Here is a 56283-nt window from a genome sequence, read left to right on the forward strand (position 1 = left end):
GCGGCTTCCCGCGTGGCCTGGTTCGCGTATCCGGCGCCGAAGCGCGAGACCGCCTCACCGTTCCGGACCTGGGCGACCGCTCCCGGAAATCCCCCTTCGCCGACCAGATCGCCGACGGCCGCGCGCACCGGGTCGGTCGCCGCGGCCGCCGTCCCGCTCCCCAGCAGGACCCCCACCAGCACCCCCGCCGCGAGCTTCCCCGATCCGCGCATTGTGTTCCTCCCCCGGAAGCGATTGCCTGCGCACAGTCTTTCCCGTGCGACGGGGAGTGACCATGGGGACAACGCCCGGGTCTTGGGTAGGGTCGGCCCCACCCTCAGTTGTCACAACTCAACGGAAAGTGGGGAGCAGGCCTTGCACCCGGTTGGTCGAGCGCAGAGCATGGACGCCGTGTCCGGGCTCGAAATCGCGCAGATCATCCCTTGGGGTGTGGCGCTGTTGCTCGCCATCCTCGTCGTCGTCCTGCTGATCAAGCTGAGGCGTCCCGCGAGCATCGTGGAGAACGCGGTGCTGCAGGCCGTCCACCGGATGTCGAAGGCGACACCGGATCTCCGCGAAGGCCTCGACGAGCAGGTCGCCGACAAGATCACCAGCCAACTGCTGGAGATGCTCGACTGCGTCGCCGTCGGCATCACCGACAGCGAAGGCACGCTGCTGTCCTGGGACGGCGAGGCCAACGACCACTACGTCGACCTCGTCGACGCCATCGGCAACGCGATCCGCAAACACCGCCGCGAGGTCGTCGCGCACGACAAGATGCCGTGCAACCACCGCGGCACCTGCCGGATGCGGACGGCGGTGATCGTGCCGCTGATCGTCGAGGGCGAGACGGAGGCCGCGCTGATCGTCGTCGGGCGCACGCGCGGGCGGCTGGTGCAGATGGCCGACGCGGTCGCGCAGTTCGTCTGCACCCAGTTCGAGCTGGCGCGCCTGGACGAATCGAAGAACCAGCTGCAGCAGGCGGAGATCAAGGCGTTGCGCGCGCAGATCTCGCCGCATTTCGTCTACAACGCGCTCAACACCATCTCGTCGCTGATCCGGACGGACCCGGAGGAAGCGCGAGAGCTGCTTCAGGACTTCGCGGACTTCACGCGCTACTCGTTCCGGACGTCGGGAATGTTCACCTCGCTCGCCGAGGAACTGCGCAACATCGACCGGTACCTGACCATCGAGAACGCCAGGTTCGGCGGACGGCTCGAAGTGCGGATGAAGATCGCGCCCGAGGTGCTCTCGGTGGTCGTACCGTTCCTGATCATCCAGCCGCTGGTGGAGAACGCCGTCAAACACGGCCTCGCGTCGAAGCCGTCCGGCGGCTGCGTCACGGTGATCGCCGAGGACTACGGCGCCGAAGCGCTGATCAGCGTCGAAGACGACGGCATCGGCATGGAGCCCGCCAAACTCGCGGACCTCCGCAGCCAGCACCGCACGGGCGCGCACGTCGGCCTCGGCAACATCAACCAGCGGATGCAGCAGGTGTTCGGCCGCGACTACGCGCTCATGGTCGAGACGGCGCCCGGCGCCGGCATGAAGGTGACCTTGCGGGTGCCGAAGTTCATGCCCGGCGTGCGCCCGAACCTGCCGGACTTCTCCGCCGACAGCGCCACCGTCCCGCCGCAGGGCGGCCCGAACGAGGCCAGCGGGGTGAGCGGTTCGCGCAGCGGCGTGCTGCCGTCGTGAACGCCGGTAACCTGGCGGTATGAGCGTTGCGGACAAGCTGACCTCCCGTCTCCCGATGATCGGCGAACGGGGTGAGCGCAAGGACGTCGTCGCCGTGGTCAAGCTGCACGGGGTGATCACACCGACCCCGTCACCCCTGGCCAGGGGCTCGATCAACCTCGCCGCCGTCGAATCGGCGCTGACCCGCGCGTTCGCCCACGAGCGGCTGAAGGCCGTCGCGCTGCAGATCAACTCCCCGGGCGGGGCGCCGACGCAGTCCGGCCTGGTCGCCGAGCGGATCCGCCAGCTCGCCGACGAGAAGAAGGTGCCCGTCCTGGCCTTCGCCGAGGACGTCGCCGCGTCCGGTGGCTACTGGCTGGCCTGCGCGGCCGACGAGATCTACGCGCACCGGACGTCGATGGTCGGCTCCATCGGCGTGATCAGCGGCGGGTTCGGGTTCACCGGCCTGCTGGAGCGGTTCGGCATCGAGCGGCGGCTGCACACCGCGGGGGAGAACAAGTCCCGGCTCGACCCGTTCAGCCCGGAGAAGCCCGAAGACGTCGAGTGGCTGAAGAAGATGCACGGCCAGCTCCACGAACTGTTCGTCGACTGGGTCACCGAGCGCCGGGGCGACCGGCTTTCCGGCTCCGACGACCTCTTCAACGGCGACGTCTGGCTGGGTGCCCGAGCGGTCGAACTCGGCCTGATCGACGGCGTCGGCAGCCTCCGCCAGGTGATCACCGAGCGGTACCCGGACGCCGAGATCTCGGTCGCCGAACCGAAGAAGCCGCTGCTGGCGCGGCTCGGCATCGGTGCGCCCGCCGCGGCGAGCGCGTTGCTGGACGCCGTCCAGTCCAAGGCCGCCTGGAGCCGCTTCGGCCTCTGACCCGCGTGCCATGAACGGTCCGTTCCTTGCAAATTTCGCAAGGAACGGACCGTTCATTGCATCCGGGGGCGGCGGGGATTCACCCGAACGGTGGTAGGCGTAAGTGGTTCAGACCAGGTCTCATATCGGACATACCGCTTTGTTGTGAACGGCAACAAACCTCGACAGCGTTGACGAGGAGGTCCGATGTCCGTGAATCGTTCCCGTTGGAAGATTGCGCTGGCAGGCGCCGCGTTGCTCTTGGTGCCCCTGGCCCTGCCCGCGACCGCCGCCGTCCCGCCGCCCCCGGCCGGCTGGACCACCGTGTTCACCGACGACTTCACCGGCGCCGCGGGTTCGCTCCCGTCGAGCGCGAACTGGATCGTCGACACCGGCCACGCGTACCCCGGCGGCCCGGCGAACTGGGGCACCGGCGAGATCCAGAACTACACGGCGAACCCCGCCAACCTGGCCCAGGACGGTTCCGGGAACCTGCGGATCACGCCGTTGCGCGACGGTGCGGGCAACTGGACCTCGGCGCGGATCGAAACGCAGCGCACGAACTTCAAACCGCCCGCGGGTGGCGCGCTGCGGATCGAAGGCCGCATCCAGATGCCGAACGTCACCGGCGCCGCGGCACTCGGCTACTGGCCCGCGTTCTGGGCGCTGGGCTCGCCATATCGCGGCAACTACTGGAATTGGCCCGCCGTCGGCGAGTTCGACATCATGGAGAACGTCAACGGGATCAACACGGTCTGGGGCGTGCTGCACTGCGGCGTCAACCCCGGCGGCCCCTGCAACGAGACCACCGGGCTGGTCGGCAGCCGCACGTGTCCCGGCGACAGCTGTCAGAGCGCGTTCCACACCTACACCTTCGAATGGGACACGAGCGTCAGCCCCAACGTGTTCCGCTGGCTGGTGGACGGGCAGCAGTTCCATTCGGTCGGCCAGAACCAGGTCGATGCCACTACCTGGGCCGACATGACCAACCACGCGGGCTACTTCGTGCTGCTGAACGTCGCGATCGGCGGCGCGTTCCCGAACAACAACTCCGGCACCACGACACCGGGGCCGGGGATCGTGCCGGGACATCCGATGCTCGTCGACTACGTCACCGTCCTGACCCGCGGCGGCAGGTGAGCGTCAACTGGTTCTCCTTCACTCCGTGAAGGGATGGATGTGGCACGGCGAGGCGGTTCGTGTCACCGGAAAAGATGACGGCACCGGCCACCCCGGGCGCGGGGGTGCCGGTGCCGTCCTTTCGTTCGACTTTCGTGAAGCGGGCTGGACAAGGAACCCGGCAATGGGCAGGATGCGTCTCACTGTGAGTGCTCACGATGACACCCGGAAGCTCATCGTCCTGGCGGTGGACGATGAGCCCAAAGGGCTAGACGAACTCGTCCACTGTCTCCGGAACAGCCCGCACGTCGCCCTGGTCTACCCGGCGATCGACGCTTCGGAGGCGCTGCGCCTGCTGTCCGCGGACGATCCGAGACTGGCCGATCGCAAGGCCCGCGGCCTGCCGATCGTGGACGCGGTGTTCGCCGACATCGACATGCCCGGTCTGTCCGGGATGGAGATGTCCAGGGTGTTCGCCGCGCTGCGCCCGTCGCCCGCGCTGGTCTTCGTGACGGGACACGCGGAAGAGGCGGTCAACGCCTTCGACCTCGGCGCGCTCGACTACGTGCTCAAGCCGTACCAACAGGATCGTCTCGACCGCGCGATCACGCGCGTGATCGACAAACTCGCCGCCAACGCCGCGCCGAAGTTCGGCCCGGAAGGCGGCCTCGGGCAGGTCAAGAACGACGACGAGGTCATCCCCGTCGAACTGGCGGGCACCACCAAGCTCATCCCGCGGTCTTCGGTCCGCTGGGTCGAGGCGCAGGGTGACTACGCCCGGCTGTTCACCAACGACGGCAGCCACCTGGTCCGCATCCCGCTCGCCCAGCTCGAAGAACGCTGGGAGAAGGCGGGTTTCGTCCGCATCCACCGGTCGTTCCTGGTCTCGCTGCCGCTGATCACCGAACTGCGTATGGGCCAGGGTGGCTACCAGGTCGTGATCGGTAACGAGGAGAAGGTGCTGCCGGTGAGCCGCCGCCACACGCGCGCCCTCAAGGACAGGCTGGTCGGCGCCAACCGGTCGTCGTGACCGACGACTACTACCGCCGCGTCAACGGCGTCCGCGAGCCGGACCCGACGCTGGGCAAGCGCAGGAAACCGGCGCAACCCGAGGGCGCCGCCGTCGAGCCCGTGCCGGGCGCGCCGTCCGGTCCGAAGCACGAACAGGCCAAACCCGAACATCACGCGAAACCCAAGCGGCAGCGGGTGATCCTCGCCGATCCGCGGCAGGCCACCAGCACCCTGCGGGCCAGGGTCGAGCTCGAAGAACAGACCAGCTGGGGAAAGCTCCTGGTCAAGGATCTGGTGAAGATCCAGCTGCGGACGGCCTCCTGGCTGGCGCTGCTGGTGATGGTCACGCTGTGTTCGCTTCCGGTGCTCTTCTACCTGATCCCGTCCTTCGGACGAGTGGTCGTCGTGGGCATTCCGTTGCCCTGGTTGATCCTCGGCGTGGCCCCTTTCCCGTTCCTGTTCGGGATCGGCCTTTGGTACAACCGGCTCGCCGAACGTCATGAACGCGACTTCGTCGACATGATCGAGAACTGATTGCGGAGCTGCACATGCGAGGATCCACACCGTGCAGCTGAATCCGTGGGCCATGGCCGGCATCGTGCTGGTGGCGGTCCTGACCTTCTATCTGGGACACCGCTCCTCGCGGTCGGCCGTCAGCACGCACGATTTCCTCGTCGCCCGCCGCACCGTGCGCTCCCGGCGCAACGCCGCCGCGATCTCCGGTGAGTACCTGTCCGCCGCGTCGTTCATGGGCGTCGCCGGCATCGTGCTCAAGGACGGCGCCGACGCGCTGTGGTTCCCGATCGGTTTCACCGCCGGCTATCTCGCGCTGATGCTGTTCGTCGCCGCGCCGCTGCGGCGGTCCGGCGCGTACACGCTGCCGGACTTCGTCGAGATGCGGCTGGGCTCGACGATGCTGCGCCGTGTCTCGACGGCGTTCGTCGTGTTCATCGGGATCCTCTACATGGTCCCGCAGTTGCAGGGCGCCGGCCTGACCCTCTCGACGATCTTGCCGGTGCCGGTGTGGGCCGGAGCGCTCCTGGTCACCTTCGTGGTCGGGTTCAACGTGATCGCGGGCGGGATGCGCGCGATCACCGTCGTCCAGGCTTTCCAGTACTGGCTCAAACTGTTCGCCATCGCGGTGCCCACGTTCATCCTGTGCATCGTGTTCCTCGGCGCCGGACCGCCGGGCAGCGCGCGTCCGCTCGGGCAGCCCGCGCCGCCGACCTTCCCCGAGAACACCACCGTTTCGGTGCAGGCCGACGTCACGCTGAAGGTCACCTCGGTGACCGTGCTCGAGGCCTACGGCCAGGTGGAAGGCGCGCGCGCCAACGGTTTCGCGGTGTGGGCACCGGAGGTCGCGCACAAGGTCGCCAAGGGCACGACGCTGAAGTTCACCGCGGGCACCCCGGTGCCGGTGGTCAGCGACGCGCCCACGTCCAATGGCGACTGGCTCCGGCCCGGTTCCGGCAGTCTCACCGATCTGCTGCAGGTCTATTCGCTGATCCTCGCGACGTTCCTCGGCACCATGGGCCTGCCGCATGTCCTGGTCCGCTTCTACACCAACCCCGACGGCAAGGCCGCGCGCCGCACGACGGTGCACGTCCTGCTGCTGCTCGGCCTGTTCTACCTGTTCCCGACGCTGCTGGGCGCGCTGTCGCGGATGTACGTCCCGGAACTGCTGGTGACCGGGAAGACCGACGCCGCCGTCCTGCTGCTGCCGTCCGCGGTCCTGCCGGGACTCTGGGGGCAGATCCTGGGCGCGGTGACCGCGGCCGGCGCGTTCGCGGCGTTCCTGTCGAGCTCGTCCGGGCTGCTGGTGAGTGTCGCCGGGGTCGTGTCGACCGATGTCCTGCCCGGCCGTGTCCGTGATTTCCGGGTGGCGACGGCGATCGTGGCGCTGATCCCGTTCGGGCTGGCGGTGCTGCTGCCGTCGGAGGATCTGTCCCTTTCGGTCGGGATGTCGTTCGCGCTGGCCGCGTCGACGTTCAGTCCGCTGCTGCTGCTCGGGGTCTGGTGGCGCAAGCTCAGCTGGCCCGGTGCGCTGGCAGGGATGCTCGTCGGCGGCGGGCTCGTGCTGACCGCGCTGGTGGTCAACATCGTCAGCAAGTACACCGGCGGCTGGGCGCCGTGGTTCTCGAACCAGCCCGCGCTGATCACCGTCCCGGCCGCCTTCCTGACCACCTACGTGGTGAGCCGCGCGACCGGATACGGGCGGCCGGACGACGTCCACGGCGTGATGCTGCGGCTGCACGCACCCGATCCGCTCGGCTTCATGCGGGATCGTGCGGTCGCCCGGTTCGGGCAGGCCGAAGAGAAGACCCGGACCACCGGAAAAGGCCGTCACCGGAAGTAAATCACTCTTTCGAGTCGCGACCCTCTACGCAGAGTCGTACCGTTCACTCAAATGGATTGATCCTCTGGAGCCCTATGAGGGGCATGATCTTTCGTGACAACGAAGTCATGGAATGGTCGCGGCAGGTGGGAGGTCCGACATGAGCGAGACCGATCAAGACCTGGGTTCCCAACCGGAATCCGACTGGGAAAAGGTCCAGGCGAGTCCGGAATTCACCGAGCTGCGACGACGGCTGCGGGTATTCGTTTTCCCGGTGTCGGCCCTGTTCCTCCTCTGGTATCTGCTGTATGTACTCCTCGCCGACTACGCGACCGAGTTCATGAGCACCAAACTCTTCGGCAACATCACCGTCGGCCTGGTCTTCGGCCTGCTGCAGTTCGTGTCCACCTTCGTGATCACCGGCCTTTACGTCCGGTACGCGAACCGCAAGCTCGATCCGCTCGCGGACAAGATCCGGCACGAGATCGAAGGGACCGAACGGTGAATACGCTGGCAGCGGGCGTACAGGGCAGCAGCCCGGCGCTCAACATCACCATTTTCGCGATCTTCGTGGCGATCACGCTGGTGATCGTTTTCCGGGCGAGCCGGAATACGAAGACCGCTTCCGACTACTACGCCGCCGGGCGCGCGTTCACCGGTCCGCAGAACGGGATCGCGATCTCGGGCGACTATCTTTCGGCGGCGTCGTTCCTGGGTATCGCCGGTGCGATCGCGATCAACGGTTACGACGGTTTCCTCTACTCGATCGGATTCCTCGTCGCGTGGCTGGTGGCGTTGCTGCTGGTCGCGGAACTGCTGCGCAACACCGGCAAGTTCACCATGGGCGACGTGCTGGCGTTCCGGATGAAGCAGCGCCCGGTGCGCGCGGCGGCCGCGATCTCCACGCTCGCCGTGTCGTTCTTCTACCTGCTCGCGCAGATGGCGGGGGCGGGCGGTCTGGTGAACCTGCTGCTCGGTATCGAGGGGAACCTCGGCCAGGACCTGGTGATCGCCGTCGTCGGCGTGATCATGATCCTGTACGTGCTGATCGGCGGGATGAAGGGCACCACCTGGGTCCAGATCATCAAGGCCGTCCTGCTCATCGCGGGCACGTTCGCGATGACGTTGTGGGTGCTCGGGAAGTACGGCTTCAACCTCTCCAGCCTGTTCCAGGCCGCCGTCGACAAGGGCGGCCGGACCGGGGAAGCGCTGCTCGGCCCGGGCAAGCAGTACGGCAAGACCGGCACGACGAAACTCGACTTCCTGTCCTTGGGCATCGCGCTGGTGCTCGGCACCGCGGGGCTGCCGCACGTGCTCATGCGCTTCTACACGGTGCCGACCGCGAAGGACGCGCGCCGTTCGGTGGTGTGGGCGATCGCGCTGATCGGCATCTTCTACCTGTTCACGCTGGTGCTCGGCTACGGCGCGGGCGCGCTCGTCGGCCCGGACGTGATCGCGAAGGCGCCGGGCACGACCAACTCGGCGGCACCGCTGCTGGCACTCGAACTCGGCGGCCCCGTCCTGCTCGGCTTCATCGCGGCGGTGGCGTTCGCGACGATCCTCGCCGTGGTCGCGGGGCTGACGATCACCGCGTCGGCGTCGTTCGCGCACGACGTCTACGCCAACGTGATCAAGAAGGGGAAGACCGATCCCGACAGCGAGGTCCGCGTCGCGCGGATCACCGCGCTGGTGATCGGGGCGGTCGCGATCGTCGGCGGGATCCTCGCGAAGAACCAGAACGTGGCGTTCCTCGTGGCGCTCGCGTTCGCGGTGGCGGCGTCGGCGAACCTGCCGACGATCCTGTACTCGCTGTTCTGGAAGCGGTTCAACACCCAAGGCGCGTTGTGGAGCATCTACGGCGGTCTCGCGGTCTGTGTGCTGCTGATCGTGTTCTCGCCGGCGGTGTCGGGCAAGCCCGTCGATCCGAAGACCGGAAAGAGCGCCTCGATGATCCAGGGCGTTGACTTCCACTGGTTCCCGCTGGACAACCCGGGCATCGTCTCGATCCCGGTCGCGTTCTTCCTCGGCTGGCTCGGCACCGTGCTGTCCAAGGACCACAACCAGAAGAAGTACGCCGAGATGGAGGTTCGCTCGCTCACCGGCGCCGGGGCGGAAAAAGCCGTCAAGCATTGAGTTGTTCTTCACGCGCGCGCAACGGGACGGGATGCGAGGATGGCAGGGTGGTGAGCCCTGCTGACATCCCGACCGTCGCCGTCCGTGATCTGCCGAAGGACGGCGTCGCGCTGCTCGACGTCCGCGAGGACGACGAGTGGGCCGCCGGGCACGCTCCCGGCGCCAAGCACATCCCGATGGGTGAACTGCCCGCGCGCGTCGGCGAACTCGACGACCTGCCCGACGACCAGCCGGTCTACGTGATCTGCCGCAGCGGCGGCCGGTCCGCGCGCGCCGCCGCGTGGCTCAACGCGAGCGGCTGGGACGCGGTGAACGTCGCCGGCGGGATGGGCTCCTGGAAGCAGGAGGGGCGCCCGATGGTCGGCGACCATCCCGGCGTCGAGCCCGAAGTGCTGTAACCGTGCAGCCAGGCCACTACCCACCGAGGGCGCCCCTGTCGCCGATGCCGCCCGTGCGCCCCGCGCCGATGCGGCAGCCGGTGCGCCATCGCGTCCGCTGGGTCGCTTCGCCGCCGCCCGGCGCGCTGCCGCAGCGTCGCAAGCCCGTGGCCGAGCGCTACTCCGGTCCGCCGTCGTATCCGGTCCCACCGAGGTGGGGCTTCCCGAATCTGGCCTGGCGCCGCCCGACCGCCGTTCCCGGGACGGCGTCCGGCGAAGTCACCGCGGGCGAGCGGCTGCGGGTGATCACTCGCAGCCTGTTGCCGGTGCTGTGGACCTTCGCCGCCCTCGCCGTCATCGCGTCGGCCGCGGAGATCTGGCGCTACGTCCTGCTGGTGCAGAGCCGCGACTCCGCGCTGTCGACGTCCGTCGTCTCGGTCTCCGACACCTTCGTGATCACGGCCGGTCTGCTCACGACGATCCTTTCGCTGCTGCCGGCCGGGCTCACCGTGTGGTGGCTGCTCGTCGCCAGGCACGCGGCCGCGGACGTCTCCGGCGAGGCGCCGCCCAGGCGGCAACGGCATGTGCTGGCGTTCGTGCTGGTGCCGGTGGTGAACCTGATCATGGTGCTGCCGGTCGTCGCGGAACTCGAACACGCCGTCCTGCGGCGGACGCGGGAAACGCGGCCGAAGCCGTCGCGGCTCGTGCTGGTCTGGTGGGGCGTCTGGGCACTCAACTGGGTGCTGCTCGCGCTGGTCATCGTCTGGCGGTTCCGTGACGGCGTCCAGGCGCTGGCCGACGGCGTCGTGCTGGTCGCGCTGACCGACCTGACCGCGGGTGGGCTGGCTGTGGTGACCGCTCTGCTCGTGAAGCGCATGTCCGGGCTGCTCGCTCCTGTCGAGGAGAAGCGCCTTCGGCTGCTTCGCGTGCTGAAGGTGGATGGGGTTCCGGAGCCGGGGCGGCGCGAACGTCCCGCTTCCTCCGTGCGCTGACCCGCGTTTCTTCTGTTCCGACTTGCCCGAAAAGAGAGCAGGGGACCTTTGCTATGCCGTGGTCACCCGAAGCGAGCGCAGGCCCCGGATCACGAACTCCGGCCGCCGCTCCGGCTCTTCCGCGAGCTCCAGTCCCGGCAGCTTCGAGGCCAGGGAGGACAGCGCGGCCGCGATCTCCACCCGCGCGAGCGGGGCGCCGACGCAGTAGTGGATGCCCATGCCGAAGCCGAGGTGCGCGTTCGGCGTGCGGCCGATGTCGAGCGTGTCCGGCCGGTCGAAGACCTTCGCGTCCCGCGCGGCGGCGCCGAGGAGCGCGCCGATCTTCTCGCCCTCGGCGATCCGGAACCCGGCGATCTCGACGTCGGTGGTCGCCGTCCGCTCGAAAAGCTGCAGCGGCGCGTCGAAGCGGATCAGCTCCTCGACGCACGGGTCCAGGAGCTCCGGGGAGGCCAGCAGCCGCTCCCACTGGTCGCGGTGGGTCAGCAGCGCGTTGACGCCGTTCCCGATGACGTTCACCGTCGCCTCGTGTCCGGCCATCAGGAGCAGGACCGCGGTCGCGACCAGTTCGTCCTCGGTGAGCTCACTGCGCAGAAGGTCGCTGATGATGTCTTCGCCAGGGGAGTTCGCGCGCTGCTTCGCGACGTCACGCAGGTAGTCGACGAACTCCGCGGCCGCGGCTTCGGCGGCGTCGCGCTTGTCCTCGGCGAGCCCGTACTCGTACATCTTCACGATGTGGTTCGACCAGGTGACCATGCTCGGCCCCTTGTCGACCGGGACGCCGAGCAGTTCCGCGATGACGGCGACCGGCAGCGGCTGCGCGAGGTGCGCCAGCAGATCGGCCGAGCCGGTTTCGGCGATCTCGGCGGCGAGGCCGTCGACCATGCCGTCCGCGAGTTCGGCGACCATCGGCCGCAGCCGCTGGACGTGCCCGCGCCCGAACGCGCCCGCGATCACCCGCCGCAGCCGCGTGTGGGCGGGCGGCTCGTTCTCCAGCAGCGAGTTGCGGTGCAGGAGGTTGAACGACGCGAACCGCTCCACCGGCAGCGCGTCCTGCCAGATCCGGCCCAGCCCGCGATGCCGCAGGACGGCGGCCGACGCCGCGTGCGACACCGCCACCGCGATGCCGAGGCCGTCGTGCCGGTGGACTTCGCCGCGCTCGCGGAGGTCGGCGAAGGACGGGTACGGATTCGCGAGGAAGGCCGGGTCGGCGAGGTCGAACACCCGCCGACTGTAACCCGGCCGGGCGCCGCGCCGGGGTGGCCGCCCCGGCGCGGCAGGGAGCTACAGATGCAGCCAAAGCCCCAGGTGCAGGTGCAGCCCGTGATGGTGATGCCCGTGGTGATGACCGACGCACAGCAGCAGGCAATGTCGCGCCTGGTCGGCTCTGTCGGACTGCGGCGCGGCCGAAGCCGTGCCCACCGCGGGCCCGGCCAGCATCAGACCGAGTGCCACGGGAAACGCGGCCAGCGCGGCCCGGCGCTTCGAGGTGCTCATCTGTGATCCCTTCTCCGCACTACGGCACCGGATGGCGCCGTGATCGAGTATTCGGTGCGGTACGGGCAAAACGGCAGGCTGATCACCCGCGATTAGATCGTCCGGATGATGACAACCGTTTTCAGTCACGTTTGCGTGGTACCCGGATGGCCGCTGAAACCCGTCGATCAGGTCGATCCGGTGGTCTGCCGGGTGTCGTCCGCGACGTCTTCGTCACCAACCCCGGGGGCCTTACGAGGCGTGCGCCTTCCCGCGATAGCGTTCCGAACCGAGCTTTGAGGAGGCTGACGTGGGCAAGGGTTCGCGCAAGAAGGGTCCCAAGACGACCTCGGACCGCAAGCCGAAGGTGCGCGACGTCTTCGTCGGCCAGCCCTTCGAGGGGCTCGCGGCGGAGACCGAACTGATCGCGCTGCGCGAGTTCGTCCCGTCGGCGACGGCGGCGCTCACGCTGGGCTCCGGCGAGAAGGTCACCCTGGGCACGGTGCTGCCGATGGCGGCGGCCGCGTTCGTCCGGTCCGACGGCGAGCGCTACATCGGGATGCAGGTGCAGACCCGGTCCTCGGACATCAGCCGCGACCTCGGCCGCGCGCTCAAGTGGGTGCTGGAGGCCAAGGAGGGTGACGTGCTGTCCGTGCCGGACACCACGACGCCGCCCACCGCCGACGAGAAGGCCCGCCTGCAGGACCTGCTCGACACGGACGTCGAACTCGACGTCACGCTCTACAACGACTTCGCCTGGTGGCTGCCCGAGGACGCCGACGCGAGCGGAGACGTCGCGCTGTCCCTCGAGCGCGCGAACGCGGCGATCATGCCGACCGAACGTCTCGGCGCGGGCGCGTACTGGGTGCTCGCCGGGGAGAAGGCGCATCTGCGCTGGGTCCGCCCCGAGCCGGAGAACCTGCTGCTGCAAGCGCTTGCGCGGCTGTCCGCGGCCGGTGAACTCGGCCTCGGCGAGGGCTCCCGCTACGCCGGTTCGTTCCGCGCGCACGGGCTGCTCGTCCCGGTGTGGGACCTCGACCCCGAGGCCCACGCCCGCGAGTGGGCCGACGCGAAGGACCAGCTCGGCACCCGGCTCGACGCGGCGCTGAAGTCCCTCGACACCGAGCCGCTCAACGCCGCCGAGCGCCGCTCGCGCGACGGCCTCATCGGCCGCCAGCTCACCATCCGCTGATCCCCTTCCCACGCATTTCGTCCTCTGGATGCCGGCTCCGCATCCAGAGGACTAAATGCGCGAGGATGGGCGCGTGATCCTCCATATCTGTACCAAGGACGAGTGGGCTTCGGTGCCCGAAGGCGGCGTCTACACCGCCGCGTCGCTCGAATCCGACGGCTTCATCCACTGCTCGGACCCGGGAACGGCGCATATCCCGGCCAACGCCGTGTTCCCCGGCCGCACCGATCTGGTGCTGCTGGAGATCGACCCGGCGCTCGTCGGCGCACCCGTCGTCTGGGAGGACGGGGACCCGCCGCATCCGGCCGGTATCCAGTTCCCCCACGTGTACGGGCCGATACCCCGTAACGCCGTGGTGGCCGTTCACGAATTCCCTGTTCAGGGGGACGGTTCGTTCAGAATTCCCGAGTCCGTGTCGAAACGTTGAGGCGGGCAACTCCTCGGCGAGACGAGCGTCTCTCGAACTGGTTCGCGGCTGAAGACAACCTGTGGGGGCGGTCATGCGTTTCGGGAGAGGTGGGCCAGGCAGACCTGGCCAGGTGACCCCGGGAGGAGGCGATACGGTGACCGCTGCCGCGACGGTCATACCGGGGGCCGACGTCTGGGGGGCCGGCGAGAGCCGGAACAGCGCCGTGTCGGGTGAGCTCACCGACTTCGGCGACTTCGTGCGGGCCAGCCTGCCGGGGCTGCTGAGGTACGGGCACGCCCTCACCGGGAACCCGCACGACGCCGCCGACCTCGTCCAGACCGTGCTGGAGAAGATCGGCTCCCGCTGGTCGTACGTCCAGCACAAGACCGGCGACCCGATGGCCTACATCCGCCGTTCGATGGCCAACGCGCACATCAGCCGCTGGCGCCGGACCAAACGCGAGAGCCTCGTCGCCGACCTCCCGGACGTCGAGCCGTACAGCCCGGCCGATCCGTTCGAGCACGAGCCGCTGTGGCAGGCGCTACGCGCGTTGCCGCCGAGGCAACGCGCGGTGATGGTCCTGCGTTACTACGAAGGGCTGTCCGAGGCGGAGATCGCGGATTCGCTCGGGGTCAGCCAGGGCACCGTCAAAAGCCAGGCGAGCAAGGCGATCGCGTCGCTGCGGACGAAGCTCGCGTTGTTCGAGCCCAAGGGCGAAGGGAGGGAAGCGGGATGAACATGTCCGAAGAGGACGTGCAGCAGAGGTTGCGCGACCTGTTCGCCGACGAGCGGCTGGCCGTGGGGTCCACGCTGAATCCCGAGGCGATCGTCGCGGGCGCACGCCGTCGCCGTCGCCGCCGTCAGCTGATGCAGACGACGAGCGGGATGGCCGCCGCGGTGGTCCTGCTGGGCGGTGGGCTCACCGTCTTCACGATCCACGACAAGGACAACGGCGCGGCCTTCCCCGGCGGCGACCAGCTCACCATGGGTGCGGCGTCGTCGAGCCTGGCGCAGCCGGGGCCCGGAAGCTCGGCGCCGCCGGCCTCCGCGCCGGTGGAACAGCCGAACCCGACCACCGTGCCGCCGCACTCGACCGTCTCCGACGGGCCGGCCAAACCGCCGAAGAGCACCGCCGCCACGAAGCCGCCCACGCAGCGCAAGGTGACCACTGGCGCGCTGCTGACCTCCGCCGGTTTCGGCAAGCTCCGGCTCGGGATGAGCGAGTCCGAGGCGGAGGCCACCGCCGGTCCGCTGCGGGCGAAAGAGGTCCGGGGCACCTGCACCTACGGCTACGCGGAAGGGGCCGCCGTTCCGGCGCCGACGTCGGTGTCGCTGACCGAGGGCGACGGGATCACCGTCATCAACCCGGCGGGCACGGTGCACACCCCGGAGGGGATCGGCGTCGGCTCGAGCGAGGCGGACATCCTCGCCGCCTATCCCGGCAGCACCAAGGACGGCAGTGCCTACGTCGCGCCGGTCAGCGCGGTGAGCGCGTACCGGATCTCCGTGTCCGACGACGGATCGGCCGTCGGCATCCTGCTGACGAGCATCAACCAGGACTGTCAGTTCAGCTGACGCACGAAGAAAACCCGGGCTTCTCCAAGGGGGAGAGCCCGGGTTTTCTCCGTGGTGGGAGCGTTGGTCAGAGCGCGCCGCCGGCGACCGGGGGCATCCCCGCGTCGGCGCCGCCGTCACCGACGGACTCGCGGTGCAGGTGGTTCTCCACCTCGAACAGGTTGCCGTCGGCGCGTTTGACGATGTTGAGCAGCGTGGACATCTGGGAGATCTCCTCGACCTGCTCCTTGAGGAACCACTGCGTGAACTGCTCGCCGATGTAGTCCTCTTCGGCGCGCGCGGCCTTGGCCAGCTGCTGGATGTCGGTCGCGACGTCCTTCTCCTGCTGCAGCGCGAGCTCGATGAGCTCACGGACGTCGGAGAAGTCGTTGCGCACGTCGCCGGTGCCGGGGATCTCCACGTGGTGGTCGGTGTCCAGCATGTACTGGACCAGCGCCATCGCGTGGTTCCGCTCCTCGACGGACTGCTTGTAGAAGTGCTTCGCGAGCTGCGGCAGGTCCTCGGCGTCGAACCAGACCGCCAGCGCGATGTACTGCTGGGAGGCGTTGAACTCGTTGTGGATCTGCGCCTGCAGCAGTTCGTAGAACTTCGAGCGCGGTTGCTTCTTGATGAGGGCCATGTGTTCGACGATACGTCAGGTCCCTATTCGATTTCCACTTTTCTCTGGTGATGTCCCCCCTATTAGGTTACCATTACCGACAATAGGTCCGCCTCAATTAAGTAAGCCTTCCCTAATCAATGGAAATCAATTAGGGAAGGCTTACTTTATTTCTGTTTCAGATGCTTTCGCGCCGGATCGGGCACGACATGCAGCGCGGGCCGCCGCGGCCGGAGCCCAGCTCGGACCCGGTGATGGCCAGGACCTCGATCCCGGCTTCTTCCAGGCGCGCGTTGGTTTCCACATTACGTTCGTACCCGATGACCACGCCGGGCGCGAGAGCGAGGGTGTTGTTCCCGTCGTCCCATTGCTCGCGTTCGGCGGTGACCGGATCGAGGCCGGTGTCGATGACGCGGAGCCGTTCGATTTCCATTGCTTCGGCGGCCGCGGTGAGGAATGGGGCGGGGCCTTCCACCTTCACCGAACCGTCGTCGGTCGGTCGCATGGTGAATGCGGTCAGCGAATCACGGGAAAGCGGATACATGACGACGGCGTCGGCCGCGACCATCGTGCAGACGGTGTCCAGATGCATGGTCGCGCGGGTCTGCTGGATCGGGACGGCGAGCACGGTGTGCGCGATCCCGTCGGCGAACACGGACCGGGCCAGCGACTCGGCACCCGCCGCGGTCGTCCGCTCGCCGACGCCGATGGCGAGGACGCCCGGCGAGAGCAGCATGACGTCGCCGCCCTCGATCGGCGCCGAATGCGCGCCGTACGCGCGGGCGGCGTGGCGGAACCAGGGGTGGTAGGCGTAGATGAGGTCCAGCACCGCGGTTTCGCGGACACGCGCGGGCATGGTGAGCGAGGAAACCGCGACGCGGTCGCCGATCCACGCCGACGAGTCACGGGTGAACAGCAGGTTCGGCAGCGGATCGACGGCGAAGTCGTTCGGGTGGTTCATCAGCCGGACCAGGGAGGCGCCCTCGGCGGCCGGCAGTTCCTCGAAGGTCATCCCGGCCATCAGGACCTCGGCCAGCGTCGCCGGTGCCGCGCTCGAAAGGTGGGAGCGGAGCGAATCGGCCAGGTCGGGTCCGAGGCGGCGCTCGTCGACGGCCGCGTGCACGCCCGCCGCGTGGGCGCGGGTGTCCGAGAGCGCCGTGCGCAGCGCGTCGGCCAGCAGCAGCACCTCGACCCCGCGGCCGCGCAGCACCTCGGCGAACGCGTCGTGCTCCTCCTGCGCGCGGTCCACCCACGGGATGGAATCGAACAGGAGCTGGTCGTTGTTGCGAGGCGTGAGCCTTTTGAGCTCGTTGCCGGGCCTGTGCAGCAGCACCGCACGCAGGGGGCCGACTTCGCTGTCAACTCGGGGTGGAGTCGTCTCGTCAATCACGGTTTCACACTAGCTAGGGAAGCCAGGAAACTCGCCCTTTGAGCAGCGCGTATCCGACGAAGGAAACGAAATCCAGCGCGGTGTGCGCGGCGATCAGCGGCCACAGCCGGTTCGTCTTCTGCCACAGCCTGCCGAACACCAGGCCCATCACGACGTTGCCGACGAAACCGCCGAAACCCTGATACAGGTGATACGACCCGCGAAGCACCGAAGACGCGACCAGTGAGGTGTTCTCGCGCCAGCCGAGCTGCCGCAGCCGGGTCAGCAGGTACGCGACGACGAGCACCTCTTCGGCGAACGCGTTCCCGAAGGCCGACAACGTCAGCGTGATCGGACGCCACCACGTCTCGCCCAAAGTGGACGGTTGCACCGACAGGCTGAATCCAAGGCTGTAGGAGAGGAAGTACAGCCCGAGTCCCGGAATCCCGATCACCGCGGCGAGCAGGAGCCCGTGGACGACGTCGCGGCCGGGACGCCGCCTGTCGAGCCCGATCTCCGCCAGCTTCATCCCGCCGCGCCACAACAGGTACAGCCCGAGCGAGCCCCAGCCGACCAGCTGGCCGGCGCTCAGGAGCTGTTTGAGCAGGTCGACCAGGCTCAGGGTCGCCTGGGGGACGTTCAGCTGCGCCTGTTGCTGCGCGAGCGGAACCGGCTGCAGCAGCGAGTCCACAAGGGACAGCAGGCTGCGCAGCCCGGACAGGCCGAGGGTGATGCCGAAGACGACGACCAGTTCGATGACGATCGCGCGGCGGCGCGCCGGATCTTCCACGAATTCCGGCAGCGCCGGGCGTTCGGGACGCAGCCAGCTCATCGGCCGCACGTTACCGTCGGGTCATGCCCAGGAGTATCGCGACCAACGAAACCGTCGACCGGGCCGCGCTCGTCGACTTCCTGTCCACCCGTCACCGCGCCATCCTCATGACCACCAAGGCGGACGGCGGCCCCCAGCTTTCGCCGGTGACCTGCGGAGTCGACGCGGAAGGCCGCTTGGTCATCTCGACGTATCCGAAGCGCGCGAAGGTCGTCAACATCCGACGCGAGCCGAAGGTGTCCGCCTGTGTCCTTTCCGACGAGTGGAACGACCAGTGGGTCCAGCTGAACGGCACCGCCGAGGTGCTCGACCTCCCCGACTCGGTCGAGCCGCTGGTCGACTACTTCCGCGCGATCTCCGGCGAGCATCCCGACTGGGACGAATACCGCGAAGCGATGGTGAAGCAGGGCAAGAGCATCATCCGCGTCACCATCGACTCGTGGGGCCCGATCGCCAAGGGCGGCTTCCCGGCGGAACTCGCCTAACCCTGGGGAAAGTAAGGACAACCGACCAGTCGGCGGATCTCGCCGCTCAACTGCTGCGGCCCTTCGACCGGCCGCGAGAACGCCAGCCGGACGTCGTGGTCGCCGGAGTCGGCCTCGACGCGCAGCCGCAGTCCGTAGCGGTCCAGCCCGAGCGGCCGGATCCAGCCGCCGCGCAGCTCGGCGGGTACGTGCTTGGCGAGCTGCTGGACGACGTCGGCGTGGTCGGTCTCCAGATGCCGCAGCCACGCGGCCTCGTAGTCGTGGAAGGGATCCGGCGGCGCGGCGCTGAACATATGCGGCCGGAGCGAATGCGTGCCCTCGGCGTCCGCGAGCACCAGCGACGCCGGGGTCAGCCGCAGCAGTGTCAGGCCGTGCCCGACGTCCAGCAGCCGCTCGTCCGGCCGGGTTTCGGCGATGGAGACCGCGCGGGCCCGCGCCGACACCTCGGAAAGCGGCCGGAGCCAGCCCGTGATCCACAACAGCCCGCGAACGGGTTCGCGCAGGTCGACCGGCGCTTGATCGGTCAGTTCGACCATCACCGCGAGCTCGCCGCGCTGTGCCTCGTGCGCTCGTTTCACCAGGTGGTGCTCGTCCGGCAGCAGGATGCTGACGCTGCCGCTCGGGTGCACGTGGTGCAGCTCGGGGATGACCCGGCCGCACTGTCCCGGCAGGTCACGCTGCTCGGCGGTCGGCATCAGCGTCGCCGGCCCGTTGCGGGTGGCGATCGTCTTCGCGCGTTCCGCGGGGTTCGGCGCCGGCGGGCGGCGGATGGACGTCGGTGTGGTCACGGCTCACCTCCTGGTTAGGTGAGCCTAACCTGATCTGGCCGCCGAGTGGAAGTAGCCTGGATCACGTCTCACCGCACACGTATACGTTGACCTGGTGGAAGACCACAGAATCCGGGTGCTCGAACCACCCGAAGGGATTCCGGCGAAGAACATGCCGGTCCTGACACCCCTTCTCGACCGTCTCACCCTGACCGCCGGAACGACGTCCTTCGCGTCCGGGTTGCTCGTGGTGCTCGGCGTCTTCCTGGCGGTGTCAGGACGGTTCGGAATAGCCGCGCCCGCCTTCCTGCTCTGCTTCATGACACCGGTTTCGCTCTACTTCGGCTACCTCGTCCTTGCCGGATCGTCGCCGATGCGGAAGCTCACCGGCAAACCGTTCCGCCTGGTGAGCGGGCTGGACGGAGTCGTCGTCGCCGGTTCCCGGGTGAGTGTCCCGCTCGACGGCCGGTGGCTCGTGTTCCGGCTGCCCGCCCCGCTGCGAGCGCAATTGGCGGCGCAACGGCGGCTGTGGGTGCTCGGCCCCTTCTTCGTGCTGCCCGGTGTCATCGGCCCGCGGCGCGGCGCGTTCCGGGACGCCCCGGCGCGGGGTTCGGTGCCGTTGGCGGCCGAGCCGGTCACACCGGGACGGCTGGTCACCCTGCAAGGACGGCTGCTGGGTTCGTACTATCTGCTGGGCGCCGGGATCACGCTGGTGGCGGCCGCCTTCTCGCTCTGGGTCGCCTTCGACTATCCCGACCGCGACAGCCTCCTCGTGCCGAACACGCGGGTGCTGGCCGCTCTCTGTGTCCTCGCGACGATCGGGCTCGGCATCGCGGCTTTCGTGGTCGCCCGGCCGTCACCCGAGCCGCGGTGGACCGAACTCGCCGTCGTGTCCGGGCCGGCGTCGGTCAACCTCTTCGGCATGGTCACGGTGAAAGGCCGGACGGTGCTGCCCGACGGCCGCGAGGTCACCGTCACCGCGGGCGGATCGGATCCGTCGCTGGCCGCCAACATCGCCGCCACCGGACGGCTGTGGGTGCTCGGCGTGCCGTCGGCGGGGAAGACGGCGAAGGCCGGTGTGCCGGGGTGCGCGGTTTTCGGGCCGGTCAGATTCGGGCGGTAACGGTTGGCCGGGTTGTGCGGGGGGTCGTGAGTGGTAAAGAGCGTTAGAACGATCATCGCCACTCACGACCCCCAGGCAATACTGCTCAAAGTGCCCAAATCGGGCACCTGAATCGCGAAAGGTGTCCCTTGTGGACAGTCAAGACGTGGCAGTTCCCGTGATGGCCTTTCGACCTTGAAGCTGGCCGCGTCCGCTTCAACTGAGCGAGCGCCGCGTCGCCTCCTCGGTCTCCACGACACCCCGCCGGATCCCCTCCAGCTGCTCGCTCAACTCGCCGATCGTCGTGGTGTCGAGCAGCGCATCGCCGGTGGCGGCCGAGAGCTCGGCCGCCCTGGCGACCAGGCCGTCGAGGCCGAGCGCGCCGGATCGCAGCTGTGCCACCAGTTTCCGCTGCGCGCTCGACAGTCGCGTGTGGACGTCTTCCTGTGCCTGCACCGATTCGAGCGACTGGGTCAGGTCACCGCGGATGTCGTCGTCGGCGGTCTTCAATTCCTTGCGCAGCCGGGCTTTCTCGGCCGACACCGCGCCGAGGTCCACCCGTGCCAACGCTTTCCCGGTGGCGGACGTGCGAGCGGCCAGCCGCCGGAGGGTGTCGACGGTTTCCCGCACCACCGGCTCCATGGCGGCCACCCGATCCGCGAGCGGACCGGTGTCGAGCGAAGCGGAGATCGAGCGGAAGCCGTCGGCCGCCGCTTCCGCGCGCCGCACCCAGCCCGCCTCGGGCGAACCGGGCTCGACGTCGGGTAGCGGCCGTTCTTCGGGCTCCGGCAACGGTTTCGGACGCGTGGCGGCGGCGACCCCGGCGCGGGCGGCGAGCACGGTCACGCCGACGCCGAGCGCGGCGAGCGTCGGCAGCTGCACCGCCCAGGCGGCCCCCGCCGACGTCGCCGCGAGGAGCAGTCCCCACGGTTCGGCTAGCTCACGGACGAAGCGCATATCCGAGGATCTCAGAAATTCGAGATCACGGCGGTGAAGACCTGGTCGATCGAGTCCGGTTTGGACGAGTCGTATCCGACGCCCTGGGTGGTCTCGGCGATCTCCTTGAGCACGTTCAGATCCGCGTCCGAGCCGTAGGCGATGGTGAACAGCCGCACCGCCTCGCCACCGCCTTCGGTCCGCAGTTGCCCGACGAGGTTCGGCAGATCGATCCCGCCCGGATCCTCGTTCCGGCCGTCGGTGAGCACGACGACCGCGTTGATCGCGTTCGGATCCAGCCGCTGCTTCATGAACTCGTAGGCCGCCAGCGACGAGTCGTAGAGCCCCGTCCCGTTCTGCGGGGTCAGCCCGTTCAGCCGCGACGCCAGCTCCTGCCTGCCCGGTTCACCGCCGATCGGCGACACCGGCCGGAGTTCGGCGTAGTCCTTGTCGCCGTCCAGTTTCGTCGAGAACATCCACAGCCCGACCTTGTCGGCATCGCTGAACTGCGGCAACGACGCCACGGCGGCCTGTTTCGCGAGATCCATCTTGTTCTTCCCGGTCCCGCTGACGCCGTCGCCCATCGAACCGGAGACGTCGACCACCAGCAGCACGTTCGCCTTCTTCCGCAGGTCCTTCCACGACTTCAGCACCTCGGTCAGCACCGGCGGGCTCGGCGGGCGGATCAGGTTGAGCTTCGATTCCGGCTCGGCGCCGTTCTCCTTCGTGGTCTGCGAGCCGGGTTTGCCGTCGAACGTGCGGAAGCCGATGTCGCTGAACTTCCGCTGCGCCTCGGCGCCGCGCAGATGCGCGAGGAAGTCCGCCGCGACCTGCTTGTGGATGTCGTCGGCCCAGTTCAGCACGGTGAACGGGTGGTCGGAGTTGAGCGTGCCGTCGCTCGGGTAGATCCCGACCAGGGGCACCTTCGGCGGCGCGTGCTGACCGCGTTTCGCCGGATCGTTCGTGGGATTGCCCTGGTTGTAGCCCACGAGCGAGTTCTCCTCGACCGTCACCGCCGAGATGTACGACATCGCGGCGCCGCGGTCGTCGGCCTTCTGCAGGTTCGTCAGGAACGTCAGCGTGTTGTCGCCGTAGTGGACGATGGCCTGCTCGACGTTCTGCACGAACGTCCGTGCCTCGGGTTTCGCGAGGGCGTTCGCGGTGAGGTCCGAAGACGTGCCCGTCGCCGCGTAATAGGCGCCGATGGTGGCGTTCAGACCGGACGTCGAGATGTTCGGATTCGTCTTGCCCAGCCGGAACTTTCCCCATTCCGGATGGCCGTATTTCGCCCAGCCCTGCGGATCCGTGGCGAGCGCGGCGAGATCCTTCCAGCCGATGCCCTTGCCGGGCCAGCCGAGCGCTTCGGCCATCGGCTTCGGCATCGCGACGACCAGCGGCGCGTTCGCGATCGATTCCGGGTCGCCTTCGGGGACCAGTGCGGGGTGATCGGAACCGGTGAGGTTCTGGCGCAACAGGTTCACCCAGCCGGACGCGGCGGGCGTCCAGACGTCCGGCCGCGGACCGTCCACCGCCTCGTTCCAGCCGCGGGACAGCGCCTGCATCGCCGTGCCGGACGACTTCGACTGCACGAGCACGTCGACACAGCGTCCGGCCACCGTGCGGCCGCTGTAGCCCTGGGCGATCTCGGCGACCACGCCCGCCTTTTCCGGCGAAGACGACACCTGCAGCTTGACCGCGTCGCCCGTCGTGCACTTCGCTGCCACGGCCTCCTCGCCGGAGTCGCTCGTGAGCGCGCGCAAGCCGATGATCAGGCCGATGGCGACCACCGCCGCGGCCACGAACGCCAGGACCTTGCGGCCGCCGCGGGACTGCTGAGGATTCACGACCATGGAGAACCTCCGCCGGTGGGGACACCGATTATCCGGAGGTTTCGCCTTGTCCGGCTTGGCGTTGCCGAACCGTTGCGGCCATGGCGGTACTTATCCCGCCACCCCACGCCGCATTTAGTCCTCTAAATGCGTGGGCACCTACTCGCGCCTGTTGTTGATCTACGCATTTAGAGGACTAAATGCATGCCGTCAAGCGCCGGGGCCGCGGCCGGACCAGGTCCACGCGTAGCCGTGATCCTCCGACGCGTCGGCCGCCTCGCCGAGATCCAGCGGCGCGAAGGTGTCCACCATGACCGCGGTCTCGTCGAAGAACTGCGCCCCGATCGACGCCTCGGCCGCGCCGGGCTGCGGCCCGTGCGTGAAGCCGGACGGGTGCAGCGAAAGCGAGCCGACCTCGATCCCGGAGCCCTTGCGCGCCTCGTAGTTCCCACGGACGTAGAACATCAGCTCGTCCGAGTCGACGTTCGCGTGGTTGTACGGCACCGGGATCGACTCGGGGTGGTAGTCGACCTTGCGCGGGCAGAACGAGCAGACCACGAAATTCGGGCCCTCGAACGTCTGGTGCACGGGCGGCGGCTGGTGCACGCGGCCGGTGATGGGCTCGAAGTCGTCGATGTTGAACACCCACGGGTACAGGCAGCCGTCCCAGCCGACGACGTCGAACGGGTGGGTCGCGTAGGTGTAGCGCGTCAGCCCGGCGCGGTGGCGCACGAGGACCTCGACGTCGGTGCCGTCGACGACCAGCGGCTCGGACGGCCCGCGGATGTCGCGCTCGCAGTACGGCGAGTGCTCCAGGAACTGGCCCTTCGCCGACAGGTACCGCTTCGGCGGGCCGATGTGGCCGCGCGCCTCGATGGTCAGCAGCTTGACCCCGTCGTCACCGTGCGGGAGCACGCGATAGGTGCACGACGTCGGGATGACGAGGTAGTCGCCGTCGCCGACCTCCAGCGAGCCGTAGATCGTCTCGACGGTCGCGCCGCCGCCCTGGACGTAGAACAGCTCGTCGCCCGCCGCGTTGCGGTACAACGGCGAAGGCTTGGTCGCGTGGACGAAGCCGATGGTGACGTCGGCGTTGCCGAACAGCCGCCGCCGGTCGGTGACCGCGTCGGCGTCGCCGAACTTGAGGTCGTGGGTTTTGAAGGCGCGGGGTTTGAGCGGATGGTTCGGGGTGATCGGGCCGCGTTCGTCCTCGATCGCGACGGCGTCGACGATCGCCGTCGGCAGGCCGCGGTGATAGAGCAGCGCCGAGTCCGCCGAGAAGCCCTCGACACCCATCAGTTCCTCGGCGTACAGGCCCCCGTCGGGCTTGCGGAACGCCGTGTGGCGCTTGTGCGGGATCTCGCCTACCTGCCGGTAGTAAGGCATCGGAATCTCCCCGGAACGTGTCCGTTGTGCGAACGATTTTGTCCTGATGTCGTACGCTACTAGCGTGTCAGTCGTGTCAAGCGCTGTGGAACTCACGCCACCCGGCCCCCGAGGAATCCCTCCCCTGTTCGCGCGGCTCGTCGACGACTCGGCGTTGTTCCCGCCCGGTGAGGCGTCCATGCCCGAAGCGCTGCGTGCGCACTTCGCGTCGAGGGCCGGTGAGCACTCCGGCGTCCTCGGTGTGTTCCTGTGCCAGGCGTCGAGGCTGCCCGAGCTCATCACCGAACTCATCAAGATCAAACCCAAGGAACCGCTGCCGCTGTCGCTGATCATCGACACCGGCCTCGGCGGGGTGCCGAAGGCGATCTCGATCGTCGAATCGCGCAGCGAGATCCTCAGCCTGCGCATGGTGGAGATGCCGGCGCCGTCGGACGTCGACGAGGTCTGGCTGGAGCGCGTCTCCGAGTTCGTGCCCGAGGACGTCATCCGCGTGGTCGAGCCGCGGCGCGGCGTCGGCTGGCTGGACGGCGTGCGGAAGGTGATCGAGCACGGCAGCTGGCCGAAGATCCGCTGCGGCGGCAAGGCGGGCGAGAACTTCCCCAGCGTCGACGAGGTCGCGGACTTCCTCGCCGTGGTCAGCGGCTCGACCGGAGCGTCGTTCAAGGCGACGAACAGCCTGCACCGCGCCGTCCGGCACACCGAGGAGTCGAGCGGCTTCACCCACCACGGGTTCCTGAACCTGATCGTGGCGTCCGCGCGCTGCCTCTCCGGCGGTGACGTGCGCGCCGCCCTCGAATCGACCGACGGCGCCGCGCTGGCCGCCGAGGCCAAGGGGATGTCGGACGAGGCGGCGAAGGCGGTTCGCGGGCTCTTCGCGTCCTACGCGGCGGCCTCGTTCGACGAGCCGGTCGCCGATCTCGGGGAACTCGGGTTGTTGTGACCCGCGAAGGGTCACTCACCCTCGACCGGGGCCTCGCGCTGCTGCAAGCGGTCGCGGACGCCGGTGGCGAGGCGGCGACGATCTCCGAACTCGCCGTCGCCATCGGCGCGAGCCGGGCCGCCGTCTACCGGCTGCTCGTCCCGCTGTCCGAACGCGGTCTGGTGTGGCGTGACGGCAACAAGGTGCGGCTGGGTGTCGGCCTGCTCCGGCTCGCCGGGCAGGTCCTCCCGCAGCTGCGTGAGGCCGCGCGGCCGGTGCTGCGCGAGCTGGCGGAGAAGGTCGGCGCGACGGCGCATCTGTCGGTCGCGCAGGGGGACCAGGCGCAGGCCGTCGCGGTCGTCGAACCGTCGTGGACGAGCTTCCACGTCGCCTACCGCGTCGGCACCCGGCATCCGTTGTCCGCCGGCGCGGCGGGCAAGGCGATGACGCTGCGTCCTGGCGGCGGCGAAGGCTGGGTCACCTCGTCGGGTGAGCTGGAGGCGGGCGCCTCCGGGGTCGCCGCTCCCGTGCGCGGAGTGCCGGGATTGAAGGCCAGCGTCGGCGTCGTGTCCCTCGAGCCGCTCGATGCCTCCGTGGTGGGGCCTGCGGTCGTGGCGGCCGCCGTCCGGCTGGCCGAGGTGCTGAAGCAGCCCGAGTAGGGCGTCAGCGGTGGCTGAGCAGCGGGCGCACCATCGTCGCCAGCAGCGTGAGGTCGATCGCGAACAGCAGCCGCTCGAACAGGCCGAGCGTGACCTCCTGATGCGACGGGCCGGTGAGCATCGTCCAGACGAAGCCGCCGAGCACGATCACCACCGCGGCGAAGCTGGCCACCGAAAGCCGCCGGATCGTCGTGCGGCGCGGCTCCCACGGGCAGCGCGCGCGGCCCGGGCGGGTCAGCACCCAGGCGGCGGCCGGCAGCGCGAGGAAGGCCGCCAGCGCGGCGTAGTTGTGGATCTGGCCCGCCAGCGACCGGGCCTGACCTTCGGGGTCGACCGGCACGAGCGCGAGGACGAACAGCCCGGCGCACCAGACACCGAGCAGGACCAGAACGGACTCGTAGCCCTTGCGGTGCGCCTTCGCGATCCCGCCGAGCAGCGCGAGCGAACCGAACCCCAGCGCCAGGCACATCGCGCCGAACAACGGGGCCGCCGTCGAACCGGGCGAGAGGTAGCCGTAGACGTACTCCGACAGCGTCTGCCAGATCGGGCTGACCTGGCTGGAGAGCCTCAGGTGCAGGTCGATCGAGATGGCGACGGCGACGGCCATGCCGAAGACCGCGAGCCTGCCGTGCACGGGGGAGACGGCGAGTGTCTTCGGCGAGGTCACGACCGGTTTCTCCAGGCACGTCGGGGTAGGTGTTCACCTTTTCGTTCCCGAAAGGTTACCCGGCGAACCTGTGAAAACCCCGTGCGCCTCAGAAGGCGAGCTGGGCCAGCGCGAACAGCGAGAAACCGGCGAAGACGAAGCCCGCGACGCGCTGGATGAGCTTGGGGCGGATCCGGCTACGGACCTTCGCGCCGATGAAGACGGCCAGGCCGGCGACGGCGATCAGCGCGCAGAAGGAGCCGAGGCCGACCGCGAACGGGTTGCCGAAGCGGGCCGTGAGGCTGGCCGTCGCGAGCTGGGACGCGTCGCCCCACTCGGCGGCGAAGAGCACGCCGAACGACGTCAGCGCGGAGCGGAGGAAGGTCGCGGGGCCGGGGCCGGAACGCGAGGCGTCCTCTCCGCCGTCCTTGGCGGGACTGAACCCTTCGCGAAGGAGCATGTACGCGCCGACACCGAACATCGCGGCGACGATCGCGGTCACCAGCGCCTCCGGCAGCAAAGTGAGCACACTGCCGAACGTGGCCGCGATCGCGGATTGCACGGCGAATGCGGCGGTGACGCCGACGAATACCGGCCACGCGCGGAAACGAGTGGTGAGAACCAAAGTGGCGACGAGGGTCTTGTCCGGCAGCTCCACGGCCAGTACCAGGCCGAACGCACTGATCAGCGCCAGCATCGAGCTAGACATAATGGTTCTTCACCCCTTTCACTGCAACGATAAAGGGGCGATTCAGAAAAAGGCAAGCTGATGGCTTTTCCGAATCGGTCGGCATGTGCGGGCGAATTGTATTTCTCGGCCGGGCGGAATTGAGTTTTCGGTAAACCGAATTCTTTTTTCAGGCTTCGCTGGTAGCGTCGCCGGACATGGACGAGAGAGCGCGGATCGAAGACGTGTGCAGGCGCCTGCAGGACCACTACGTGTTCCCCGATGTCGCCGAGAAGCTGACGGTGTTGCTACGGGCGAGGCTGAGTGACGGCGCGTACGCGGGGCTCGACGATCAGGCGTTCGCCGCCGCGGTCACCGGAGACCTGCAGTCGGTCAACGGGGACAAACATCTGCGGCTCCGGCACCACGTCGACCCGCTGCCCGAGGTCGACGGTGAGTCGTACGATCCCGAGGAATTCCGGCGTGAGGCGGAGCTGAACTGCCACGGCATCGCGTCCGTGCGGCGGCTGGCCGGGAACGTCGGCTACCTGGAGACCAAGCTGTTCTACGGGCCGGACATCGCGGGCGAGGCCCTCGCCGCGGCGATGACGCTGCTCGCCACCACCGACGCGTTGCTCATCGACGTCCGGGAGAACCGGGGCGGCGACCCGTCCGCGGTCGCGCTGCTGATCAGCTACCTGGTCGGCGAGCCCGTCCATTTCAACAGCATCTATCTGCGCGACGGCGACGTGACCAACCAGTTCTGGACGCAGCCGTACGTGCCCGGGCGCAAGTTCGGTCCGGACAAGCCGGTGTGGGTGCTCACCGGGCCGACGACGTTCTCCGGTGCCGAGGACCTGAGCTACTCGCTGCAGCAACTGGGGCGGGCGAAGACGGTGGGCGCCGTCACCGGTGGCGGGGCGAATCCGCGGAAGCAGTACAAAGTGGACACCCATCTGGATGTCACCGTTCCGGGTGGACGGGCCGTGAACCCGGTCACGGGGACCAACTGGGAAGGCGTCGGCGTCCAGCCCGACATCGCCGTCGATGTCGAGGACGCTTTCGACACGGCGTACGCGTTGGCGCTGGCCCACGTGCTGACGCTGGGGGACACGGGCCTGCGGCGGCAGGTCGCCGATGAGGCGCGTCTCACGCTCGCGAGCCTCGGCTGACCAGGGCGCGGGACCTACGTCCCGGCGAGATCGGGACCACTTGAACTGGCGGGCTCATCGGGCGTTGAGCAGGCTTGAGGCGTGGAGGTTCTCGATCTCGCTCGGTGGCAGTTCGGCATAACCACCGTTTATCACTTCCTGATGGTCCCGCTGACCATCGGGCTTTCGGTCCTGGTCGCCGGGATGCAGACGGCGTGGGTCCGCACGGGTGACGTGCGCTATCTGAAGATGACCAAGTTCTGGGGGAAACTCCTGCTGGTCAACTTCGCGATGGGCGTGGTCACCGGCATCGTGCAGGAGTTCCAGTTCGGGATGAACTGGAGCGCGTACTCGCGGTTCGTCGGTGACGTGTTCGGCGCGCCGCTGGCGATGGAAGGGCTCGTCGCGTTCTTCGTCGAGTCGACCTTCCTGGGGCTGTGGATCTTCGGCTGGGACAAGCTGCCGAAGAAGGTCCACCTGGCGTGCGCGTGGGCGTATTCGCTGGCGACCGTGGCGTCCGCGTACTTCATCCTGGCGGCGAACTCGTGGATGCAGCACCCGGTCGGGGTCGAGTTCGTCGACGGGAAGCCGACGATGAACTCGATCTGGGCGGTGCTGACGAACAACACCGCGCTGGCCGCGATCCCGCACACGCTCGCGGGCGCGTTCTCGGTGGCGGCGGCGTTCCTGGTCGGTGTGGCCGGTTGGCGGCTGTGGCGCAAGCGTTCGGAGGACGACGAGCACCGCGCGGTGTGGCGTTCGTCGTTGCGTCTCGGCGGCTGGACCGGTGTGGTGGCGTTCGCGGTGCTGGCGATCACCGGCGACGTGCAGGGCAAGCTGATGTTCGAGCAGCAGCCGATGAAGATGGCCTCGGCGGAAGCGTTGTGCCATACGGAGAAACCGGCGAGCTTCTCGATCATCGCGATCGGCGACGTGCGGAACGCGAACTGCGAGGACGTCAAGACCTTCACCGTGCCCGCGCTGCTCTCGTTCCTGGCGCACAACGACTTCACGACCGAGGTCAAGGGCGTGGAGAACCTGATCACCGAGTATCAGGCGAAGTACGGCACGAACTACCCGGACGACCCGCAGCTCGGCTCGCTCGCGGGCAAGCCGATCGACTACGTGCCCAGCCTTCCGGTGACCTACTGGGGCTTCCGCGCGATGATCGGCTTCGGCGCGATCTCGGCCGGGATCGGGGTGCTCGCGCTGTGGCTGACCCGGCGCGGCCGGATCCCCGGGCAACGCTGGTTCCCGTGGCTCGTGCTCGGCGGGATCGCGACGCCGTTCATCGGCAACAGCGCCGGGTGGATCTTCACCGAGATGGGCCGTCAGCCGTTCGTGGTGGTGCCGAATCCGACCGGTGTCGACGGGGTGTGGATGTTCACCGCGCAGGCGGTCTCGAAGTTGTCCACAGGTGAGGTGTGGACTTCGCTGATCGCTCTGACGACCGTCTACGCGGCGCTCGGCGTCGTCGAGGTCTACCTGATGCGCAAGTACGTCCGCGGCGGCGTCGACGCCGTCATGCCACCCAAGAAACCGGCCTCGACCAGCAAGAACAGCGACTCGGAAGGCGGTGACGGCGATGACGACGCGCTGGCCTTCGCCTACTGATCGCCTCTTGACCTCACGTACCCAGCCCCCCGCCCTTCCCGGGGGACGGCCCCGCACCCAGCGTATCGGGGGTATCGCTCAGGCGGGTTACCCACAGCCGATCTGTGGACAACTTGCGCGGTTGTGGATAACTCAGGGCGATCGGGGGACGGGGAGCGTCGCGAAAGCCACTTTCACGACATCCAGCGTCCCGAAAGTGGCTTTCGCGACATGCCGCACGGCGTCGACAAGGCACGCGACCGGGCCGGGCGGGCTGAAAGCGTCCTTCACCGCATCGCATGCGGGCAAAGCGTCCTTCAGCCCCCGGAAGCCAGGAAAGTGAGCACCCGATGACCCTCGAAACGATCTGGTTCTGCGTCATCGCCCTGTTCTGGCTCGGCTACCTCTTCCTCGAAGGTTTCGACTTCGGCGTCGGCATGCTCATGCCGGTCCTCGCGAAGGACAACACCGAGCGCCGCGTCATGGTCAACACGATCGGCCCGGTCTGGGACGGCAACGAGGTCTGGCTGATCGTCGCCGGCGGCGCGATGTTCGCCGCCTTCCCCGGCTGGTACGCGTCGCTGTTCTCGGCCGCGTACCTCCCGCTCCTGGTGGTCCTGCTCGCCCTCATCGGCCGCGGCGTCGCGTTCGAGTACCGCGGCAAGGTCGATTCCGACCGCTGGCGCCGCAATTGGGACCGCGTCATCGGCATCGGCTCGTGGGTCCCGCCGTTCGGCGTCGGCCTGCTGCTCGCCACCACCGTCCTCGGTCTCCCGCTCGACGCCGACGGCAACCGGGTCGGCGGCCCGTTCGCCGCCCTCAGCCTCGAAACACTGCTCGGCGCGATCGCGGTCGTCGGGTTTTCGCTGGTCCACGGCGCCGCGTTCCTCGCCCTCAAAACCGAAGGCGACCTCCGGCACCGCGCGCGGAACCTCGCCACCCGCCTGCTGCCGGTCGCTCTCCTGCCGTTGCTCGCGTTCCTCGTCGTCGTGCAGCTGCGCTCGGGTGACCTGTGGACGCTGTTCCTCATCGGCGTCGCGGTTGTCGCCGCGGTGCTCGCGTGGTTCAAGATCCGCATGGGCCGCGAAGGTCAGGCGTTCGCCGCGCTCGGCGGGGTCATCGGGGCCTCGGCGGTCGCGATCTTCGTCGCGCTGTACCCGAACGTTCTGCCGTCCACTTTGGACGCCGCCAACACGCTGACGATCGCGGGTGAGGCATCGAGCCCGTACACCCTGACCGTGATGACCTGGGTCGCCCTGTTCGGCGCCCCGGCCGTCCTGATCTACCAGGGTTGGACGTACTGGGTGTTCCGCAAGCGCATCGGCACCCGGCACATCCCACCGGTGCACGCACCATGACCGAACTTCCCGGCCGCGACACCCTTTCCGCCACGGAGTCCACAATGGACCCAGCGCGACCGGGGAAGGGTCCGCTCGGCGCGCTGGCTCCGCTTTCGAGTGCGGCGCGCCGAGCGTTGATCCTCAGTGGAGTCCTCTCCTTCGTCAACGCGCTTTTGCTGGTGGGACAGGCGTTCCTGCTGGCCGAAGTCCTCTCCGCGGTCGTCCGCGGAACACCGGGGGACCGCACCGTCCAGCTGGCCGTGCTGCTCGCGCTCGTCGCAGGGCGCGCGTTGACCGGCTGGGCGGTGCGGATCGTTTCCGTTCGCGCGGCCGCCCGCGCGAAGGAGGAGTTGCGCGCCAAAGCCCTCGACCACGCCCTGAAACTCGGTCCGGAATGGATCGCTCGCCGCGGTCACGGCGAGCTGACGTCGTTGACCACCAAGGGACTCGACGCGCTCGACGCCTACTTCACCCAGTACCTCCCGGCCTTGGTGACCGCCGCGATCGTGCCGCTCGCCGCCGGTGTCGCGATCCTGTTCGCCGACTGGCCGTCGGCCCTGCTCGTCGTGATCACCGTGCCGCTGGTGCCGCTGTTCGCCATCCTGATCGGCAAGCACACCGCCGAACGGGTCGCCGAAGCCGCCGACGCCGAACAACGGCTGTCCGGGCATCTGCTGGAACTCGTCCGCGCCCTGCCGATCCTCAGCGCGTTCCGCCGCGCCGGGGCGCAGGCCGAGACGGTCCGGAAGATCTCCGAACGCCATCGCCGCACCACGCTCAAGACGTTGAAGGTCGCGTTCGCGTCGGCGTTCGCGCTCGAACTGATCGCGACGCTCTCGGTCGCGCTGGTCGCGGTCGTCATCGGGGTCCGGCTCGTCTCCGGCGAACTGTCGCTGGCCATCGGGCTCGGCGTGCTGATCCTGGTGCCGGAGTGCTACCAGCCGCTGCGGGCGGTCGGTGCCGCCTTCCACGCCAGCGAGGACGGCGTCGAGGCCGTGCGCCGGGTCGCGGACGTCCTCGCGGAACCCTTGCCGCCCAACGGTTCCGAGACACCGGCCAAGGGCGAGGTCCACGTCGGCGGCCTGCGTGTCGCCAGGCGCGGCGGATTCGCTCCCGACGGCGAGACGTTCACCGCCCGGCCCGGCGAGATCACCTGGCTTCGCGCGCCCAGCGGCGGCGGCAAGTCGACGACGCTCGCCACGCTGCTCGGTTTCGTGCAGGCGCACGACGGGACGATCACCGTCGGCGGCACCGACCTCGCCGACGCCGACCTGGAGCGCTGGCGCGAGAACGTCGCCTGGGTGCCGCAATCGCCGGTGTTCGGCGGAGGCACGGTTCTCGACGAGGTCGGAGCGGAGGACATCCTCGGCGAACTCGGACTCACGGGGCTCGCCGACCGGCCGGTTTCCAAGCTGTCGCAGGGACAACGCCAGCGGGTCTCGGTGGCGCGGGCCCTGGTACGGGTCCGTTCGGGTGCGTGGCTGCTGCTGCTCGACGAACCCACCGCGCACCTCGACGAGGTCAACGCCGCGCGCGTCATGGCCGCCGTCCGTGCGGCCGTCGACAACGGCGCCGCCGCGATCATCGCCGCCCACGAACGCGGCTCCGGTGTCGACATGTCGACTACGATGGGCGGCGAAATCGGAACCATCGAGGAAACCCGGCAAGTCCGGCCGCTGCCTTGGCGTGCGCTGCTGCGCCCGCGGTTCTTCGGCGGCGCGCTGCTCGGCGCCGCCGCGCTGCTCGCCGGGGTCGCGTTGACCGCGCTTTCGGGCTGGCTGATCGCCAAGGCGTCGCAACAGCCGCCGATCCTGACGCTTACGGTGATGATCGTCGGCGTGCGGACGTTCGGCCTCGGCCGCGCCGGGCTGCGTTACCTCGAAAGGCTGGTCACGCACGACGCCGCGTTCCGGATCGCCGGAAGCCTGCGCGTCCGGCTGTGGGAGTCGCTGGTGCGGCTCGGACCGGCTCGGGCGCTTCGGGCGGGTGAAGAGCAGCGTCGGCTGGTCGGCGACACCGACACCGTGCGTGACCTGCTCCCGCGTGTGACCACCCCGTTGATCGTGGTCGCGTTGGTGGCCGTCGGCGCGGTCGCGGTCCAGGCCGCCGTATTGCCCGAAGCCGGGCTCGCGCTGGCGGCGGCCGTGCTGGTGAGCGCGTTCGCGCCGCTGCTCGCGCTCCGGGCGGAACGCCGCGCGACCAGTGCGCTGGCCGCCGGACGGCGTTCGGTGTCGGCGCAGGTGCTGAGCCTGTTCGAGGCCGCCGCCGAACTGATCGCGTTGGGAGTCGACAAAGAGCGTCGTCGACGGATCGCCACGACCGACGCCGCCCTGACCGCCGAAGCGCGCCGACAGGCCTTCGGCGCGGGCGCGGCCGACGCCCTGATCATCCTGGCGACAGGGGCCGCCACCGTCGTGAGCACCGGGTTCGCCGTGAGCGCCGTCGCCGCCGGTGCGCTGAACCCGGTGCTCGCGCCCGTGGTCGCCCTGGTGCCGCTCGCGCTGGCGGAGGTCCTCTCCCTTCTTCCGCCGGCCGCGCAGCACTGGGACACCCTGCGCCAGGCCCGTCTGCGCCTCGCCGAGTGTCAGGAAAGGGTCGTTCAGGACGAAAAACGTCAGGAACGACCCTTTCCTGACACCGGCGGGGTGCGGATCCGGAACGCCGACCTCGGCTGGCCCGGCACCGAGCACCCGGTCCTCACCGGCGTCGACCTCGACATCGCGCCCGGCACGCACGTCGCCGTCATCGGCCCGAGCGGCGCCGGGAAGTCGACGCTCGTCGCGGCCCTGCTCGGGTTCCTCCAGCCGAGCAAAGGCGACGTCGCCGCTCCCGAGAACGTCGCCTGGGCGCCCCAGGAACCGATGCTCGTCTCGACCACGGTCGCCGAGAACCTGCGCCTCGCCAAACCGACGGCGTCCGAGGCCGACCTGCGAAAAGCGTTGTACGAAGCCGCTCTCGAAGACGTCGAGCTCACCACGATGCTGGACAGCGCCGGCGCCGGCCTTTCGGGCGGGCAGGCGCAGCGGGTCGCGCTGGCGCGGGCCGTACTCGGCGCCGAGCAGGCCGACCTCGTCCTGCTCGACGAGCCCACCGCCCATCTCGACGAGCCGACCACGCGCACCGTCCGCGAACGGCTCGGCGAGGCGCTCGCCGGAAAAACCGTCGTCCACGTCACGCACCACGCGGCCGAAGCCGAGGAAGCGGACGTGATCCTGGAGGTCCGAGAGGGCCGAGTCACAGCGCGCGCACTGGCCGGGGCCGACTAATGTCGATAGCGCTCATGGATCCCACGCTTGCCGCGCGCGCACTGTCCGCCGCCACCGAGATCACCGGCACCGCCCTGTCCGGTGACGACCCGGGTGACGTACTGGAGACCGTGGTCGCCCGCGCCGTCGAACTGGCCGAGGCCGACCTCGGTCTCGTCATGGTGCGCGCGGACGACGGCCAGGTGGTCGCCGAGGCCGCGCACGGGGCCACCACCCAAGGCCTGCGAGGGCTGGCCTTTTCCGCCGATTCCGCGGCGGGCCAGGTCGCGCGCGGCGGGGAGCCGGTGGTCAGCGAGGACTTCACCGTCGATCCCCGCACGGCGCCGTTCGTGCCGCCGGAGCTCCAGGGCTTCGGGCCGTTCGCCGCTTCGGCGTTCGGCGCGGGCGGACGTGTTCTCGGCGCGCTCACCGTGTACCGCCGTCACGGCGGGGAACCGTTCTCCGCCAGCACGGTCGAGGTGCTCACCGCGTTCGCCGCGCAGGCCGGCGTGGTGCTCGCGCTCGCGGAGGGCGCCAACGCCCGCCACCGCGTGACGCTCTACCAGGAGCGTGAACGCATCGCGCGCGAACTGCACGACGTCATCGTGCAACGCCTCTACGGCGCCGGGATGCAGCTCGACCGCGTCCGCAAGAACATGCGGAAACGCTTCGCACAGGCCGACGGCGCACGGCTTTCCGAGGCGATCGACCAGCTCGATCAGACCATCGAAGAGATCCGCGGCACCGTGCGTGCCCTGCGCAGCCCGGAACCCGCGAACGAGACCGTCACCGCGACCGACCTCGCCGAGTCCGCGCGGGGCGAAGTGCGCATCGCGGGTGAGCTGCTCGGGTATCCGCCGACCCTCGAACTGTCGGGAGAGCTCGCCGACATCCCCGCCGAACAGGCGGACCACATCCGCGCCGCCCTGCGCGAGGCACTGTCCAATGTGGTCAGACACTCCGGGGCGAGCGAGACCCGCGTGACGCTCAGTCGCGACGCGGAAGGCGTCAAACTCCGTGTGCGGGACAACGGATCCGGTGTCCCGCAGGGGGTCGCCAAACGCGGTCTGCGTCATCTCGCCGAACGCGCGACGACGTCGGGCGGGCGCTTTTCGATCAATTCTTCCCCGAGTTTGGGGACTTTGGTCGCTTTCGACGTTCCGCTCGACTGACCCGGGTGAAATTAACGGTTCGCGTTTCCGATTAATCCGTAACAGCTGGGGTCCGAACGCGACTCTATGTGCATCGAACGCGCCCTGAGCGCGGATTCCCAGCGAAAGGACTCCCCATGTCCTCGGTTCGTCGCGCCTTCGGCACGGCCGCCATCCTTGCCGGATTCTCGTTGTTCGGCCCCGCTTCCGTCGCTTTCGCGCTGGCGGAGGCGCCCGCGATCGCCGATCTGGACTGCGGTGACTTCAAGTATCAGGAAGACGCGCAGGCCGTGCTCGACAAAGATCGCTCCGATCCGCATCGCCTGGACGAAGACGGCGACGGAATCGCTTGCGAAAAGCTTCCCAAACGGGGAACTGCGCCGACCGTGACGAGTACGCCGGCCCTTCCGTCGATCACCACGGAAACGCGGGCGCCGCGATCCACCGACAAGGATTGCGCCGACTTCCCCTCGCAAGCCGCCGCGCAGGCCGAGCTCAAGAAGAACCCGCGAGACCCGCACAAACTCGACGCCGATCACGACGGGTACGCCTGCGAATCCCGGTTCGGCGAACCCGCCAAATCCGGCCAGGTGAAGGTCAAACCCGTCGGTGGCGTGGCGACCGGTGGCGGGGAGGCCGTCGAAAGCAACGGCGGTTTCCTGGAGGTCGCCGCGGTCGCGCTGACCGGCACCGCCTTGCTGACCGTGTCGGCCGCGGGCGCGTCCCTCGTCCTTCGGCGGCGTGCGGAGCGATGATCCGGCCTTCCTGGCGCCGGTGGCCGTTTCCGCTGGTCGTCGGCACGCTCATCGGGGTGGTGCTCGCGGCCGCGCTGACCGCGTGCGCCGTCCCTCCGGCGGGCAAGGTCGCCTCGCCGCCTTCCACGATGTCTTCCGTCGCGGAGGCGCATCCGCTGGCGCCCGCGAAACCGGCCAGGCTCGAGATCCCGGCGATCGGCGTTCGCACCGGCGAGATCGTCGACCTCGGCCTGGCCGGTGACGGCACCCTGCAGGTGCCGCACGACGCGATCACCACCGGCTGGTTCACCGGTGGCCCGGCGCCGGGCGAGATCGGGCCCGCCGTCCTCGCCGGGCACGTCGACTACAAGAAGGTCCCCGGCGTTTTCGTCCGGCTCAAGGAACTGAAGGCCGGCGACGAGGCACTCGTGCATCGCGAGGACGGGAGCACCGCGGTGTTCACCGTGTACGCCGTCGAGCGGCATCCGAAGGCGTCCTTCCCCACGGAGAAGGTCTACGGCGACACGACCGGGCCTGAGCTGCGGCTGATCACCTGCGGCGGGGATTTCGACTCCTCGACCGGCAACTATCTCGACAACGTCGTCGCCTTCGCGAAACTGACGCGCGTTTAGATTCTCCGGATGCGCACCGTCCACGTCGTCACGCATCCGGAGGCCACCCACCACGTCGATCGCCTGGTGGGCGGGTGGTACGACTCCGAACTCACGCCCGAGGGTGAACGCACGGCCGTCGCCATCGCCGAGTCGCTGCGCGCGAAGGTGCCGGACGAGGTGGAGCTCTACGCCTCGGATCTGCGCCGCACCGCGCGCACCGCGGAACTGATCGGCGAACGGCTCGGCGTGACCCCGGTCCTGGACCGGCGGCTGCGCGAGAAGTCGTACGGGGAAGCCGGCGGCAAACCGCAGGCGTGGCTGGACAGCCGGTTCGTCCCGCCGCCCGCCGTCGGCGAGCGGCTGGGACACGACGAAGGAATCCCCGGCGCCGAAACGAAAGGCGCGATGGCGGCGAGGGTCTACGCGGCGATGGAGTCGATCTTGGAAAGCGCCTGCGAGCACCAGATCGTCGTCACGCACGGTGGCGCGCTCACCTTCGTGATCGCCGCGTGGATCCGGATGCCGCTCGAATCGGCCGGGTACGTCGACTTCCGAGGTTCACCCGGCAGCGTCACCGTGCTGCGTGAGGACGACTACTTCCACAACCGGCAGGTCGTCACCCTCGCCGGGAAATGACAGGATCTCCCCGGACAGTCGAAGACCATGTGGGGAGATGACATGCCGAGGTTCCTGCGAGCCGTGGCCCTTGCCGCCGCCGTGGCGGTCGTACCGGTGGCCGTGCCCGGCGCGGCGACCGCCTCGACCGCGTCACCTTGTCCGCAGCTGCGGTTGGCCGATCATTGGTACGGCGACAACGCGGCGAAGATCCAGCAGGTCATCTGCGGTAAAAAGCACGGCGAGCGGCCGGTCGCCGTGTTCGACTGGGACAACACGGTCATCAAGAACGACATCTCCGACCAGACCGTCTTCTGGATGATCCGGCACGACAAGGTCCTCCAGCCGCGCGACCAGGACTGGCGCACGACCAGCCGCTACATGACCGACGCCGGCGCGAAAGCGCTGAGCAAGGCGTGCGGTACCGCCACCCCGGCCGGAAAACCGCTTCCCACCAGCAAGAACATCGCCTGCGCCGACGAGCTCCTCTCGGTGCGGAAGAGCGCGAAGACGACCACCGGCGAAGAGGTCTTCGCGGGCAACAACCGGCGGTACATGGAGGCGGCCTACGCCTGGGTCGCGCAGATCAACGCCGGATACCGTCCGGACGAGGTCCGCGCGATCGCCCGGCAGGCCAGGGCCGCGGCGCTGCTGGCGCCGATCGGGGCGACCCAGAAGGTCGGTTCGAGCACGCAGGTCGCGTGGATCCGGTACTACCCGGAGATCAAGGACCTGATCTCGACGCTCACCAAGGCGGGCTTCTCGACCTGGGTCGTTTCCGCCTCACCCAAGGAATTCGCGGACGTCTGGGGTTCCGCCGTCGGCATCCCGCCGAGCCGCACGCTCGGGATCTACTCGCAGACCACGAACGGCCGGATCAACGGACACCTCGAAGGCTGCGGCGGGCACGCCGACGGCGCCGACGAGATCATGACCTACATCGACGGCAAACGGTGCTACATCAACGAACGCATCCTCGGCATCCGCGGCGCGAAGGCGATGGAACCGGCTCCGGCGGACAAGCGGCAGGTGCTCGCCGGCGGAGACGCGACCACCGACGTCACGATGCTGCGCGACGCGACCGGAGTCCGCGTCACGCTCAACCGCAACAAGGACGAGCTGATGTGCCGCGCCTACGACAACGCGGACGGGAAATGGGCGGTGAACCCGATGTTCATCGAGCCCTTCCCGGCGCTGAGCCGCACTTATCCGTGCTCGACGACGGCGTACGAAAACGCCGACGGCACTCACGGTCCGGTGCTGCGCGACGACGGCACGGTCATCCCGGATCAGCGGGACACCGTGCACCCCTGAGCGGGTTCACGGTGAGTGACGTGCATGATCCGCGCTGCTAGCGTGTCGGATACAGCTGTGAGGGGGTTTACAGGTGACCGATCCGTTTCAGGCGGAGCTCGTCAAACAGACAGTCGCGCTGGTGTTCACCGGTGGGGGCAAGGTCGCCGAATACCTCTGGAAGAAGCTTTCTGGGCGGCGGGACGAGAAACGCCTGCGTTCCGATCCGGCCGCCCTGGAGGCCGCCGTGCGCCGCCTGGCCGTGGAAGATCCCACCGTGGCAGGGGAATTGCGCGAGCTGGTCGGAAGCATGCTCGCGATGAGTCACGACCGGCCGCGCATCGTTCCCCGGTCGCCGAACCTGTTCGACCGCGTCGGCGCTCAGGCTCAGCTGGGTGGCACAGGTGTCGTGGTGCTCTCGGGTCCGTCCGGCGTCGGCAAGACGACGCTCGCCGAGCACTACGGGATGCGCTCCGGCGGCGCGTATCCCGATGGCGCGCTGCTCGTCGACCTCGGAGATCACCGCGACGGCCCGGGCGCGCCGTTGAGGATCAGCCAGGTGCGGGAGTCCGTACTCCAGGCGTTGGGAGTGGAGCCGAAACTCATCACGTCGGGTGCCGGGGAACTGAAGACCCAGTACAACGATGTGCTCGGCCCGTTGCGCCTGCTGCTGGTCTTCGACTCGGTCGAAAGCGTCCACGATCTTCAGGCGCTGGTGCCTCCGGCGCCGATGAGCCTGGTGCTGGCGCTGACGGAAGGCACGTCCGACGAGCTCGTGACGCAGTATCCCCGGCACGTACCCCTCAGCAGGCTCGAAGAGGGGGCGGACCGGATGCTCTTCGAAGCGATCGCGGGGACCGATCTGCTCGCCGCCGATCCGGAGAGCGCGCTCGACGTCCTCGTCGAATGTGACCGTTTTCCGGCGACGGTGGTCGCCGCCGCGATCGCGGCGAGGCAGCGGGCGGCGCTGGCGGCCCGGCCGCTCAAGCTCCTCGCGGAGGAACTGCGCGGCGGGCGCGCCCTCGGGCCCGTGAGTGCCGCCTTCGACCGGGTGCTCGCCGGGCTTCCGCGGCGTGAACAGGATCTTTGCCGGGCACTGAGCGAGATCCCCGGACCGAGCTTCACCTATGAGGCGGCAGCGGCCGTCGCCGGTTGCGAACCGTTCGAGGTCCTCGACGGGCTGGTGCATCTCCAGTCCGTCTTCTTCGTGACCGAGGAGCCCGGCAAGCGGCTTCGGCTGACCAAACAGGCGAGGCAGGCGCTCACTCGCGCGGGTCATGAGCCGGATGGCGAGGGATTCCCGCGGCTCGTGCGCTTCCACCGCACCCGGGCGGTGCAGGCGGATCACTGGAAGATGGGTGACCGGCGGCTGAGGCTGTACGACCAGACGTTGCCGGAGGACACCCGTCCCTTGGACCTCGCCCCTGGACAGGATGCGATCGACCTGCTGGTCGCCGAAATCCCGACGTATCGCGCGCTGGCGAAACCGGCGCACGACGCCGGGCTGCATCGCGAGCTGACGCAGATCTGCGGCGCCCTGGAAATCGTCGGATTGCACAGGGGACACCTGCGTGAGCTCGCGGAGATCAACAAATGGGGGATGGCGAGCGCGGAAGCCCTCGGCGATGTCCCGCTCCAGCTGAGGGCCATCGCGCAGCAGGCACGGCTGTACTCGTTGCTCCAGGAGTTTCCGCGGGCGGAGGCGGAGTTCGGCAAGCTGGGAGAGCTGCTGCGACGGCTCGAGTCACCCGAGACCGAAACGAATCGGCAGCTGCGGGCGTCGCTTTGGGAGTTCCGCGGGCTCTTCCACCGAGAACGAGGCCAGTACAACGAAGCGTCGGCGTGCTTCTTCGAGGCGTTGAAGATCAGCCGGACTTTGGGCGGACTTCCGTTCCGAGGGCAAGGGCTGCACGCGAGGATGCTCGCCAACGTCCAGGTGCTGCTCGGCGATCTCGCCGGGGCGTTCCAGCTGTTGGAAGAAGCCGAGGCGAACACGGACCCCGAGAACAAACGGGACCTGGCCCAGGTGTGGCTGGTGCGGGCGAAGGCGCTGAGCCGATCGGGCACGGCGGACGCCGCGCGGCGGGCGCTCGACCTGGTGCCGGAAGTGTGGCGCATGATGGTTCCCACGGGGAGCGATCAGTACGAACTGGAGATCGCCGAGGCACTCGGGGACGCCGCTTGGTCCTGCGGAGACTTCAAGACGGCTCGCGAGTACTGGTCCGGTGTCTGGCAGCGATTGCAAGCGGTCAAACATCCACGCGCCGACGCGGTGCACGCCAAGATCTACACCGAGGCGCCACTCAGTCGGTGAGTACCGAGACGACGACGTTCCGAGTGTGGTGGCCCTCTCGCACGCGGAACGCCCCGGTCGCCGGGAGATTTCGTTTCCGGCGCCAGTAATAGGCGGAAATCGCGGCCAGCGGCTCACCTCGCGTGGTGAGTTCGACTACCGGTTCCCCGTCGCTCCACAGCAGACACCGGTCCACGCCGATCCCGGCGACGAGCACGGCATCGGGACGGCGACGGGTGATTTCCCGTGCCCAGCCGTCGAATTCGGTGTCTTCGCCGGTGAATTCGCAGTAGACCACGGCGGCACCTTCGAGTTCGTCCAAAGTGGACAACTCCTCGTGGGCGACGACATGGCGATCGAGGGAGCCGGACCGCCCGGCCTGTTCGGTGGGAAACCGGGAGACCGTCAGATGATCCGTGTGCTGCCGGACCTCGACCGAGAACGTCGCGGGCTCCGTGACGTCGGGCACCGGATCGGGAACGGGAAGGAAGACCGCCCGGGTGTCCGGCTCCGCGAGACGCATCAGTTCGTAGAGGACGGGGCGGAGAAGCTCCGCGCACTTGCCGGAGAACTCGACCGCCTGCGCCGCGACCTCGGTGAGCGGTCCCGCGGCGCACGCCTGGTCGACCTGTTCGCGCAGATCGCGTTCCTGGTCGAGCCGCGGGGCCCTGACCAGTAGTTCCGCGAGCGGGGAGTCCGGCACCACGGTGGCGGGTTCCCGGCTGCCGATCAGCACCGGGATCTTCGCGGCGGCCGCGTACAGCGCGATGGAGCCGCCGTCCGAGATCAGGCAATCCGCGGACACGACGGTCGCCTGCCAGCCACGTTGGGGCGGGATCACGGCGAGCCCTGCTCGCAGCGCCCGCGACAGCCACGCGCGGATCTGCCAGGGACTGTGCGCGGCCCAAGCGCCCGGATGCGCGATGAGGCTGAACTTGTACTCATCGACCGGAAGCTCGGTGAGCAGCCGTGCCGGCAGGCCCGGATCGGTGCCCAGCAGGGAATCGGGCCCCCAGGTGGAGGCCAGCACGACGTGCCTGCGGTCACGGACGTCGAGCAGGCGCCGGTAGCGGGCCGCGCGGTTGAGACTGGCGAGCATCCGGTCATGACAGGGGTCCCCGACCACGACGGCGTGCGGTTCGGCCTGGGGACAGTTCCGCCGGATGTACCGCAGCTGGTTACTGTGCGAAAGGCCGATCCGGCTGGGGACGACGTGACCGTCCCGGACCAACCGGGCCGGGTTCAGCCCGGAAATGACCGGCTGGTGCGGGTAGTGCTTCTGGTGTCCGATGCCGTGCGGCACGAGCAGGACGGGCGCGTTCAGCCGGTGGAGTTCATCGTTCTCGCTGGCCGCGATCGCCAGGTCGAACCGGGTTTCGACGGCCTGCTCCCAGGAGATGACCTTCGCGTCCAGCGAGGCGAGGAACTCGCCGACCCCGGAGGACAGGATCGCCGGCTCGCGCTCGTTGTGGGTGAACACGATCTGGACCCGCGGATCGTCCTTCAGCAGCGACACGACGTCGAGCAGCCGGGTCAGGGTGGTGACGGTGCGGACGACGACCAGGACGCGATGGGAGAACCGCACGGTGAGCCACTGGTCGAACTCGGGATCGACCGGGACCTTCGCCCAAAACGACGGGGGGGGGGGGGGGGGGGGGGGAGCCTTTTTCGCGCACTACCTGTCCCGGCGCGCGATCCACGCCGCGGCCTGCGTGCGGCGCTGCATGCCCAGCTTCGCGAGCACGGACGTCACGTAGTTCTTCACCGTCTTCTCGGCGAGGAACAGGCGCTCGGCGATCTCGCGGTTGGACATGCCCTGCCCGATCAGGTCCAGCACCTCGCGCTCGCGTTCGGTGAGGGAGCCGAGTTCGTCCTCGGGCGGATGCCGCAGCTTGTCGAGCACCCGCGCCGTCGACAGCGGATCGAGCAGCGACCGGCCGGCCGCGACCTCGCGGACCGCGTTGACGACGTCCTGGCCGCGGACCTGTTTCAGCAGGTACCCGGCCGCGCCCGCCATGATCGCGCCGACCATGGCCTCCTCGTCGTCGAACGCGGTCAGCATCAGGCACTGCGGCGGGTTCGGCTTCGAGCGCAGCTCGCGGCAGAGCGCGATGCCGTCGCCGTCGCCGAGCCGCACGTCGACCACGGCGACGTCCGGCTCGACGTGCATCGCCACGGCGAGCGCCTCGTCGACGCCGCTCGCTTCGGCGACGACCTCGATGTCGGGCTCGTCGGTGAGGAGGTCACGCAGACCGCGCCGCACCACCTCGTGGTCGTCGATGAGCAGCACCTGGATCGGCATACCCCCACGTTACTTCGGGGCCGCCCAGTAAATCGCCTTGGCCACCTGCGAGTACAAGCCCTTCGGGTGATCGCGGAACAGCGGTTCGGTGCCGAACAGCACCGCTCGCCCGCCGAGCCCCGTGGTCCCGGACACGACGGCGGCCTGGCCCGCCGCCTGCAGCGGCCCGCCCGTCCCGTCGTCCCGCGTCCGCCAATGCCCCGCGACCAGGGGATTCCCGCTCGCGTAGCGCTGCTCGACGGTGACCGAGGAGCCGAGATCGGTGAACCAGAACGGCCCGTAGACGAACGAGTCCGGCAGGGCGCCGGCACCTACCGGGCCGGTTCCGTTGACGACCGAGACGACGCCGTTCCCGTCCTCCCAGCCTGCCACCGGACGTGCTTCGAGAAGTCCCACGTCCGTGTTGAACCGCGCGCCCGTGGCACCGCGGGTGACCACGCCGCCGCGGGCGAGGAAGGCGCGCAAACCGTCCTTCGCGGCCGGAGTGAGGTCGGTGTAGCGAAGCCCGGAAGAGACGAACAGCAGGTCCACCCGTGACCAGTCGAAGCCCGCGTTGAGCACCGCCGCCGACACCGGTCGCACGTCGAAGCCCATGTCCCGCAGTGCTTTCAGCTCGTCCGCCCCGACGGCGGCCGCGATCGTCTTGCGGCTCAACGGGGCCGCCGTGCCGCGTGCCTCGGTGAACCGGACGCCGTAGCGGTCCGCCACCTCGGCGGCGGCCGGGCGGGCCGACGCGGGGACGACGATCGTGCCGTCGTCCGCACGGCCGAGGGCGAGGCCTCGGTTCAGCAGGTCGTTGACCGCGCTGACGTCCTTGGCGTCGACCAGCTTCAGCGCGAGGTCCCGGCCGGGCGCGGTGTCGACGCCACCGGTCGGCGACGCCGCGGCGACGTCGTGCGTACGGATGTCGAGCCTGCCCTGCTTCACGATGTCGACCGACGCGCCCCAGAGCAGGCGATGGCTCCAGCCGGAGATGTCGTACATGACCGGCACCTTCGCCGAGATGTCGCTGCCCTGCTCCAGCATCACGTTCGCCAGCCCGCGTTTCGGCTGGTGCATGTCGACCAGGTACGAACCGGCCGGATAGCGGCGGCCCGCCAGCGAGAACGGGCGATCGGCCTGCCGCACCCGGACGTCGTTGGCCACCAGATGGTCGACCAGCCGGGAAGCGGCGACGGCCGAACGCTGGCCGTCCCCGGCGGGGATGACGTACGCGCGCGGGAATTCGGTGCGGTAGCGGTCTTCGGGCCCGAAGCCGGGCACGAGTCCGTCGGGGATCTCGCGCTGCGCTTCACCGGCCGTGCCGCGGCGGAACATCTCGATCTGGTTCGCGATGAGCTCGCCGCGGTTGCGGTCGACGTAGTTCAGCGTGCTGCCGATGGTGGCCTCGACGACCTCGGTGTTGATCACCGCGCGCCGCTGGAGCTCCGTCACCGGCTGGTTTTCGTAGTCCGCGTTGTTCACCCGCATCGGGATTTCGATCGTGAAGGACACCGCGCCGTGGTACATCGCGTACTGGGCGGTGTAGATCGGCGCCCAGCCGTCCCAGCTGCCGGGGTCGTAGTCGCGGAACGGGATCTCGGGCTTCGCCGTCTCGGGGCGCCCGAGCGCCTTGACCGCCTGCTCCATGCCGAGACCGTTGGCGTAGCCGTGCTTGATGTAGAGATCGAAGTCGTAGTTCTGGCCGTGCGGCGGCGTGGTCGGCTCGATGAGCGTGTTCGCGACGTAGCCGTGTTCGTCCAGCATCATCAGCGGCTGCTTGCCGATCGCGATCCCGCGCATGGCCCGCACTTCGGGCTGCGAAGCGGTGACGAAGTCGCGGTTGGGGTCGAAGCCCTGCGACGTCTGCCGCGTGCCGGCGACGCGGCCGTCCGGGTTGGCCGTGACGTTGAAGTAGAAGCGGTTCCGCTTCAGCAGTTCGACGGTCTTGGGATCGTTCGACGTCGCCAGCTTCTCGATGACGCGGAGCGCGCCGTCGGTGCCTTCCCATTCGTTGCCGTGGATGTTGTTGTTGATCCACACCGGCGCCTTGTAACCGTGGCGCAGGAACGGGTCGCGCGCGGCCCGCGCCGGGTCGTTCTCGATGAGCGACCGCCAAGCGTCCTGCCGCCGCGTCTCGGACCGGCTCTCCGGCGCGGTCAGCGTCACCAGGTAGAGGTCGCGGCCGAGCCCGGACTGCCCGGCGATCTCGACCGAGATCCGGTCACTGCGCGCCTGCAACGCGTTCAGCTTCGGCGCGATCGCGTGATACGGCGCGAGCCCGAGTTTGATCGACTTGTCGGCCGTGTTCTCCGGATACACGCGCAGCTTCGTCTTGCGCGGATACCCCGAATGGTCACCCGCGACGTTCTCGCCCGCCGCGGCCCGCGCGACGCTCATCGGCGGGTCGGTCGCGGCCACCTCGTTGCGCTCAGGCCCGTTGCCGGGATCGCGATGCGGCGACGTCGGCGGTGGCGCCGCGTACGCCGGCGCGGCGACCGCGCTCAGTGACAGCATCAGGGCCAGGAACACGGTGCGAGCCGAACGCGACAAGGGCCACCTCCAGGGACGTCGGCACAGTGTTTCCGGTCGGCCGAACGGCCCACAAGACCCGAAAGGCGGCTAATCGGGCGCCGGGAACCGGTGCTCGTTCCGATCGATCTTGGCGTTGGCCGCCTCGATCAGGTCCACCCCGAGGCTGTTCGCCAGCTGGAGGAGGTACAGCGTGACGTCGGCGATCTCGTCGACGACGTTGTGCGCCAGCTCGGGGTCGGAGCGCCACTTCGCCGATTCCTCCGGGGTGAGCCATTGGAACAGCGAAGTCAGCTCGCCGACTTCGCCGGACAGCGCCATGACCAGGTTCTTCGGGGTGTGGAACGGTTCCCAGGCCCGTGCCGCGGCGAAGTCGCGGAGGCGCTGGTTGAGGTCGTCGAGAGTCACGTGCCGTGCCTACCAGATCGTCACGGTGCGCTAACGGCCGTATGGCGGACGAGCGTTGACGTGCAATTTGCAACTTGCCTAACGTCGCTGGGCGTCGGGGAACCGATCCGGAAGGAAAGTCTTGACGTACCAGCGAAGCCTTCGCGCTCGCATGCTCTCCATCGCGTTCGTGCCGAGTGCGGCCTTGGTGCTCGTCGCGTTGTTCATCGGCGGATTCCTCGTCCAGCAGGCCATCCAGGACCGTGACGATGCCGAGGGCGGGGCGGTCGTCATGGCCGAGGCGAGCCGGGGGATCGCGGCGTTGCAGCGTGAGCGGGCGGTCGCGCTGCGGGCGCCGGGCAGTCGTTCCGCCACGTACACCGCGTACGCCGATCGCATCGACACCTCGCTTTCCTCGTTGCGCGAGATCGCGCGGGCCGCCCCGGACGCCGAAGTCGGCTATCAGCAGACGATCGCCGTCGAACTGCTCACCGCCGTCGAGGGCATGGACCGCAGCGATTCCCTCGCGGTCGCCGGGATCGACGACGAGGGGCGGCGCGACTACGCCGCGGCCGTGGGCGCCTACCGGTCCAGGCTCGACGCCGTCGCCGGAAAACTGACGGAAAGTAGCCGTCGGACCTACCGCGATCTCGTCGGGAGCGTGGCTTGGAGCCGGTTCGGCGCGGTCGAAACCGCGTTGAGCGCGGCCACGCCGCCGCCCGTCGGCCAGGACGCCTGGCGCGCGGCGGCCGGCGTCGTCGGCCGGACCCTCGGCGATCTCGCCGCGCGCCAGATCGAGTACTCGGCGCAGCTCGCGATCGACGGCGGACGCCGGGTGCTGAGCGGGGCCCTCGCCGCCGCCGCGGCGATTTCGCTGCTCGCGGTGGTGGTGATGGCGATCGTCATGCGACTCGCCGACCGGCTCCCGATCCCGATCATCCGCTGTCCTTCGCGGCTGGACGCGGTGCCGCTGACCTGGTCACACCTGGTGAGTGATTACGCCGAAAAGAGCACGCTGTTGGCCCACACGAGTCGGCGAAGCGGTCGGGCAGACTTGTCCGGGTGAGTTCCCCGACGGATCTGCGCCCCTACCTGCGTACTTTGGACGCGGAAACGCTGGCGGACCTGCTGCACGCCCAGGCCGAGCGTGACCCTGAGTTACGGCGTGCTCTGGAGAACCGTTTCGCCACCCAGGGGAGTGACGTCGCCGAGGCGCACCGTCTCCTCGACACCGCCGTGCTGGCGAACAACGTCGAGTACGCCGCGAAGGTCGGCTCCGTCCTCGACACGCTTCAGCGGCTTCTCGACGCCGGCAGCCGGGCCGATCTCGCACCGCTCGCCCGCCGGACCGTGGACGACATCAGCGAGATGCTGGAGCAGATCGACGACACCTCGGGCGAGGTCGCGGACCGGCTGGACCGGGCCGTCGAGCTGTACGCGCGGGCCTGCGCGGCCCGTCCGCCGGACCCCGAGAGCCTGGCCTCCTGGATCCTCGAAGTCGAGTTCGACGGGCCCGGCTGGCCCGCCATCGAACTGGCCGACTTCGCTTCCGCCTTGGGGGAAAAGGGAATCGCGCGGATCCAGTCCACTGTGGACAAGGTGCTGGCGGAGCAGCCGTCCGGTGCGAAACGCGAGACGGCCGAACGGTTGCGCGAGGAGCTGGCGGAGGTGTCCGGCGACGTCGACGCGCTCGTCGCGATCCTCGCCGCCAAACCGCCGCGGGTGGACGTCAGCCTCAAGATCGTGCGCGTCCTGCGCGCGGCGGGGCGGCACAGCGAGGCCATCGCGCACGCGGCGCGGGCGCTCACGCACGACAAGAAGGAAGAGCCGCCACCGCCGGAAGCGGAGCCGGTTCCCTTGTCACGCAAGGAATTCGACGAGAATCCCACGGCCGCGACCTACCTCGCCCTGCGTGAGGAGTCGCTGGAAGCGGGGTGCTGGGTCGCGCAGCGGAAGACCGCGCTGGCCCGTCTGCGCGAACTCGCCGCCGGAAGCACCCAGGCCGCCGACGAACTCGTCCGCGCGTTGCTCGGCGAGGATCGCGCCGACGAGGCTTGGCGGGCGGCGGTGCGGTTCGAGGCCTCTTTGCCGGTGCGCGTCGAACTCGCGGACGCGCGTTCGGTCGCCCATCCGGCCGAAACCATTCCCGTGTATCGGGACCATGTCGAAGAATTGATCACGCGGAAAGATCCGAACTCCTACCGCGAGGCGGCCCGGCAACTGCGCAAACTGCGCACGGTGCACAAAAAGGCCGGTATGGCTGAAGAATTCAGCTCGTACCTGGGCACATTGGTGGAAATACACAAACGCAAGACCCGGCTGATCGCCGAGGTCAAAGCGGCGAGAATCGCCATTCCCAAAACCGTAACCGCGCCCGTCGGCGGTCGTTATTCGGAGTGAACCGAGGAAACCCGGCGAAGAAGGTCGAAGTCGCGGTGGTCCTGTAACCGGTTTCCGCCCGCGTCCTCCCCGCGGACGGGACCCGTGTTCCGCGCCCGGGACCACCGCGACGAGCCCGATCGGGTCCGCGTGAAAACATGTCGCCATGAGTCCGGTCAGCCGTGCCCGCAAGAAGGCAGCCCAGCCCTCCACCCCGAGTGTGACGGGCCTCTTCAAGGACGTCCTCCGGGACTTCTCGACCCTTGGCGCCGAACCCGAGGTGCTCGACGTCGAGCTGCTGACCTCCGAGGTGCTCGGCCAGTGGTGGGAGATCGAGGTCGAGGAGGACGAGACGCCGCTGGGCCTGGAGCTCATCGCGTTCGCCGAGCGGAAGATCACCCCCGCCGCGGCCGCGCTGCTCGCCGGATTGCGGGTCTTCGCCGAGACCGAGGAAGAGCGCGAGACGGCCGCCGCGGCGCTGAACACCGTGCTGGGCCGCGGGATCCCGGAGCCGGAATGGGTGGGAGACCTCGCCGCGGTGACCGTGGGGGACTGCTGGCGCACCGGCGACGTCTTCGGTGACGAGTCCTCCCTGCTCTGCGTCTTCACCCGCGGCGGTGTCGAGCACGGCCTGCTCGCGCTGGTCGACTTCACCGAGGGCGGCCGGATCCGCGACGTCGTCGTGGTCGACAAGCCGCAGGACGTGCTGGCCGAGATGCGCCAGCAGGCCGCCGACGATCCGGAGCTGGTGACGCTGGAGCGGGTCCTGCCCGAGCGCGCCCACCAGCTGCTCGCGGACGGACTCGCCGCGACGGACGTCGTCGAAGAACCCGACGTCAGCGAGGATTACGCGCGGTTCCACGCGCTCGCGCTGGCCTGGATCCGGGCGATGCCCGCGCCGGAACCGTCGCCCGAGATCTCCGAATGGCCCGAGCAGGTCCGCGAAGAGGTCGTCGCCGACTTCATCGGCTCCGGGCTCGTGGAGGACACGGACGCGACGCGGTTCTACGCGCGCCTGCTGGTCGACTACGGCTGCGAGACCGAGCCGGGCAGCCCGCTGCGGGTCGGTCCCGAGAAGCTCGCCCGGTTCCTCGAGTCGCTGCTGGACGGCGAGTTCGAGATCGACGAGGCCTACGAAGACGCGCTCGAGCCCGCCCTGCTCGGCTGGGTCACCTGGGCCGCCGACCGCGCCGGGCTCCCCGAGGCCGCGCGGGTGGCGCTGCTGGAGAGCGCGACCGAGTTCCTGGAGGAGTTCGCGCAGGACGAGGACTCGGCGCTGGACGTCTACTTCGACGGTTCGGAAGGGATCGAGGACCCGGCGGAACTCGCGGACGCCCTGGCGCGCCGCATGTTCGCCGTCCCGACGGTCTACGCGGAGATCGGCGACGAGGAACTGGAACTGGAGCCCGCCGACCCCGAACAGCGCCGCCTGCTGGTGATCGGCGAGCACCCGGAGTACCACGAGGCGCTGGCCGAGGAGACCTTCGACGGCGAGCCGAGGATGCGGCTCGCGCTCAAGACCACGATCGTCGACCAGCTCTGGGACGACGAGCCCGCCGAGGTCTGGCAGGCCGTGCGGCGGCTGAGCGAGACCGGACAGGAGCGTGAGGAGATCTTCGATCGCCTCATCGACGCGCTGTCCGCCCAGCTCGCCGAGGCGGGCGAACACGAGATGGACTACGACGTCGACGACTACCGGAAGGCGCTCGGCGAGCTCTGAGCGCCGGAGGCTCAGCTCAGCGGAGCCGCGGGGGAGCCCTTGGTCTCGGTGACTTGGGGCTTCTTCCGGCGGCGGTCCCCTCGGGCGTCGTCGAAGTCGACGACGAAGGCGCCGGCCGCCATGGCCACCAGGAGTGCGAGTCCGAGAATCGAGCCGACCCAGGTCAGGATGATCGAGAACATCGTGAGCCTCCTCCCTGCTCAAGGTCTGTTCGAGACCTCTTGTTCCCCTGACACAAGGGTCGCCGTGGGGGGCTGTAGCCGGTATCGGCCAACCGGTTACACGTACTGAGCGTGGATCGGCCGATCGGCCGAGGAAGCCGCTCGGCGACAGCGGTGCGCGACGGGAACGCACCGTTGCCTCGCAGGTGGTGCGAAGGTTGCTGCTTGTGAGGGAACGGCGGCGAGCCGGAAACCCGCGAGCGTCCGGTTACGCGGTGTGCTCGCTCAGAGCTTGCGCAACCGGACCCGGTTGATCGTGTGGTCGGCGTCCTTGCGGAGCACGAGGGTCGCCCGGGGCCGGGTCGGCTTGATGTTCTCCATCAGGTTCGGCTCGTTGATCGTGTGCCACAGGTGGCGCGCCTCGGCACGGGCCTCGTCGTCCGGGAGGCCGGCGAAGTGGTGGAAGTGCGACGCGGGATCCGCGAAGGCCGTGTGCCGCAGCTTGAGGAAGCGCTCGATGTACCAGCGTTCGATGTCGGTCGTCGGTGCGTCCACGTAGATGGAGAAGTCGAACAGATCGGACACGGTCAGCCGGGGGCCGGGCTGGAGGACGTTCAGCCCTTCGAGGATCAGGATGTCGGGCTGCTGAACGACCTGTTCCTCGTCGGGAAGGATGTCGTAGGCGAGGTGCGAGTACACCGGCGCGCTGACCCGTTCGGCACCGGACTTCACCTCGGTGACGAACCGCAGCAGCGCCCGCCGGTCGTAGCTTTCCGGGAAACCCTTGCGGTGCATGATCCCGCGCCGGACGAGTTCCGTACGCGGGTAGAGGAACCCGTCGGTGGTGACCAGGTCGACCCGGGGGTGATCCGGCCAGCGGGCGAGCAGCGTGCGCAGGATGCGCGCGGTGGTCGACTTGCCGACGGCGACGCTTCCGGCGATGCCGATGATGTACGGCACCTTGGTGCCCCGGCTGTCTTCACCGAGGAACGTGGTGGTGGCTTCGTACAACCGCTGCCGGGCGGCGACCTGGAGATTGATCAGCCGGGAGAGCGGGAGGTAGACCTCGGCGACCTCGGCCAGGTCGACCTGTTCACCGAGACCGCGCAGCCGCAGCAGTTCCGCGGCGGTCAGCGGCAGGGGAGTCGACCTGCGCAACTCTCGCCACTGCTCACGGTGCAGCTCGACGTAGGGACTGAGCTCACGGACCCGCGGCATCGCACACTCCTCGCCCGTCGCCTGCGCTGGCGCCGTACAAAACCGTGTTGACGAGTTCTCGGCGGGTGAACGTGCCTCGAACCGGATGAAGCCGCTTTAACGGTAGGGCTTACGGCTCGTGAACGCGCTGCGATGTGATGTAGCCCGCTTCGGGGCGTTACCGTCCGTTACGGGGACGGCCGGGCGTGAAGACCTCGTCCCAGGCCGCGGCGACCTGCCGGGCGCACGACGCGGGGGCGACCCCGCCGACGCCGGTACCGAGCCCCGGCATCGCGATCGTGTGCACGAGATCACGGACGCGGCCCTGGTCGAGACTGGCGTCGCGCCACTGCTGGAACACCGCGCGGGCGGCGAGGTACGGGTGCACGGTGTCGCGCGGGAGGCGTTCGCCGGGTTCCCGCATGGTCGGCGCGCTGATCAGCCAGGCGGGCTCCGCTTCGCCGGTCGGCACGATCACCGCTTCGCCGATCGGCAGCTCGCCGCCGTGATAGGCGAGGACGGCGCTGCGGACGTTCTGCTCGACGCCGGGGTACGCGCGGGCGTAGACGGCGTCGATACCGCCCCGCATCCAGCCGTAGGAGTTCGCGGGGCTGACGACGGCCTGCGCGACGACGTCGAGCACGGATCCGCGGTGCACGAAGACCCGGCCGTCCACGGTGTCCGCGACGGTCGTCCAGGCTTGGGCGAGCAGGTCATCGACGGCGCACAGCACCAGCTCCGGAGTGGGATGGTCCGGCACGGGAGCGAAAGAGGAGCCGACATCCTCGTGGCCGGTGTGCGTGCCCGGTTCGGCGGTCACGCCCTAAGCATGGCAAAAAAAGCCACCTGGCGTAACCGGCGCGCGTACCGGCTGTCCGAGTGAAAGTCGCCACCCGCGCCGTGCGTAATCTGGCGGGGTGTCACGGATCGCCTACTTCGGCCCCCAGGGAACCTTCACCGAACAGGCCGCGCGACGGCTCGCCTCCGGTGAGGAGCTGATCCCCGCGGAGACCATCCCGGCGGCACTCGCCGCGGTGCGCTCGGGCGCGGCCGACGCGGCCTGTGTGCCGATCGAGAACTCGGTGGAGGGCGCGGTCACCGCCACCCTCGACAGCCTGAGCGAGGCCGAGCCGCTGGTCGCGGTGGCGGAGGTGCTGCTGCCCGTCCACTTCAGCGTGCTGACCAGGCCGGGCACGACCGACATCCGCACCGTGGCGAGCCATCCGCACGCGCTCGCGCAGGTCCGGCACTGGGTCGAGGCGAATCTGCCCGGCGCGCATCCGGTCGCGACGTCGTCCACGGCGGCGGCCGCGGTCGCGGTGGCCGAGGGCGAGTTCGACGCGGCCGTCACCGCGCCGGTCGCGGTCGAGCACTATCCGCTGGAGGTGCGGGCCACCGAGGTCGCCGACGTCCGCGACGCCAAGACCCGGTTCCTGCTGGTCCGCGCTCCCGGTGAACTGCCGGAGCCGACCGGGGCGGACCGCACGTCGATCGTCGCCGCCGCCACGAACCGGACCGGTGCCCTGGCGGAACTGCTCACCGAACTGGCGGTCCGCGGGATCAACCTGACCAAATTGGACGCCCGGCCGACCAGGAACAACTTCGGCGAGTACCGCTTCTTCATCGACTTCGAGGGACACGTGGCCGAGCCCCGGATCGGCGACGCGCTGGCCGCGTTGCGCCGCCGGTGCCGCAACGTGCGGTTCCTCGGCTCCCACCCGCGCGCGGACAACGGCAGGACCGAGGTCGAGCCGGGCGCCGCCAACGAGGACTTCACCGAGGCGATCGACTGGGTCGCCGCGGTCCGGAAGGGAGCACAGGCGTGAAACTTCTCCTCGTGCGCCACGGCCAGACCGACGGCAACGTCCGCGGCGCGCTCGACACCGCGCTGCCCGGGCCGCCGCTCACCGAGCTGGGCCGCGAGCAGGCGCGGGACCTCGCGACGCGGCTCGACGGCGAGCCGATCGTCGCGGTCTACGCCTCGCAGGCGGTCCGCGCCCAGCAGACCGCCGCGCCGCTGGCCGCCAAGCTCGGCCTCGACGTCCAGGTCCTCGATGGCGTGCACGAGGTCGCCGCGGGCGATCTCGAAGGCAAGACGGACAAGGACTCGATCACCACCTACATGAGCGTCGTGCGCCGGTGGACGCTCGGCGAACTCGACCCGCCGATCCCCGGCGGCGAGACCGGCGCGCAGGTCCGCGCCCGGCTGCTCGACGCGGTCGCCCGGCTGCGCGCCAAGCACGAGCAGGCCGACCCCGACGGCACGGTGGTGCTGGTGAGCCACGGTGGCGCGATCCGGCTCGGCGGCGAATGGCTCGCCGGGAACGTGACCGCCGAGATCGCCAACCAGGGCCTGATCCCGAACACCGGCGTCGTCGAGCTCGTCGGGACCGCCGACGGCTGGACGTGCGTCACCTGGGCGGAAACCCCCGTCGAACCCTGACGCGACATCTGGTGCGGACTGCGCGCCCGATTGATGTCGTTATGTCCGGTTACCGCGTGGGTCGTGAGTGGTAAAGAGGGTTAGAACGACCATCGCCACTCACGACCCTCGGACCATACTGCGCACGGCGTGAGCGGAGACGTGACTCGCGTGATCAGGGACGTGACTCGCGTGACTGGAGGCCGCACTCGGGTGTTCCGCCGCTGATCACGCGAGTTCCGCCTTCGATCACGTGAGTGCGGTCTCATAGTCGCCGGTTACGTGGGGAAGGCGTCCTTTACCGCGTTTGCCTCCACCCCCGCCGGGGAACACAGCACACAAGATCGATTAACACCTTGTGGGGAATTAACCGGTGGGGCGCAACCTCGTCGGCGGACGACACGTCTACTGGACGGTGGGTCACCCGGATACAGGGAGGCGAATGACCATGGTTCGTTCGAAGTTGATCTCCATCGGCGGTCTCGTCGCGGGTACCGCCGGGCTGCTGTTGTTCAGCGCGTGCGGTTCGGGGACCGAGCCCGTCGCGCAGAACACGTCCGCGTCACCGTCGAGTTCGGCGCCGGACACCTCGGTGGCGCCCAGCGCGACTTCTTCGGCTTCGACGCCGACGCCGCAACCCGCCCAGCCGCCCGCGCAGGCGTCGAAGAACGACGGGCTCTGCAAGGCCGGCGACGTCAAACTGTCCATCAAGGACAGCGACGCCGCCGCGGGCACGGTGTACCGGAAGCTCGTCATCACCAACGCGAGCGGGCACCCGTGCACGATCCAGGGCTTCCCCGGCATCTCCTACGTGACGGGCGCCGACGGTCACCAGGTCGGTGAGGCCGCGTACCGCGACGGCGCCAAGGGCGACCCGGTGCAGCTGGCCAACGGCGAGAGCGCGATCGCGGACGTCGGTTTCGCGAACGTCCGCAACTACCCCGAGGAAGTCTGCAAGCCGGTCGAGACCAGGGGCCTGCGGGTGTACCTGCCGCAGGAGACGGCGTCGAACTTCCTGGCGGTGCAGGGACTCGGCTGCACCGGGAAGATCTCGGGCAACCAGCTGACCGTCAAGACCGTCCACAAGGGCTAGAGCTGGGTGCAGAGCTGTTCGGCCTGCACGAGGTGCCGCTGTCCCGAGAGCTGGTTGAAGTGCAGGCTGAACACCATCCTGCTGACGCCGTCGATGTGCTCGGCCAGCGGCCGGTAGGTGTCGTTGGCGGCGGCCGCCGCGGCGGAGAGTTCGCGCGCGGCCGTCATCCGGTGCAGGACCTCGGGCGCCAGGACCGCCACGGTCTGGTCGCCGGGGGCGGAGTCGGTGGTGTCGGGGATCGTGCCGACCCTGGCCAGCGCCGAGCACGCCGCCTGCGCGTCTTCGAGCGCCCCCGCGTTGACGCCCGAGAGCGCCCAGAGCATGCCGATCACGCCGCCACCGATCACGAAACCGGCGACCGCGGTGAGCACTTGCGGGCGTCTGGAAGGTTCTGTCGTCCCCACGCCGGCCTCCGGCACCAGTGTCTGCTGCATCGCGGACCTCTCCCCGTCACCCTTGGCGGTGATGGGCAATTTCAGCACCAAAGACCTTGGTTTTCACCGGTCTTGGTGGAGAACCCGCTCCTCCGTGGCCGATTCGTCATCGAAGGCTCCGGGCCGTAACGAGACGAACGCGAAACCGACTACGCCGAACAGCAGAAGCCCGGACGTGAGGAACGTCCGGGCCGCGGAACCGAGGGCGTGGGTGAGGACGCCGCCGAGCAGGGCGCCGACCGGGATCGCTCCCCAGACGACGGTGCGCCACACGCCCAGCACCCGGCCGAGCAGGTCGCCGGGGACGAGGGTGTGC

55 protein-coding genes (2 of these 55 running past the window's edge) are annotated in these 56283 nt (G+C 69.1%); 34 read left to right on the plus strand and 21 right to left on the minus strand.

Features of this window, described 5'->3' with window-relative positions; genetic code table 11:
* On the minus strand, positions 1–212 hold the start of the coding sequence (locus DMC64_RS01345; RefSeq protein WP_125731513.1) for a serine hydrolase. Its footprint begins 904 nt before the window's first position; the window shows 212 of its 1116 coding nt (coding positions 1–212); its start codon is at positions 210–212; the stop codon falls past the left edge of the window.
* Between the two features lie 169 nt (positions 213–381).
* Here DMC64_RS01345 and DMC64_RS01350 point away from each other — a divergent pair, with 169 nt between their 5' ends.
* The 10 genes from DMC64_RS01350 to DMC64_RS01395 all read left to right on the plus strand — a co-directional run bounded on the left by DMC64_RS01350 (position 382) and on the right by DMC64_RS01395 (position 10488).
* Complete coding sequence (locus tag DMC64_RS01350) at positions 382–1677, plus strand: histidine kinase (protein ID WP_016330581.1); 1296 nt, start codon at positions 382–384, stop codon at positions 1675–1677.
* Between the two features lie 19 nt (positions 1678–1696).
* The gene (locus DMC64_RS01355; RefSeq protein WP_037333697.1) at positions 1697–2542 is read left to right on the plus strand and encodes a S49 family peptidase; all 846 of its coding nucleotides are present in this window, start codon (positions 1697–1699) and stop codon (positions 2540–2542) included.
* A 186-nt stretch (positions 2543–2728) separates the two neighbouring features.
* The gene (locus DMC64_RS01360; protein WP_125731515.1) at positions 2729–3661 is read left to right on the plus strand and encodes a glycoside hydrolase family 16 protein; all 933 of its coding nucleotides are present in this window, start codon (positions 2729–2731) and stop codon (positions 3659–3661) included.
* Between the two features lie 172 nt (positions 3662–3833).
* On the plus strand, positions 3834–4670 hold the full coding sequence (locus DMC64_RS01365) for a LytTR family DNA-binding domain-containing protein (protein WP_037336073.1): 837 nt from the start codon (positions 3834–3836) through the stop codon (positions 4668–4670).
* Complete coding sequence (locus DMC64_RS01370; RefSeq protein WP_037333690.1) at positions 4667–5185, plus strand: hypothetical protein; 519 nt, start codon at positions 4667–4669, stop codon at positions 5183–5185. Before DMC64_RS01365 ends, DMC64_RS01370 begins: the two co-directional genes overlap by 4 nt.
* A 31-nt stretch (positions 5186–5216) precedes the next feature.
* The gene (locus DMC64_RS01375) at positions 5217–7007 is read left to right on the plus strand and encodes a cation acetate symporter (protein ID WP_037333687.1); all 1791 of its coding nucleotides are present in this window, start codon (positions 5217–5219) and stop codon (positions 7005–7007) included.
* A 139-nt stretch (positions 7008–7146) separates the two neighbouring features.
* Positions 7147–7491 (plus strand): DUF485 domain-containing protein, encoded by a 345-nt coding sequence (locus DMC64_RS01380; RefSeq protein WP_037333683.1) that lies wholly within the window; start codon positions 7147–7149, stop codon positions 7489–7491.
* Positions 7488–9119 (plus strand): cation acetate symporter, encoded by a 1632-nt coding sequence (locus DMC64_RS01385; RefSeq protein ID WP_125731517.1) that lies wholly within the window; start codon positions 7488–7490, stop codon positions 9117–9119. The genes DMC64_RS01380 and DMC64_RS01385 overlap by 4 nt, the downstream gene beginning before the upstream one ends.
* Positions 9120–9166: 47 nt before the next feature.
* Entirely contained in the window at positions 9167–9517 is a 351-nt protein-coding gene (locus DMC64_RS01390; protein ID WP_007030524.1) for a rhodanese-like domain-containing protein, read from the plus strand.
* 44 nt (positions 9518–9561) lie between these two features.
* The gene (locus tag DMC64_RS01395) at positions 9562–10488 is read left to right on the plus strand and encodes a DUF4328 domain-containing protein (protein ID WP_125731519.1); all 927 of its coding nucleotides are present in this window, start codon (positions 9562–9564) and stop codon (positions 10486–10488) included.
* 51 nt (positions 10489–10539) lie between these two features.
* Here DMC64_RS01395 and DMC64_RS01400 read toward each other — a convergent pair whose 3' ends face one another.
* The gene (locus tag DMC64_RS01400; RefSeq protein ID WP_125731521.1) at positions 10540–11709 is read right to left on the minus strand and encodes a cytochrome P450; all 1170 of its coding nucleotides are present in this window, start codon (positions 11707–11709) and stop codon (positions 10540–10542) included.
* Between the two features lie 60 nt (positions 11710–11769).
* Positions 11770–11982, minus strand: a complete 213-nt coding sequence (locus DMC64_RS01405) for a hypothetical protein (protein WP_037333665.1) — start codon at positions 11980–11982, stop codon at positions 11770–11772.
* 289 nt (positions 11983–12271) lie between these two features.
* Between DMC64_RS01405 and DMC64_RS01410 the strand changes: the two genes are divergently transcribed.
* The 4 genes from DMC64_RS01410 to DMC64_RS01425 all read left to right on the plus strand — a co-directional run bounded on the left by DMC64_RS01410 (position 12272) and on the right by DMC64_RS01425 (position 15137).
* A complete protein-coding gene (locus DMC64_RS01410) occupies positions 12272–13153 on the plus strand; it encodes a DUF5926 family protein (protein ID WP_125731522.1) in 882 nt (293 codons plus the stop codon).
* Positions 13154–13226: 73 nt separating this feature from the next.
* Positions 13227–13580 carry a DUF952 domain-containing protein gene (locus DMC64_RS01415; protein ID WP_125731524.1) on the plus strand — a complete coding sequence of 118 codons (354 nt, stop codon included), beginning with the start codon at positions 13227–13229 and terminating at the stop codon, positions 13578–13580.
* Between the two features lie 205 nt (positions 13581–13785).
* Complete coding sequence (locus tag DMC64_RS01420; RefSeq protein ID WP_037336067.1) at positions 13786–14298, plus strand: SigE family RNA polymerase sigma factor; 513 nt, start codon at positions 13786–13788, stop codon at positions 14296–14298.
* On the plus strand, positions 14295–15137 hold the full coding sequence (locus DMC64_RS01425) for a hypothetical protein (protein ID WP_125731526.1): 843 nt from the start codon (positions 14295–14297) through the stop codon (positions 15135–15137). Before DMC64_RS01420 ends, DMC64_RS01425 begins: the two co-directional genes overlap by 4 nt.
* A 67-nt stretch (positions 15138–15204) precedes the next feature.
* Here DMC64_RS01425 and DMC64_RS01430 read toward each other — a convergent pair whose 3' ends face one another.
* The 3 genes from DMC64_RS01430 to DMC64_RS01440 form a co-directional block, all read right to left on the minus strand.
* Positions 15205–15756 (minus strand): ferritin, encoded by a 552-nt coding sequence (locus tag DMC64_RS01430; protein ID WP_037333655.1) that lies wholly within the window; start codon positions 15754–15756, stop codon positions 15205–15207.
* Between the two features lie 157 nt (positions 15757–15913).
* A complete protein-coding gene (locus DMC64_RS01435) occupies positions 15914–17125 on the minus strand; it encodes an arginine deiminase (RefSeq protein ID WP_052120290.1) in 1212 nt (403 codons plus the stop codon).
* Between the two features lie 13 nt (positions 17126–17138).
* Positions 17139–17936, minus strand: a complete 798-nt coding sequence (locus DMC64_RS01440) for a CPBP family intramembrane glutamic endopeptidase (RefSeq protein WP_125731528.1) — start codon at positions 17934–17936, stop codon at positions 17139–17141.
* A 23-nt stretch (positions 17937–17959) separates the two neighbouring features.
* On the opposite strand from DMC64_RS01440, the gene DMC64_RS01445 reads away from it, so the two are divergent.
* Positions 17960–18421 (plus strand): PPOX class F420-dependent oxidoreductase, encoded by a 462-nt coding sequence (locus tag DMC64_RS01445; RefSeq protein WP_125731530.1) that lies wholly within the window; start codon positions 17960–17962, stop codon positions 18419–18421.
* On the opposite strand, the gene DMC64_RS01450 is transcribed toward DMC64_RS01445, so the two are convergent.
* Entirely contained in the window at positions 18418–19209 is a 792-nt protein-coding gene (locus tag DMC64_RS01450; protein WP_125731531.1) for a DUF2470 domain-containing protein, read from the minus strand. The genes DMC64_RS01445 and DMC64_RS01450 overlap by 4 nt on opposite strands.
* 94 nt (positions 19210–19303) lie before the next feature.
* Between DMC64_RS01450 and DMC64_RS01455 the strand changes: the two genes are divergently transcribed.
* Positions 19304–20311 carry a hypothetical protein gene (locus tag DMC64_RS01455; RefSeq protein WP_125731534.1) on the plus strand — a complete coding sequence of 336 codons (1008 nt, stop codon included), beginning with the start codon at positions 19304–19306 and terminating at the stop codon, positions 20309–20311.
* Positions 20312–20506: 195 nt separating this feature from the next.
* On the opposite strand, the gene DMC64_RS01460 is transcribed toward DMC64_RS01455, so the two are convergent.
* The 3 genes from DMC64_RS01460 to DMC64_RS01470 all read right to left on the minus strand — a co-directional run bounded on the left by DMC64_RS01460 (position 20507) and on the right by DMC64_RS01470 (position 24441).
* Positions 20507–21247: a hypothetical protein gene (locus tag DMC64_RS01460; protein WP_037333639.1), complete on the minus strand. Its 741-nt coding sequence runs from the start codon at positions 21245–21247 to the stop codon at positions 20507–20509.
* 11 nt (positions 21248–21258) lie between these two features.
* Complete coding sequence (locus DMC64_RS01465; RefSeq protein ID WP_125731536.1) at positions 21259–23076, minus strand: substrate-binding and VWA domain-containing protein; 1818 nt, start codon at positions 23074–23076, stop codon at positions 21259–21261.
* Positions 23077–23265: 189 nt separating this feature from the next.
* Positions 23266–24441 (minus strand): homogentisate 1,2-dioxygenase, encoded by a 1176-nt coding sequence (locus DMC64_RS01470; protein WP_037333634.1) that lies wholly within the window; start codon positions 24439–24441, stop codon positions 23266–23268.
* A gap of 85 nt (positions 24442–24526) precedes the next feature.
* On the opposite strand from DMC64_RS01470, the gene DMC64_RS01475 reads away from it, so the two are divergent.
* Together DMC64_RS01475 and DMC64_RS01480 are read left to right on the plus strand one after the other, a co-directional pair.
* The gene (locus DMC64_RS01475; RefSeq protein WP_016330606.1) at positions 24527–25381 is read left to right on the plus strand and encodes a hypothetical protein; all 855 of its coding nucleotides are present in this window, start codon (positions 24527–24529) and stop codon (positions 25379–25381) included.
* A complete protein-coding gene (locus DMC64_RS01480; protein ID WP_016330607.1) occupies positions 25378–26019 on the plus strand; it encodes an IclR family transcriptional regulator in 642 nt (213 codons plus the stop codon). Before DMC64_RS01475 ends, DMC64_RS01480 begins: the two co-directional genes overlap by 4 nt.
* A 4-nt stretch (positions 26020–26023) precedes the next feature.
* Here DMC64_RS01480 and DMC64_RS01485 read toward each other — a convergent pair whose 3' ends face one another.
* Both DMC64_RS01485 and DMC64_RS01490 read right to left on the minus strand, forming a co-directional pair.
* Positions 26024–26686: a DUF998 domain-containing protein gene (locus DMC64_RS01485; RefSeq protein WP_125731538.1), complete on the minus strand. Its 663-nt coding sequence runs from the start codon at positions 26684–26686 to the stop codon at positions 26024–26026.
* Between the two features lie 88 nt (positions 26687–26774).
* The gene (locus tag DMC64_RS01490) at positions 26775–27362 is read right to left on the minus strand and encodes a TMEM165/GDT1 family protein (RefSeq protein ID WP_037333627.1); all 588 of its coding nucleotides are present in this window, start codon (positions 27360–27362) and stop codon (positions 26775–26777) included.
* 188 nt (positions 27363–27550) lie between these two features.
* Between DMC64_RS01490 and DMC64_RS01495 the strand changes: the two genes are divergently transcribed.
* From DMC64_RS01495 to DMC64_RS01540, 10 genes are all read left to right on the plus strand, one after another.
* Complete coding sequence (locus tag DMC64_RS01495) at positions 27551–28504, plus strand: S41 family peptidase (RefSeq protein ID WP_125731540.1); 954 nt, start codon at positions 27551–27553, stop codon at positions 28502–28504.
* Between the two features lie 81 nt (positions 28505–28585).
* Positions 28586–30097: a cytochrome ubiquinol oxidase subunit I gene (locus DMC64_RS01500; RefSeq protein ID WP_125731542.1), complete on the plus strand. Its 1512-nt coding sequence runs from the start codon at positions 28586–28588 to the stop codon at positions 30095–30097.
* Positions 30098–30426: 329 nt separating this feature from the next.
* Positions 30427–31434, plus strand: coding sequence for a cytochrome d ubiquinol oxidase subunit II (gene cydB, locus DMC64_RS01505; protein WP_125731544.1), 1008 nt, complete (start codon positions 30427–30429; stop codon positions 31432–31434).
* Positions 31431–34682 carry a thiol reductant ABC exporter subunit CydD gene (gene cydD / locus DMC64_RS01510; protein ID WP_125731546.1) on the plus strand — a complete coding sequence of 1084 codons (3252 nt, stop codon included), beginning with the start codon at positions 31431–31433 and terminating at the stop codon, positions 34680–34682. Before cydB ends, cydD begins: the two co-directional genes overlap by 4 nt.
* Before the next feature lie 14 nt (positions 34683–34696).
* Positions 34697–35833 (plus strand): GAF domain-containing sensor histidine kinase, encoded by a 1137-nt coding sequence (locus DMC64_RS01515; RefSeq protein ID WP_037336058.1) that lies wholly within the window; start codon positions 34697–34699, stop codon positions 35831–35833.
* Between the two features lie 116 nt (positions 35834–35949).
* A complete protein-coding gene (locus tag DMC64_RS01520) occupies positions 35950–36567 on the plus strand; it encodes an excalibur calcium-binding domain-containing protein (protein WP_125731547.1) in 618 nt (205 codons plus the stop codon).
* Positions 36564–37178, plus strand: coding sequence for a class F sortase (locus DMC64_RS01525; protein ID WP_125731549.1), 615 nt, complete (start codon positions 36564–36566; stop codon positions 37176–37178). Before DMC64_RS01520 ends, DMC64_RS01525 begins: the two co-directional genes overlap by 4 nt.
* 9 nt (positions 37179–37187) lie before the next feature.
* Complete coding sequence (locus tag DMC64_RS01530; protein WP_125731551.1) at positions 37188–37796, plus strand: histidine phosphatase family protein; 609 nt, start codon at positions 37188–37190, stop codon at positions 37794–37796.
* Positions 37797–37838: 42 nt separating this feature from the next.
* Positions 37839–39089, plus strand: a complete 1251-nt coding sequence (locus tag DMC64_RS01535) for an HAD family hydrolase (RefSeq protein WP_125731553.1) — start codon at positions 37839–37841, stop codon at positions 39087–39089.
* A gap of 73 nt (positions 39090–39162) precedes the next feature.
* Positions 39163–41382, plus strand: a complete 2220-nt coding sequence (locus tag DMC64_RS01540; RefSeq protein ID WP_125731555.1) for a tetratricopeptide repeat protein — start codon at positions 39163–39165, stop codon at positions 41380–41382.
* Here DMC64_RS01540 and DMC64_RS01545 read toward each other — a convergent pair.
* The 4 genes from DMC64_RS01545 to DMC64_RS01560 form a co-directional block, all read right to left on the minus strand.
* Complete coding sequence (locus DMC64_RS01545; RefSeq protein WP_125731556.1) at positions 41372–42946, minus strand: hypothetical protein; 1575 nt, start codon at positions 42944–42946, stop codon at positions 41372–41374. The two genes, DMC64_RS01540 and DMC64_RS01545, sit on opposite strands and share 11 nt — an antisense overlap.
* Positions 42947–43036: 90 nt before the next feature.
* Positions 43037–43663, minus strand: a complete 627-nt coding sequence (locus tag DMC64_RS01550; RefSeq protein ID WP_016330621.1) for a response regulator transcription factor — start codon at positions 43661–43663, stop codon at positions 43037–43039.
* Between the two features lie 9 nt (positions 43664–43672).
* Positions 43673–46195 carry a M14 family zinc carboxypeptidase gene (locus DMC64_RS01555; protein WP_125731559.1) on the minus strand — a complete coding sequence of 841 codons (2523 nt, stop codon included), beginning with the start codon at positions 46193–46195 and terminating at the stop codon, positions 43673–43675.
* 69 nt (positions 46196–46264) lie between these two features.
* Positions 46265–46582, minus strand: coding sequence for a nucleotide pyrophosphohydrolase (locus DMC64_RS01560; RefSeq protein ID WP_007030556.1), 318 nt, complete (start codon positions 46580–46582; stop codon positions 46265–46267).
* 151 nt (positions 46583–46733) lie between these two features.
* On the opposite strand from DMC64_RS01560, the gene DMC64_RS01565 reads away from it, so the two are divergent.
* The 3 genes from DMC64_RS01565 to DMC64_RS01575 all read left to right on the plus strand — a co-directional run bounded on the left by DMC64_RS01565 (position 46734) and on the right by DMC64_RS01575 (position 50660).
* Positions 46734–47627, plus strand: a complete 894-nt coding sequence (locus DMC64_RS01565) for a nitrate- and nitrite sensing domain-containing protein (RefSeq protein WP_125731561.1) — start codon at positions 46734–46736, stop codon at positions 47625–47627.
* Complete coding sequence (locus tag DMC64_RS01570) at positions 47624–48961, plus strand: hypothetical protein (RefSeq protein ID WP_125731563.1); 1338 nt, start codon at positions 47624–47626, stop codon at positions 48959–48961. Before DMC64_RS01565 ends, DMC64_RS01570 begins: the two co-directional genes overlap by 4 nt.
* Before the next feature lie 145 nt (positions 48962–49106).
* Positions 49107–50660, plus strand: a complete 1554-nt coding sequence (locus DMC64_RS01575) for a DUF1841 family protein (protein ID WP_125731565.1) — start codon at positions 49107–49109, stop codon at positions 50658–50660.
* An 11-nt stretch (positions 50661–50671) separates the two neighbouring features.
* On the opposite strand, the gene DMC64_RS42900 is transcribed toward DMC64_RS01575, so the two are convergent.
* The 3 genes from DMC64_RS42900 to DMC64_RS01585 form a co-directional block, all read right to left on the minus strand.
* Positions 50672–50842 carry a hypothetical protein gene (locus DMC64_RS42900; RefSeq protein ID WP_162836885.1) on the minus strand — a complete coding sequence of 57 codons (171 nt, stop codon included), beginning with the start codon at positions 50840–50842 and terminating at the stop codon, positions 50672–50674.
* Between the two features lie 264 nt (positions 50843–51106).
* Positions 51107–52039, minus strand: coding sequence for a type I pantothenate kinase (gene coaA, locus DMC64_RS01580; RefSeq protein WP_037333580.1), 933 nt, complete (start codon positions 52037–52039; stop codon positions 51107–51109).
* Between the two features lie 157 nt (positions 52040–52196).
* Positions 52197–52838, minus strand: a complete 642-nt coding sequence (locus DMC64_RS01585; protein ID WP_125731567.1) for a macro domain-containing protein — start codon at positions 52836–52838, stop codon at positions 52197–52199.
* Positions 52839–52935: 97 nt separating this feature from the next.
* Between DMC64_RS01585 and pheA the strand changes: the two genes are divergently transcribed.
* The 3 genes from pheA to DMC64_RS01600 all read left to right on the plus strand — a co-directional run bounded on the left by pheA (position 52936) and on the right by DMC64_RS01600 (position 55533).
* Complete coding sequence (gene pheA / locus DMC64_RS01590; RefSeq protein ID WP_125731569.1) at positions 52936–53844, plus strand: prephenate dehydratase; 909 nt, start codon at positions 52936–52938, stop codon at positions 53842–53844.
* The gene (locus tag DMC64_RS01595) at positions 53841–54461 is read left to right on the plus strand and encodes a histidine phosphatase family protein (RefSeq protein WP_125731571.1); all 621 of its coding nucleotides are present in this window, start codon (positions 53841–53843) and stop codon (positions 54459–54461) included. Before pheA ends, DMC64_RS01595 begins: the two co-directional genes overlap by 4 nt.
* 421 nt (positions 54462–54882) lie before the next feature.
* Positions 54883–55533, plus strand: a complete 651-nt coding sequence (locus tag DMC64_RS01600; protein ID WP_125731573.1) for a DUF4232 domain-containing protein — start codon at positions 54883–54885, stop codon at positions 55531–55533.
* Here DMC64_RS01600 and DMC64_RS01605 read toward each other — a convergent pair.
* Both DMC64_RS01605 and DMC64_RS01610 read right to left on the minus strand, forming a co-directional pair.
* Complete coding sequence (locus DMC64_RS01605; protein ID WP_125732792.1) at positions 55530–55967, minus strand: hypothetical protein; 438 nt, start codon at positions 55965–55967, stop codon at positions 55530–55532. The two genes, DMC64_RS01600 and DMC64_RS01605, sit on opposite strands and share 4 nt — an antisense overlap.
* A gap of 63 nt (positions 55968–56030) precedes the next feature.
* Positions 56031–56283, minus strand: partial view of an MFS transporter gene (locus DMC64_RS01610; protein ID WP_125731575.1) — the final stretch only. 1007 nt of this gene lie beyond the right edge of the window; only the last 253 of its 1260 coding nucleotides appear in the window; its start codon lies off the right edge, out of view — the gene reads right to left on this strand; it ends in the stop codon at positions 56031–56033.

Origin of the sequence: Amycolatopsis sp. WAC 04197 (assembly GCF_003947475.1) — a bacterium.
In the GTDB taxonomy this organism is placed as follows: Bacteria; Actinomycetota; Actinomycetes; order Mycobacteriales; family Pseudonocardiaceae; genus Amycolatopsis; species Amycolatopsis japonica.

Excerpts from the sequence above, each read along its gene's own strand:
- DMC64_RS01350 (WP_016330581.1), top strand. The coding sequence starts at position 382 with ATGGACGCCGTGTCCGGGCTCGAAATCGCGCAGATCATCCCTTGGGGT.
- DMC64_RS01355 (WP_037333697.1), top strand. The coding sequence starts at position 1,697 with ATGAGCGTTGCGGACAAGCTGACCTCCCGTCTCCCGATGATCGGCGAA.
- DMC64_RS01360 (WP_125731515.1), top strand. The coding sequence starts at position 2,729 with ATGTCCGTGAATCGTTCCCGTTGGAAGATTGCGCTGGCAGGCGCCGCG.
- DMC64_RS01365 (WP_037336073.1), top strand. The coding sequence starts at position 3,834 with ATGCGTCTCACTGTGAGTGCTCACGATGACACCCGGAAGCTCATCGTC.
- DMC64_RS01380 (WP_037333683.1), top strand. The coding sequence starts at position 7,147 with ATGAGCGAGACCGATCAAGACCTGGGTTCCCAACCGGAATCCGACTGG.
- DMC64_RS01395 (WP_125731519.1), top strand. The coding sequence starts at position 9,562 with ATGCCGCCCGTGCGCCCCGCGCCGATGCGGCAGCCGGTGCGCCATCGC.
- DMC64_RS01405 (WP_037333665.1), bottom strand. The coding sequence starts at position 11,982 with ATGAGCACCTCGAAGCGCCGGGCCGCGCTGGCCGCGTTTCCCGTGGCA.
- DMC64_RS01425 (WP_125731526.1), top strand. The coding sequence starts at position 14,295 with ATGAACATGTCCGAAGAGGACGTGCAGCAGAGGTTGCGCGACCTGTTC.
- DMC64_RS01430 (WP_037333655.1), bottom strand. The coding sequence starts at position 15,756 with ATGGCCCTCATCAAGAAGCAACCGCGCTCGAAGTTCTACGAACTGCTG.
- DMC64_RS01440 (WP_125731528.1), bottom strand. The coding sequence starts at position 17,936 with ATGAGCTGGCTGCGTCCCGAACGCCCGGCGCTGCCGGAATTCGTGGAA.
- DMC64_RS01445 (WP_125731530.1), top strand. The coding sequence starts at position 17,960 with ATGCCCAGGAGTATCGCGACCAACGAAACCGTCGACCGGGCCGCGCTC.
- DMC64_RS01460 (WP_037333639.1), bottom strand. The coding sequence starts at position 21,247 with ATGCGCTTCGTCCGTGAGCTAGCCGAACCGTGGGGACTGCTCCTCGCG.
- DMC64_RS01465 (WP_125731536.1), bottom strand. The coding sequence starts at position 23,076 with ATGGTCGTGAATCCTCAGCAGTCCCGCGGCGGCCGCAAGGTCCTGGCG.
- DMC64_RS01470 (WP_037333634.1), bottom strand. The coding sequence starts at position 24,441 with ATGCCTTACTACCGGCAGGTAGGCGAGATCCCGCACAAGCGCCACACG.
- DMC64_RS01490 (WP_037333627.1), bottom strand. The coding sequence starts at position 27,362 with ATGCTGGCGCTGATCAGTGCGTTCGGCCTGGTACTGGCCGTGGAGCTG.
- DMC64_RS01495 (WP_125731540.1), top strand. The coding sequence starts at position 27,551 with ATGGACGAGAGAGCGCGGATCGAAGACGTGTGCAGGCGCCTGCAGGAC.
- cydB (WP_125731544.1), top strand. The coding sequence starts at position 30,427 with ATGACCCTCGAAACGATCTGGTTCTGCGTCATCGCCCTGTTCTGGCTC.
- cydD (WP_125731546.1), top strand. The coding sequence starts at position 31,431 with ATGACCGAACTTCCCGGCCGCGACACCCTTTCCGCCACGGAGTCCACA.
- DMC64_RS01515 (WP_037336058.1), top strand. The coding sequence starts at position 34,697 with ATGGATCCCACGCTTGCCGCGCGCGCACTGTCCGCCGCCACCGAGATC.
- DMC64_RS01520 (WP_125731547.1), top strand. The coding sequence starts at position 35,950 with ATGTCCTCGGTTCGTCGCGCCTTCGGCACGGCCGCCATCCTTGCCGGA.
- DMC64_RS01525 (WP_125731549.1), top strand. The coding sequence starts at position 36,564 with ATGATCCGGCCTTCCTGGCGCCGGTGGCCGTTTCCGCTGGTCGTCGGC.
- DMC64_RS01530 (WP_125731551.1), top strand. The coding sequence starts at position 37,188 with ATGCGCACCGTCCACGTCGTCACGCATCCGGAGGCCACCCACCACGTC.
- DMC64_RS01535 (WP_125731553.1), top strand. The coding sequence starts at position 37,839 with ATGCCGAGGTTCCTGCGAGCCGTGGCCCTTGCCGCCGCCGTGGCGGTC.
- DMC64_RS01550 (WP_016330621.1), bottom strand. The coding sequence starts at position 43,663 with ATGCCGATCCAGGTGCTGCTCATCGACGACCACGAGGTGGTGCGGCGC.
- DMC64_RS01565 (WP_125731561.1), top strand. The coding sequence starts at position 46,734 with ATGCTCTCCATCGCGTTCGTGCCGAGTGCGGCCTTGGTGCTCGTCGCG.
- DMC64_RS01575 (WP_125731565.1), top strand. The coding sequence starts at position 49,107 with ATGAGTCCGGTCAGCCGTGCCCGCAAGAAGGCAGCCCAGCCCTCCACC.
- DMC64_RS42900 (WP_162836885.1), bottom strand. The coding sequence starts at position 50,842 with ATGTTCTCGATCATCCTGACCTGGGTCGGCTCGATTCTCGGACTCGCA.
- coaA (WP_037333580.1), bottom strand. The coding sequence starts at position 52,039 with ATGCCGCGGGTCCGTGAGCTCAGTCCCTACGTCGAGCTGCACCGTGAG.
- DMC64_RS01600 (WP_125731573.1), top strand. The coding sequence starts at position 54,883 with ATGACCATGGTTCGTTCGAAGTTGATCTCCATCGGCGGTCTCGTCGCG.
- DMC64_RS01605 (WP_125732792.1), bottom strand. The coding sequence starts at position 55,967 with ATGCAGCAGACACTGGTGCCGGAGGCCGGCGTGGGGACGACAGAACCT.